The organism is Bradyrhizobium sp. 27S5, from assembly GCF_037217225.1.
Lineage (GTDB): Bacteria > Pseudomonadota > Alphaproteobacteria > Rhizobiales > Xanthobacteraceae > Bradyrhizobium > Bradyrhizobium septentrionale.
In genome coordinates, this window is the sequence record NZ_CP147714.1 from 8,896,539 (window position 1) to 8,954,061 (window position 57,523).

A 57,523-nucleotide genomic window follows, 5' to 3' on the forward strand; every position below is an offset into this window, starting at 1 on the left:
ATGTAGCCCGGATGAAGCGAAGCGCAATCCGGGATCAGTGTAGAGGTGGAGGGAGCAGCCCCGGATTTCGCTTCGCTTCATCCGGGCTACGAAGTGACTTCCGGCTGGCCTACGCTGGCACGACGCGGGGATCGACGTCCTGCGTGTAGTCGACGCCGTCGATGCCGAAGCCGAACAGGCGGAGGAACTGGCTCTTGTATTCTCCGAGATCGGCCAGTTCGCCGAGCGTCTCGGTGGTGAGCAGCGGCCAGCGCCGCGACACCTCGGCCTGCACCTCGGGCGAAAGCTCCCAGTCGTCGACCCTGATGCGCTGTTCGTTATCAAGCTCCACGCCCTTGCCGAGGCGCGTGCGGAACAGGCGGTCGATCTGCTCGATGCAGCCTTCATGGAGCCCGAGCTGCTTCATGACCTTGAACAGCACCGTGCCATAGAGCGGCACCACCGGAATGGCCGAACTCGCCTGGGTGACCACGGCCTTCAGCGCGACGACGCGGGCCGCGTCCGGACCGAGCCGGCCCCGGATCGCTTCCGCCTTGCGGTCGAGGTCGACCTTGGCGCGGCCGAGCGTGCCGTTCCAGTAGATCGGCCAGGTCAGTTCGCTGCCGATATAGGTGTAGTTGAGCGTGCGGAAGCCCGGCGCCAGCACGCCGGCATCCGCGAGCTGGTCGATCCAGCGCTTCCAGTCGTCGCCGCCCATCACCGCGACCGTGGCCGCGGTTTGATCCTCGCTCGCCGGCTCGAGGGTGGTCTGGAAGACCTCGCCGGTCTCGGTGTCGAGCGTCTTGATCTCGACGGGGGCGCCAAGCGGCTTGATGACCGAGCGATAGGTCTTGCCGGTGTCGGGATCGGTCCTGGCGGGAGCCGCCATGCTGTAGACCAGCAGGTCGAGCTGGCCGAATTTTTCGCGCACACGCTCGATGAAGTTCTGCTTCAGCTCGTCGGAGAAGGCATCGCCCTCCAGCGTGAGCGGAGACCGTCCGATCTTCTCGGCCTCGATCTCGAAGGCGCGGTTGTTGTACCAGCCGGCGCTGGCGGTTCTCTTTTCCGAAGGCTCGCGCTCCAGCGACACGCCGATAGTGTCGGCCCCGCCAGCGAAGGTCGCAACGATGCGGCTCGCGAGACCGTAGCCGGTCGAACAGCCGAGCACGGCGACGCGCTTGGGACAGTCCGCGACCGGGCCCTGGCGGAGAACGTAGGCGATCTGCTCGCGAACATTGGTGGCGCAGCCGACGGGATGTGCCGTCGTGCAGATGAAGCCTCGCACGCGCGGTTCGATAATCATTCCCACCCCATTCCGGATCGTTGCAATGTCCCCATTCGCGCCCTCAGCAAGCAAGGGGAGGCGAAATCACGCATCAAGCCGCCTGAACACCAGCGTGGCGTTGGTGCCGCCGAAGCCGAACGAATTCGACAGCACGGTCGTGAGCTTGGCGTTGTCGATGCGCTTGCGCACGATAGGCATGTCGGCGAACACCGGATCGAGCTCGGTGATGTGCGCGCTTTCGCAGATGAAGCCGTTGTTCAGCATCAGCAGCGAGTAGATCGCTTCCTGCACGCCGGTAGCACCGAGCGAGTGCCCGGTCAGCGCCTTGGTCGCCGAGATCGGCGGGCACTTGTCGCCGCTGCCGAACACCTTGCGGATCGCCTCGATCTCCGGCGGATCGCCGGCCGGCGTCGAGGTGGCGTGCGGATTGATGTAATCGACCGGCGTGTCCACCGTCGACATCGCCATGCGCATGCAGCGCTCGGCACCCTCGCCCGACGGCGCCACCATGTCGTAACCGTCCGAGGTCGCGCCGTAGCCGACGACCTCACCATAGATACGCGCGCCGCGCGCCTTGGCATGCTCGAGCTCTTCCAGCACCACGACGCCGGCGCCGCCGGCGATCACGAAACCGTCGCGGCTGATGTCGTAGGGACGCGACGCGGTAGCCGGCGTGTCGTTGTATTTCGAGGACATCGCGCCCATGGCGTCGAACAGCACCGACAGCGTCCAGTCGAGTTCCTCGCAGCCGCCGGCGAAGATGATGTCCTGCTTGCCGATCTGGATCGTCTCATAGGCGTTGCCGATGCAATGGTTCGACGTCGCGCAGGCCGAGGAGATCGAGTAGTTCACGCCCTTGATCTTGAACCAGGTCGCGAGCGTCGCCGACGCGGTCGAGGACATGCCCTTCGGCACCGCAAACGGTCCGACGCGCTTCGGGCCCTTGGCGCGCGCGATATCGGCGGCTTCCACCAGCGTGCGTGTCGACGGCCCACCGGATCCCATGATGATGCCGGTGCGGATGTTCGAGACTTGGTTCTCCTCGAGGCCGGCGTCCCGGATCGCCTGCTCCATCGCGACGTGATTCCAGGCCGCACCTTCGGCAAGGAACCGCATCGCGCGGCGATCGATCACCTCTGCGGGATTAAGTGTCGGCGCACCGTGCACCTGCGAACGGAAGCCGAGCTCCGCGGCCTTCTCCGCACGCGAAATGCCCGACTTTGCCTCGTAGAGGCTCGCAAGCACTTCCTGGGTGTTGTTACCGATGGATGAGACAATCCCCATCCCCGTGATGACAACCCGCCTCATGTTCGCCTCGCCCTGCCTTTATGTTGCCGCATGATGATCCTGCTCAAGATGGCGCCGTGCCCTGCTTGAACAACCCGACCTTCAAGTCCTTGGCGCGATAGATAATCTCGTCGTCCATGGAAAGCCACCCGTCGGCAATTCCAAGCACGAGCTTTGACCGCATCACGCGCTTGATGTCGATGTTGTACACAACCTTGCGCGCTTGCGGCAGCACCTGTCCGGAGAACTTCAGCTCGCCGAGGCCGAGCGCGCGGCCACGACCTTCGCCACCGATCCACCCGAGGTAAAAGCCGACCATTTGCCACATGGCATCGAGGCCGAGGCAGCCCGGCATCACCGGATCGTTCTTGAAATGGCAGCCGAAGAACCAGAGATCCGGTTTCACTTCGAGCTCGGCGCGCACCAGCCCCTTGCCGTACTCACCGCCGGTTTGCGAGATATCGCTGATGCGGTCGAACATCAGCATCGGCGGCAGCGGCAACTGGGCGTTGCCGGGACCGAAAAGCTCGCCCCGCCCGCAAGCCAGCAAATCCTCGTATTCGTAACCGCCGCGCCGATCCAGCATCCTCTTCCACCTCTCATGTCCCGATAAAGCGCCTTTGCTTGGCCGGACCTTAATCTACCCACGGGAACCGGAAATATCCTGTCCCGTATCTTGGCGCTACCTGGGCACGCTTCCGGCCTGTTATCTCTGCCGAAAGCGCATATGTGGTCCGCGCGCTCTCTAACATAGGGCTAACTGGGCGGCAAAGCGGCATTCCGATAACAAATTACCGCTTCTCCTTCGGTTTCTACCGCAGCTTGGATTCGTTCTAGTTGCGAAAAACTTGCATCTGATAGGCATCCTTTTTATATTTATGAGGAATATTGCCTGAGTTGGGTGCATAGAGTGGATATGAACGAAGAAGTACCGGCTGTGAACGATGACGCCGTGCACCCGGCTGCGCGGGGCACTGGGCACCACCCTGCCCTGACCGGCTGCCCGTGGCATGACGTCAACGAGATGTTGCAGTCTGCCGGTCTCCGGCCGACGCGCCAGCGTATGGCGCTGGGCTGGCTGCTGTTCGGCAAGGGTGCCCGCCACCTGACCGCTGAAATGCTGTACGAGGAAGCGACGCTGGCCAAGGTTCCGGTGTCGCTGGCAACCGTCTACAACACGCTCAACCAGCTCACCGATGCCGGCCTGCTGCGCCAGGTCAGCGTCGACGGCACCAAGACCTATTTCGACACCAACGTGTCGACACACCACCACTTCTATCTCGAGCACAACCACGAGCTGGTCGACATTCCCGACCCGAACCTGATGCTCACCAAGATGCCGGACGTACCGGAAGGCTTCGAGATTTCCCGCGTCGACATGGTCGTGCGGCTGCGCAAGAAGCGCTGAAGCGTCCTACCGTCGGGTTTGAGTTGTGATGGCCGGGCTCGTCCCGGCCATTGTCGTTTGGGGGAGATGAAGGTCAGTCCACCTTCTCGTCGGCATAGACGCCCCAGAGGCGCTGCTGCTCGATCCAGCCGTCGAACCCGTTGCCGGTGACCCGGCACCAGTTGTTGGCGCATTTCTTGACCTGCGCGACCACGCCGGCCTGCAGCCGGGCCGCGATCGCACTGGTGGCGTCGGGGCGGTCGTACAACGAAGCCAAATCGTCCTTGTTCTTCATCGTGACGACGGCGGTGCGGCGGCCGGACAGCAGGGAATGATAGACCCAGCCTTCGGCGCCCTCGGAATCGCGCACCCGGCGCCAGTTCTCGAACTCGGCGGTGATTTCGACCGGCAGTCCCGACCTCGTGTAGACCCAGGCGACGTCATTGTCCTTGGTCGGGCCGGCCCTGACGTTCACATGATCTGATTTCAGGCTGACATAGCGCGGGATCGGCAATCCGCTGGTGGTCGGGTTGGTATCCTTGGCGGAATGTCCAGGCATGACCGACGCACTCAGCATGCTGCCGACCAGCGCCACCAACGAACCGAAACGCCAGAACGCCACCATCAACTCGTCTCCTGCCGAGATGCCCAACCCGCATTCGGCGAGTTGCAACCGATCCAAACGCCCAAAAACTCAGGCCCCCTGCGCCTGCGCCGTTCGCTCCCGCACCCCACGTCCGAGGGGTTCTTGTCTTGGCCCGGCCTTCTGCTAGAGAGAACGGAAGGCCTTAAGAGCCAGAACACCCGAATTTCCCCTGACGAAAGCCGGGGTAAGTATCGGGGAACCCTAGGAAACGCGAAGGAAACGCCGGGACAGCGCGGCTATCAGCAGTGTCGAACAACCGGGTTAATGAGGCCTCAACGGTTTGTTTTTTGGCAAGCCGCGCGCCTCATGAAAGCAGGACATGTCGGTGAAGAAAAAGCCTCTCGTCGTCGTCACCCGCAAGCTGCCGGACTCGATCGAGACCCGGATGCGCGAGCTGTTCGACGCCAGATTGAATCTCGACGACACGCCGATGACGCCGGAACAGATCGCCGAGGCGGCAAGGACCGCCGACGTGCTGGTGCCGACCGTGACCGACATGATCCGCGAGGACGTGATCAATCAGCCCGACTGCAAGCTGAAGCTGATCGCCAATTTCGGCAACGGCGTCGACAATATCGACGTCACGGCGGCGCATGCGCGCGGTATCACGGTGACCAACACCCCGAAGGTGTTGACCGAGGACACCGCCGACATGACCATGGCGCTGATCCTTGCGGTGCCGCGGCGCCTGATCGAGGGCGCCTCGATCCTGACCGAAGGCAAGCAGCATTGGGCGGGGTGGTCGCCGACCTGGATGCTCGGCCACCGCATCGGGGGCAAACGGCTCGGCATCGTCGGCATGGGCCGCATCGGCCAGGCGGTGGCGCGCCGTGCCCGCGCCTTCGGCCTGCAGATCCACTATCACAACCGCCGCCCGGTGGCGCCTATGATCGCCGAAGAGCTCGGGGCGACCTATTGGGAAAGCCTCGATCAGATGCTGGCGCGGATGGACATCATCTCGGTGAACTGCCCGCACACGCCGGCCACCTTCCATCTGCTCTCGGCGCGGCGGCTCAAGCTGATCCGCAAAGAGGCCTACATCGTCAACACCGCGCGCGGCGAGGTGATCGACGAGGACACGCTGATCAAGCTGATCGAAGCCGGCGATATCGGCGGCGCAGGCCTCGACGTCTATGAGCACGAACCGGCGGTGAACCCGAAGCTGGTGCGGCTCGCCAGGGCCGGCAAGGTGACGCTGCTGCCGCACATGGGCTCGGCCACCATCGAAGGGCGCGTCGAGATGGGCGAGAAGGTGATCATCAACATCCGAACCTTCCTCGACGCCCACAAGCCGCCGGATCGCGTGCTACCGAGCATGCTGTGATTTCGTCGCCGGGACTACGCCGCGCTCCATCCAAGCCGCGCAGCTCCAAGCTCTCCTTGAAAAGGGGAGGTCGCTTTGCTCGCGAGAGCAAAGCGGGTGGGGATCTCCTCTCTCCGCAGGCACCGTTGCCCGCGGCTGACCCCCATCCCGACCTTCCCCCTTTCAGGGGGAAGGAGAAGAGAGAATCCGTAGCCCGGATGAGGGGCGAGCTGCCAAAATATCGAAAACAACCCCATGCAAAGTAGCCGGTGCGGCCGGCGCTCGAGCAGGCAACTTGACACGTCGGGCAAATGTAGCCCGGATGAAGCCATCGGGGCTCTGAGACCAACATTCGGTGTCGTCCCGGCCTAGTGCGCAATTGCGCACGGGGGCCGGGACCCATACGCCGCGGCGATTGTTGTTGAAGGGATTCGTCGTTCCGACATCGCGCACAAATAGACAGCTGTGATTATGGGTCCCCTGAGTTCACAAACGAAGTGCAACACTTCCTTGAGGAGGTGTTGCGATGGGGCGGAGTTACGAGCAGCTATCCCTGGACGAGCGATGCGAGATTGCCCGGCTTTCGGCCAATGGCAGCTCGGTCCGGCAAATCGCGGCAGCTCTGGATCGCTCGCCATCAACGATCTCTCGGGAGCTGACCCGCAATCGAGGCGTCCAGGTCGGCTACAAACCCGGCTATGCCCAGCAACAGATGCGAGCACGGCGCTGGACGGGCGTACGCCTCGAACGGGAGCCCGGCCTGCGCCGTGCGGTGTTGGAACGCCTGGGTCGGGGCTGGTCGCCCGAGCAGGTCGCCGGCCGGCTGGCCCGCGAACACGGCCGCAAGGTGATCTCCCACGAGACCATCTACCGCTTCATCTACGCCCAGATCCGACGCACCTCGGACTTCAGCTGGCGGCGTTATCTGCCGCGCGGCAAGAGCAAGCGCGGTTACCGCGGCAAGAAGGGCGGCAGCCCCGCAAGCTTCATCGAAGGCCGTGTTTCCTTGGATCAACGGCCTATCGAGGCCGCCGATCGCAGCACTCCCGGTCATTGGGAAGCCGACCTGATGATGTTCTCCAAATACGGTCAGGCCGTCCTGACTGTGCATGAGCGCACCTCGCGCCTGCTGCTCGGCATCCGCCTCGCCAGCAAGGTTGCGCGCGGGGTCGCCCGTCATCTCGTTCGCTTGTTCGCATCCCTGCCACAGGACCTGTGCCAGACCGTCACCTTCGACAATGGCACCGAGTTCGCCTGCCACACGGCGCTGCACCGCCTCGCGATCGAGACCTTCTTCTGCGATCCGCACGCGCCCTGGCAGAAGGGCGGCATCGAGAATGCGATCGGTCGAATGCGGCGCTTCATCCCGCGCAAAACCGACCTCGCAACCCTCCCGACCCGCCGCTTCCATCAGTCCTTCAACGCCTACAACAACACCCCGCGCAAATCTCTTGACTTCCAAACTCCCGCCGAGGCCTTCTCCCAAGTGTTGCACTTCGAGTGTGAATCCACCTCCCTGCTTTCGCCGGGACGACAATGTGGCTCTAGCTGGACTTTGGCTTCCGCCGCGCCTGCTTGCGCCAGTCGGCGACGAACGACACGAACGCGGCGAGCGCGGGCGGCGGCTGGCGCCGGCTCGGATAATAAAGAAACGGTCCGTCAAACGGCGGGCACCAGTCGTCGAGCACGCTGACCAGCGCGCCGGATTTGACGCCGTAGTGGACGTAGCCCTCGAACGTCGCCCAGTAACCGACGCCGTCATGAACTGCGCGCAGCGCGAGGCCGAGATAGGTCGCGATCAGCCTGGCCGGCGGCGAGACCTTCACCACGCGGCCGTTCTTCTCGAACTCCCAATCGAAGATCGCGCCGCTGCCGAAGCGAGTGCGGATGCAGGCGTGCTTCAGCAGATCCTTCGGATGCATCGGCCGGCCATGCCTGGCGACATAATCGCTCGAGGCCACGACCGCGTAGCGCTGTTGCGCACCGAGCGGGACCGCCACCATGTCCTGCGCCAGATGCTCGCCATAGCGCACGCCGGCGTCGAAGCCCTGCGCGACGATGTCGATGAACGCACTCTCGGCGACGATATCGAGATCGATTTGCGGATATTTGGCGAGGAACGGCGCAATCATCGGCGCCAGCACGAGATCGACCGCGGGCGGCGGCGCGTTGATGCGGAGCCGCCCCGACGGCTCGGCGCGCAGGCCGCGCACCTCTGTGATCGCGTCGCCGACATCGGCGATCGCCGGTGCGACGCGGGCAAGCAGCAGCTCGCCGGCTTCGGTCAGCGAGACGCTCCGGGTGGTGCGGTTCATCAGGCGGACGCCGAGCCGCTCCTCCATGTCGCGCAGACGCTGGCTGATGCTCGAAACCGAGACGCGCTGCTCGAGCGCGGCGCGCCGGAAGTTGCGCGTGCGCGCCACCGCCACGAAGGCGTCGAGGTCGCGGAGGTCGAAATCCTGCATTGTTCGATATAGTGAACAAGCCATTCGGGATTGTCCAGCTTATCGGCGGACTCGAGCCGGCCCATATCAGCCGCGGCATTGGCGGCGGATCACCCGCCGCGCTGTCTAGAGCATTTTCCGACCGGAAAGAATCGGGTGGGGATTCCCAAAACGGCGCGAGTCAGATTCAAGCTGCATGCTGGCGAGGGAGGCCAGCATGTATGGCCAGGGCGCTTTCGGTTGATCTTCGCCAAAGGGTGGTAGCCGCGATTGACGGTGGCATGTCCTGTCGACAGGCTGCTGAGCGCTTTGGTGTCAGCGCGGCCAGTGCGATCCGCTGGCGCGGTCGCCTCAAGAAAGTTGGCGACATCGTTCCTAAACGCCAGGGCGGTGACCGCAAATCGCAGCGCATCGAAGCGCATTCGCAATTGATTCTGGAGGCGGTGACAGCGAGGCCGGATATCACGCTTGCCGAGTTGCGAGAACTGTTGAAACGTCGTGGAATATCGACTGGCATCGCGTCGCTCTGGCGTTTTTTCCAGCGCAGAAAGATCACACTTAAAAAAAGACAGCGCACGCCGCCGAGCAACGGCGCGGCGATATAAATGCCGCACGTGAGGAGTGGTTCGAAGGGCAAATCGACCTTGACCCTGAGCGTCTCGTCTTCATCGACGAAACCAGCGCCAACACCAAAATGGCGCGGCGTTACGGGCGCTCGCCACGCGGCGAGCGATGTCGTGCAGCTATCCCACACGGACATTGGAAGACGACGACGTTCACCGCTGGATTGCGCTCCGACGGTCTGATCGCGCCGCTTGTTCTGGACGGTCCAATGGATGGCGACGCTTTCCTGGCCTACGTCGAGCAATTGCTCGCCCCATCGCTGCGGCCGGGCGATACCGTTATCATGGACAACTTGCCCGCTCACAAGGTCCATGGCGTTCGAGAGGCCATCCAGGCGGTCGGAGCTAGCCTGCTCTATCTTCCGCCCTACAGTCCAGACTTCAACCCGATTGAAATGGCCTTCTCCAAACTGAAAGCGCTGTTGCGGGCCGCCGCAGCGCGCACCATGCCCGATCTCTGGCAAGCAATCGCCAACGCTCTCAAACGCTTCTCACCCGAGGAATGTCAAAATTATCTCGTCGCGGCTGGTTACGACGCAACGTGATCGGAAAACGCTCTAGGGAGTTCCACCATGGACACACGCAAACTCGGTTCTACCGGCCCCACCGTCTCGCCGATCGGCCTCGGCTGCATGGGCATGTCCGACTTCTACGGCCCCTCCGATCGCAGCGAGAGCATCGCGACCATCCACGCCGCGCTCGAAGCCGGCATCACGCTGCTCGACACCGGCGACTTCTACGGCATGGGCCATAACGAGATGCTGATCGGCGAGGCCCTGAAAAGCCGCAGCCGTGACAATCTGCAGATCAGCGTCAAGTTCGGCGCGCTGCGCGATCGCAACCACGGCTTTCTCGGTTATGACAGCCGTCCCGCCGCGGTGAAGAATTTCGCTGCCTATTCGCTGCAGCGGCTCGGCGTCGACCATATCGACATCTACCGCCCGGCGCGGCTCGATCCCAGCGTGCCGATCGAGGACACGATCGGCGCGATGGCCGACATGATCAAGGCCGGCTGGATCAGGCATATCGGGCTATCAGAGGTTGGCTCCGACACCATCCGCCGCGCCCACAAGGTGCATCCGATCGCCGATCTGCAGATCGAGTACTCGCTGGTGTCGCGCGGCATCGAAAGCGACATCCTGAACACCTGCCGCGAGCTCGGCATCGGCATATCAGCCTATGGCGTGTTGGCGCGCGGGCTGATCAGCGGCCATTGGTCGAAGGACCGTTCGAGCGCGAAGGATTTCCGCCTGCTCAGCCCGCGCTTCCAGGCCGGCAACATCGACACGAACCTCGCGCTCGCGGACCGGCTGCGTGTCATTGCGGCCGAGATCGGCGCTTCTCCGGCGCAGGTCGCGATTGCCTGGGTCGCGGCGCAGGGCAACGACATCGTGCCGCTGGTCGGCGCGCGGCGGCGTGAACGGTTGAGCGAAGCACTCGGCGCGCTCGATGTGACGCTGACCGCCGCGCATCTAGCTGCATTGGCCGACGCATTTCCGCCCGGCGCCGCCGCAGGCGGACGCTATCCGGAGGAGCACCTCCGCCACATGGACAGCGAGAAGCCCGCGACCGCGTCCTGAACTCTAAGGCGCGATGAGATCAGTATCTCCTCGCGCCTTAGCTTCTTTTGGAGCATGATCTCAGCGCAAACGTTTCGCGTTTGTCGCCGGAAAACCGCCCATACACTTTTCCGGATCATGCTCAGCGATGCCCGCTCAGATCGGTGATGCCAGGCGCATCACCGTTGAGCGGGTTCTGCGGATCGCGCACATAGCGCAAGGTTTCGAACCGCATCGCGCGCGCATCCACCATCAGGAGGCGGCCGACCAGGCCCTCGCCGAAGCCGACGATCTCGCGGATCGCCTCCAGCGCCATCATCGATCCCATCACGCCGGCGAGCGCGCCCATCACCCCGGCCTCGGCGCAGGCCGGCACCGTGCCCGGCGGCGGCGGCTCCGGAAACAGGCAGCGATAGGTCGGGTTGAACACGCCATCGGCATTCTTCTCGTGCGCGCGGATCGTGGTCAGCGAGCCGTCGAACTGCCCGAGCGCCGCCGTGATCAGCGGCCGCCTCGCGAGGAAGCAGGCATCGGCGACGAGATAGCGGGTCTCGAAATTGTCGGAGCCGTCGAGCACGAGATCGTAATTTCCGATCAGCGCCATCGCATTGTCGGCGGTAAGCCGCACCGGATGGGCCTCGAACGTCACATGTGGATTGAGCGCATGAATCTGCGCCGCCGCGCTGTCGACCTTGCGCTTGCCGATGTCAGGCGTCGCATGGATGATCTGGCGCTGCAAATTGGAAAGCGAGACAATATCGTCGTCGATCACGCCGAGCCGGCCGACGCCGGCAGCCGCCAGATACATCAGCACCGGCGCGCCGAGACCGCCGGCGCCGATCACCAGCACGGACGCCTGCTTCAGCGCATTCTGGCCGGGGCCGCCCACCTCGCGGAGCACGATGTGGCGGGCATAGCGTTCGAGTTCGTCGGCACTCAGCATGATGACTTCCTGCGCGCTGCACCCTGAACCGGAGCGCGGTTGTTGCCGACCAAGCAGATGTGCTTAATTGCGTGGACGTCAATGGTTTCGGTCATTCCCGGCGGATTTGTCATGAGATCGGTGCTTTCGGCAACATTGATGGTCGCAGGCGTGATGGTCGCAGGCGTGGGCGCGGCGCAGGCCCAGCTGACACCGCCGTCGACCGCAGGCGCCAAGCCGAAGACCGTGACAACCGTGCCGATACGCCCTGCGCTGCAGAAGCCGGAGGATACCGCCAGCGCGATGGCGCAGGCCGAGCGGCTGGCGCTGCAATCGGACCTTGCCTGGGTCGGCGAATATAACGGCGCGATATCCGGCGACGTCAGCGAGCGCATGGTCAATGCGATCAAGGAATTCCAAAAGAAGCAGGGCGGCAAGCCGACCGGCGTGCTGAACCCGCAGGAGCGCGGCGCGCTCGCCGACACCGCGCGGCGGAAGCAGGAGAGCGTCGGCTGGAGGATCGTCACCGAGCCCGCCACCGGGGCGCGGCTCGGCGTTCCCACCAAGCTGGTGCCGCAGCTCACCAGCGATGCCTCCGGTGCCAAATGGACCTCGCCCACCGGCACCGTCCAGGTGCTGCTGACCCGGCGCAAGGAAGCCAACCCGGCCACCACCAAGCTTGCCGAACTGGAAAAGAAGGAGCCGGCCGGCCGCACCATCGACTACACCGTGGTGAAGCCGGACTTCTTCGTGCTGTCGGGCATGCAGGGGCTGAAGAAGTTTTATCTGCGTGGCACCTTCAAGGGCGACGAGGTCCGCATCCTCACCATCCTCTATGATCAGGCGACGCAAGCCACCGTCGAGCCGGTGGTGATCGCGATGTCGAGTGCTTTCAACGCATTTCCGTCAGGCGTGCAGGCCGGCCCGCCGCCGCGCAAGACCGTGGAGTATGGCACCGGCGTCGTGGTCAGCGACGACGGCGCTGTTGTCACCGACCGCGTGGCAACCGACGACTGCATCGCGCTGACGATCCCGGGTTTCGGTAATGCCGATCGGGTCGCCGAGGACAAGGATCATGATCTCGCATTGCTGCGCATCTACGGCGCGCACGGGCTGAAGCCGCTCAACATCGCAGGCCAGGCGACGCAGACCGCCCTCGACATCACCGGCATCGCCGATCCGCAAAGCCAGGGAGGCGGCGCGGCGGCGAGCAGCGTCAAGGCCTCCGTCGCGCAACTCGGCGGCGGCGATGCCGCGCTGTCACCGCCGCCCGCGCTCGGGTTCTCCGGCGCGGCAGCGCTCGACGGCAGCGGCAAGTTTGCCGGCATCGCGGTGCTGAAGCCGGTCATCGTCGCGGGCCCGGCGAACGCGGCGCCGCCGGCGCAGGCAACATTGGTGCCGGCCGACACGGTGCGCAACTTCCTGAAGTCGCACGGCGTCAACGCGTCGGGCGAATCGGCGGACGCCAAGGCCGCCGTCGTCCGCGTGATCTGCGTCAGGAAGTAGGGCTCGGGTGTCCCGGACGCGGTGCAGCGTGCAACGCTGCTCCGCAGAGCCGGGACCCATTTCCGCAAATTGCGCGTCTAGAATTGGGCCCCGGCTCAGCGGCGCACCACTTCGTGCTGCGCCGCGTCCGGGGCACGAGAATCCCTCACTCCAGCGCGAACCGCACCCCAGGACGGGCGAGGCCGCCGGCAATGCCGACCGGGGTGCCATCGGCGCGCCAGCAGGCCGCGCCCGACATCGTGCCGTCAGCGTGGAACTGGATCGCGTTCATGCCGCCGGCCACCGTCGGCACCACCTGCACCCTGTGGCCTTTCGCTGACAGCGCGGCGCGGACGGTCTCCGGCACCGCTCGCTCGACTTCCAGCGCGTTGCCTTCGGTCCAGACCCGCGGCGCCTCGACCGCTTCCTGCAGGCTCATGCCGTGGTCGATCAAGTTGATCAGCGCCTGCATCGCGCTCGGGAAGATGCGCTTGCCGCCGGGCAGGCCGAGTGCGTAAGCGAGCTTGCGGTCGCGCAGCACCATCATCGGCGACATCGAGGTGGTGACGCGCTTGCCTGCGGCGAGCGACAGCGCGTGCCCCGGCCGCGGATCGAACAGGTTCATATAGTTGTTCGGCACGGTGCCGAGGCCCGGGATCAGGATCTTGGCCCCGAACAGATTGTTGATGGTCTGGGTTGTCGCGACCACATTGCCCATCGCATCGGCCGCGGTCATGTGCGTGGTGTGTGCGCTTTCGAGCTGCGTGACACCGGCGCTCCAGGCCTGCGCGCGGTCGGGATCGATCGCGCGGCGGCGCTCCCCGGCATAGGCCTTCGAGGTCAGCCGCTCCACCGGGACGTTGATATAGGCGGGATCGCCGCTGGCGGCCGCGCGATCGGCAAAGGCGATCTTCAGCACCTCGGCGAGATAATGGATCGTCTCGGTCGTGCCGAAGCCGAGGCCTGCGATGTCGTAGCCTTCGAGGATGTTGAGCATCTGCGTGATGTGCACGCCGGACGCCGCGGGCGGCGGGGGCCCAAGGATTTCCCAGCCGCGGTAGTCGCAGCGGATCGGCTGCCGCTCGACAGTTTTATACGCCGCGAGATCCTCCTGCGCGATGAAGCCGCCGTGCTTCTTCATGTAGTCGACCAGGATGTCGCCGAGCGGTCCCTGGTAGAGCGCGTTGTCGCCATGAACAGCGATGTATTTCAGCGTCTCGGCATACTCCGCCTGCACCACGCGCTCGCCCGGCTTCAACGGCGTGCCGCCCGGCAGATAGATCGCCGCTATCGGCTTGTCCTTCAGCATCTCCGCGGCGCCGTCGGTGATGCATTCGTGCAAATAAGGCGTCGCCGCATAGCCGCGTTCGGCATGCTTGATCGCGGGCTGCATCACGTCGGCCAGGCTCATGGTGCCGAAGCGGCGCAGCGTTTCGCACCACGCTTTCAGCGAGCCCGGCACCGCGACCGCCTTCGGCCCGTTCAAATTCTCGTTGCCGACGGTGTCGAACACGTCATGCGCCGAACCGGGCTTCGATGTGTAGGTATCCGGCTTCACCGCCTTCGGCACCGTGCTCTGGCCGTCGATGAAGCGATGGCTGCCGTCGGCGAGACGAATATGCGCCATGCCGCCGCCGATGATGCCGACCATCATCGGCTCGACCACGGTCAGCGTGAACAGCGTGGCAATCGCCGCATCGATCGCATTGCCGCCGGCCGCGAGCATCTCGGCACCCGCGCTCGACGCCAGCGGATGATTGCTCACCACCATGCCGCGACTGCCGGTGGCCGGCTGCTTCTGACATTGAAAACTCGTCGCGGCGCGATCGCGCCAGTTGCTGCCCATGATCCGCACTCCCATTGTTGTTATTTTTGACACTTCGGGCACCAGAACGTCGAACGGCCGTTCTGGGTGAAACGCCTGACGATGCCCTCGCAGCCCGAGGTGCGGCATGTCTCGCCTTCGCGGTCGTAGACCTGGAAGGAATGCTGGAAATAGCCGAGATCGCCGTTGGTCAAGCGATGGTCGCTGATCGAGGAGCCGCCGGCCTTGATCGCCTGGTTGAGCACCGAATGGATCGCGCCGACCAGCCGTTTGGCGTGATCGGTGGGCTCGGCCTTCCTGGTGGCAAGCGTCGCGGCCAATCGCCGCGGCGACAGATGCGAACGAAACAGCGCCTCGCAGACATAGATGTTGCCAAGTCCCGCCACCACGCGCTGATCGAGCAGTGCCGCCTTCAGGCTGGTCTTCTTGTTGTGGCAGGAGTGCGCCAGCATCGCCGCGTCGAATTCATTGCCGAGCGGTTCGGGCCCGAGCCCCTTCAGCAGCGGCTCATCCTCGATCGCGTTGCGGGCGATGATCTTCATGTAGCCGAAGCGCCGCGGATCGTTGAAGATGATGGCTGCGCCCGACGACATATGGAACACGACATGATCGTGCGCGCGATCCTCGCTGCGCGGATGGTGGAATTGCCCCGGCGTCGCCGTGCCCTCATCCTTCAAGACGCGGAACGAGCCGGACATGCCCAGATGCATCAGCAGCACGTCGCCTGACGTGAGGTCCGCCATCAAATATTTGGCACGGCGGCCGAGCCCGGTGACGGTCTGGCCTTCGAGCCGGGCGATAAAGTCTTTTTGAAACGGAAACCGCAAATCCTTGCGGCGGGCCTCGGCTTTGAGGATCCGGGACCCCTCCATGGCCGGCTGCAGGCCGCGGCGGACGGTCTCGACTTCGGGTAATTCCGGCATGGCAGGCATTCACCTTTTGGAAGTGACGTGATAGCGCCATTGCGGCCGCCGCGCTATGGTCGAGCCGGAGCGTTTTCGAGCGAAGCCTGTCCCGCACTTGATGCGGGATGGGTACCGGTTCGCGTGAAGAAAACGCGACCCAAAATGGTAAGAGTATGAGTTGATGGATCGGCCGGATCAAACCACGCATTTTGGCTTCAGGGACGTGCCCCTGGGCGAGAAGCAGACGCTGGTGAACGACGTGTTTCACAGCGTGGCACAGCGCTACGACCTGATGAACGATCTGATGTCGGTAGGCCTGCACCGGGCCTGGAAGGACATCATGATCACGGCGCTCGATCCGCCGAAGGGCGACCGGCCGTTCGCGCTGCTCGACGTCGCCGGCGGCACCGGCGACATCGCGTTCCGGGCCGCCAAGACCGCGGGCTCTGGCTTCCATGCCACGGTCTGCGACATCAATAGCGACATGCTCGCCGTCGGCCGCGAGCGCGCCGTCAAGCAGCATCTCGACGACCGCGTGTCGTTCGTCGAGGGCAATGCCGAGACGCTGGGCTTCGCCGACCGCGCTTTCGACGCCTACACCATCGCCTTCGGCATCCGCAACGTGCCGCAGGTCGACCTCGCGCTGCGCGAGGCCTATCGGGTGCTCAAGCCGGGCAGCCGCTTCCTGTGCCTGGAATTCTCCACCGTCGACGTGCCCGGCCTCGACAAGATCTACGATCTGTTCTCCTTCAAGGTGATCCCGCCGCTCGGCCGCGCCGTCACCGGTGACGCCGAGTCCTATCAATATCTCGTCGAGTCGATCCGCAAATTCCCGCGGCCGAACGCGTTCGCCGAGATGATCGGCGCCGCCGGCTTTGCCCGCGTGAAGTGGCAGAGCCTCTCCGGCGGAATCGTGGCGCTGCATTCGGGCTGGCGTTTGTGATCTCTGCACTGACCCACATTGCGCGCCTCGCCCGCGCCGGTTTCGTGTTTGCACGCGAGGGCGTGTTCGGCGTCGTCGATCCGTCGCTGGTGCCGCCGCCCGGGCAGCTCGCGCTGAAGCTGGCGCGGCTGATCGAGCGTTCCGGCGCCAAATCCGGTCCGCGGCTGTCGCGCGCGCTGACGCGACTCGGGCCCGCCTATCTCAAGCTCGGACAATTCCTCGCCACCCGTCCCGACGTGGTCGGCGTGACGATGGCGCGCGATCTCGAAAGCCTGCAGGACCGGCTGCCGCCATTCGCGCAGGCAGAGGCCGAAGCGGTGATCGCGCAATCGCTGGAGCGTCCGGTTTCGCAGGCCTTTGCTCATCTCGGCCCGGCGGTTGCTGCCGCCTCGATCGCGCAGGTCCATCACGGCGAGGTCGAGCGCGACGGCGTGCGCCACCAGGTTGCGGTCAAGGTGCTCCGGCCCAACGTCGCGGCGCGCTTCCGCCGTGACCTCAGCGACTTCTTCTTTGTCGCGTACAAGGCCGAGGCGCATTCCGCCGAAGCACGGCGGCTGCGGCTGATCGAGGTCATCAACACGATGTCGCGCTCGGTCGCGATGGAGATGGACCTGCGGCTCGAGGCGGCCGCGCTGTCCGAGATGGCCGAGAACACGCGCGACGATCCGGACTTTCGGGTGCCCACCGTGGACTGGGACCGCACCACCCATAACGTGCTGACGATGGAGTGGATCGACGGCATCGCGCTGAACGATCACGCCCGGCTGAAGCAGGCCGAGGTCGATCTGCCCGATCTCGGCCGCAAGGTGATCCAGAGCTTCCTGCGCCACGCGCTGCGCGACGGCTTCTTCCATGCCGACATGCATCCGGGCAACCTGTTCCTGGACGAGGCCGGCCGCCTGGTCGCGGTCGATTTCGGCATCATGGGGCGGCTCGGGCTGAAGGAGCGGCGTTTCCTTGCCGAAATCCTGCTCGGCTTCATCACCCGCGACTATCGGCGCGTCGCCGAGGTGCATTTCGAGGCCGGCTATGTGCCGAGCCACCATTCGGTGGAGAATTTCGCGCAAGCCATCCGCGCGATCGGCGAGCCGATCCACAATCGCACCGCCGAGGAAATCTCGATGGCGAAGCTGCTGACGCTTCTGCTCGAGGTCACCGGCCTGTTCGACATGCAGACGCGGCCCGAGCTGATCCTGCTGCAGAAGACCATGGTGGTGGTCGAGGGCGTGGCGCGCGGTTTCGACCCGAAGCTCGACATCTGGAAGGTCGCCGATCCCGTCGTGCGCGAATGGATCACGCACAATCTCGGCCCGGCCGGACGCATCCAGGGGGCGATATCCGGCGCGGGCGAGCTCGGCCGCATCGTCGCCAACCTGCCGACAATCGCCAACCGCGCCATGACCGTGCTCGAGCAGCTCGAGACCATGACCCGGGAGGGCCACATGCTGTCGTCGGATACGATCGACGAAATGGCCCGCGCCGAGGCCCGCAAGGCGCGGCTGCAGACCGTCAGCCTTTGGGTCATGGCCGTCGCCCTGATCGGAATCTTCTTCGCCATCCGCGGGCATTGATTGCAATGCATGCACTATATGATAGCATCGCTATCATTGTTTGAGCATGATCGCTTCGGAAAACCGCTTCACATTTTCCGGATCATGCCTGAGGGCATGCCATGGCCAGCCTGACCATCCGCAAACTCGACGACACGCTGAAGGCCTATCTGCGGCTGCGCTCCGCCAAAAACGGCCGCTCGGTCGAGGAGGAAATCCGGGTCATCCTCCGCGAGCTCGCGGAAGGCGGCACGGAGCCCGTACATACGCCTGGCGCGGGTTCCACGACAGTCACAGCCCCTGTTCCACGCGCCACCAGCGCAGCCGGCGAGCCCCGTGTCACCCTGATCATCGGCGGCGGGATTGCCGCCTACAAGGCGCTGGATCTGATCCGGCGGCTCAAGGAGCGGCACATCCAGGTCCGCTGCGTGCTGACCAAGGCGGCCCAGCAATTCGTCACCCCGCTCGCCGCCAGCGCGCTGTCGCATGAGCGCGTCTACACCGACCTGTTCGACGCCGAGAGCGAGTTCGACGCCGGCCATATCCGCCTGGCGCGGGACTGCGATCTGATCGTGGTGGCGCCGGCGACCGCGGACCTGATGGCCAAGATGGCGCAGGGCCTTGCCGACGATCTCGCCACCGCCACGCTTCTCGCGGCCAACCGGCCGATCCTGCTGGCGCCGGCGATGAACCCGCTGATGTGGAACAACCCGGCCACCCGCCGCAACGTGCTGCAGCTCCGCCGCGACGGCGTCCACACCGTCGGCCCCAATGCGGGCGAGATGGCGGAGGCCGGCGAGGCCGGCGTCGGGCGGATGGCCGAGCCGACCGAGATCGCCGCCGCTGCCGACCGCATGCTGCGGCCGCCGCAGCCGCGCCCGCTCGCCGGCAAGCGCGTGCTGATCACGGCCGGCCCGACCCATGAGGCGATCGATCCGGTCCGCTATATCGCCAACCGTTCGTCCGGCAAGCAGGGCTTTGCCATTGCCGCCGCCGCGCGCGCCGCCGGCGCCGAGGTCGTGCTGGTGACGGGCCCGGTCGATCTCGGCGATCCCTCCGGCATCTCCGTCATGCGCGTCGAGTCCGCGCGCGATATGCTGCACCGGGTCGAAGCCGCGCTGCCGGTCGATGTCGCGATCTTCGCCGCCGCGGTCGCCGACTGGCGGGTCGCCAACGAAGGCAGCCAGAAACTGAAGAAGACCTCGGCCGGCATGCCGCCGCTGCAGCTGGTCGAGAACCCCGACATCCTCGCGACGATTTCGAAGCTGAAGGAGAAGCGGCCGCCGCTGGTGATCGGCTTTGCCGCCGAGACCGAGCATCTGATCGAGAACGCCAAGGCGAAGTTCGCGCGCAAGGGCTGTGACTGGATCGTCGCCAACGACGTCTCGCCGGCGACCGGCGTGATGGGCGGCGACCGCAATACCGTTCATTTGCTCTCGCGCGAGGGCAAGGACGTCACCGTCGACTCCTGGCCTGTTATGACCAAGGAGGAAGTCGCGACCGCGCTGGTGTCGCGCATCGCAAGAGCCGTAGGAACCGCATCGTGAGCGCCACCATCAAGGTTGAAGTCCACCAATTGCCGCACGGCGCAGACCTTCTGCTGCCGATCTATCAGACCACTGAGGCCGCCGGGCTCGACCTACTGGCCGCGGTGCCGCGGTCGGCGCCGCTGATTCTGCTGCCGGGACGCTACGAGATGGTTCCGACCGGGCTGACGATTGCGCTGCCGCCGGGCTACGAGGCACAGGTGCGGCCGCGTTCCGGCCTGGCCGCCAAATACGGCGTCACCGTGCTGAACTCGCCCGGCACGATCGACGCCGACTATCGCGGTGAGATCAACGTGCTCCTGATCAATCACGGCCACGAGCCGTTTTCGATCCGGCGTGGCGAGCGCATCGCTCAGATGGTGATCGCGCCGGTCACCCGGGCCGAACTGGTTCCGGTCGACGTGCTGACCTCAACCGAACGCGGCAGCGGCGGCTTCGGATCGACCGGACGCTAACGCGAGCGGAGAAGTGTGCGGGCCTGCCCGCAGGATCACGCTCCCAGAGCGAGCCTCCGCACGAATACGGAGTCAATTCGCGTAAAATCCACACCGCTCGCGTGCATTTTTTCACAGCGGATTCTGCGTTCACGGTCTGGACTCTTACTCGCCGAGTCCCGTTAGGACTATTCTGGTTTGATTCGAGCACGACGGGGGGTCTTCGTCGGGCTATCTGGGTCCTGCTTGGGCATGATCCCCGGACGAACGTTATACGTTTGCCGTGAGGGAACACCGGTCTCCTCTTTTCCGGATCATGCCTGGGGTTTGTGCGTTCTGGGGCAACATATGTCGGGCGTAGTCGCGGCAATGCGTCGAACCCTGCTGTCATGCACCTCACTGGCGCGCGACGGCATGCTTGGGCTCGCCATCACCGCGCTGCTGCCGGCCCGTACCTCGTTTGCCGCCGAGAGCCTGGTGGCCCAGGCGATGTCGGATCATTTCGGCTTCAATCATCAGGAGGTCGCGGTCCTCGCGACGTCGTTTGCGCTGGTCGGCTTTTCCGCCGTCGCCGCGATCCTTTTGATGCGCACCCGCCTGCGCGCGACGAGGAACGAGGAGCAGCTGCAGTCCGAGATTTCGGACCTGCAGGCGCAGTCGGACCGGCTGCGCGCGCTGCTGTTCGTCGAGCCGCAGGTCCTGATCTCGTGGGCCGCGGGCGACAACCGGCCGCAGATCTCAGGCGATATCTCGCTGGTAATGTCGCAGGACGGCTCGCCGCAGCGCGTCCTCGCCTTCGGAACCTGGCTGCCGCCCGAGCCGGCGCTGCAGATGGATCACGCGGTCGACGCGCTGCGCGAAAAGGGCGAGGCGTTCCTGCTCAACCTCTCGACATCAGCCGGCCGCGCCATCGAGGCGATGGGCCGCGCGATCGGCGGCCAGGCCATTGTGCGGATCCGCGAGCTCGGCGGCCTGCGCCGCGACCTCGCCGAATCCAACCTGCGCTACAAGACGCTGCAGGAGGAGACCGAGCTGTTACGCGATTTCGCCGCCGCCGCGCCGTGGCCGATCTGGGCCAAGAGCCTCGAGGGCAATCTGCGCTATGCCAACGCAGCCTATGTCCGCGCCACCGAGGGCAAGAGCGTGTCCGATGCGCTGCAGCGCAATCTCGAGCTGCTCGAAAGCGACCAGCGCACCGAACTGACCCGCGCGCTGAACGACAATGCCAATTATGCCGCACGGCTGCCGATCGTGGTCAGCGGCGAGCGGCGGATCTACGACGTGCAGGCGCTCAAGCTCTCCGGCGGCAGCGCCGGGATCGCGATCGACGCCAGCGAGGCCGCGGCGCTGCGCGCGGCGATCGCGCGCATGGTCGAAGCACACCGGCGTACCCTCGACCAATTGTCCTCGGGCGTCGCGGTGTTCGATTCCGACCGGCGGCTCACCTTCTACAACGAGTCCTACCGCCGGCTGTGGGGCCTCGACCAGGCTTTCCTCGACAGCAACCCGGACGATTCCAGCGTGCTCGACCGGCTGCGCGCCAACCGCAAGCTGCCGGAGCAGCCGGATTTCCGCGCCTGGAAGGCCAAGCTGCACGAGGCCTATCGCGCGGTCGAATCCGAGACCTACACCTGGTTCCTGCCCGACGGCCGCGCCATCAGCGTCGTCACCACGCCGAACCTCGAGGGCGGCGTCACCTATCTGTTCGACAACGTCACCGAGAGCCTCGACCTCGCGCGCCGCTATGACCGCCTGACCCGGGTGCAGCGCGAAACCCTCGACAATCTCGGCGAAGCGGTCGCGGTGTTCGGCAGCAACGGCCGCGCCGAGCTGTTCAACCCGCCCTTCGCCAAGATGTGGAAGCTGCCGGCGGACGCGCTGCAGGGCGAGCCGCATATCGAAGCGGTGGAAGCGCTGTGCAGGCCGCTGTTCGACGATGCGCTGACCTGGCGGACGCTGCGCGAGCAGATCACCGCGATCGAGAACCGCGCCCAGGTCGCGCTGAAGCTGGAGCGCAAGGACGGCAGCGTGCTGAATTGCATGACCATCCCGCTGCCCGACGGCAAGACCTTGCTCGCCTTCCAGGACATCACCGACACCGAGAATGTCGAGCGCGCGCTGCGCGAGCGCAACGAGGCGCTGGAAACCGCCGACCAGATGAAGGTGGATTTCGTCCACCACGTCTCCTACGAGCTGCGCGCGCCGCTCACCACCATCATCGGCTTCGCGCATTTCCTCAGCGATCCCTCGACCGGGCCGCTGACGCCGAAACAGGCCGAATATCTCGACTACGTCACCAAATCGACCAACGCGCTGCTGGCGCTGACCAACAACATTCTCGATCTCGCCACCATCGACGCCGGCGCGATGAAGCTCGAGCTCGGTCCGGTCAATATCGGCCAGACGATCGAGGCCGCCGCGGAAGGCATCCAGGACCGGCTAGCGACCGACCGCATCACGCTGAAGGTCGATATCGCGCCCGACATCGGCGCCTTCGTCGGCGACGAGCGGCGCGTGGTGCAGGTGCTCTACAATCTGCTCGCCAACGCCGTCGGCTTCTCGCCGCATGACGCCACCGTCACGATCAGCGCACACCGCACCGAGCACAGCGTGGTGTTCGCGGTGACCGACGCCGGTCCCGGCATTCCGGCCGAGATGCGCGACAAGGTGTTCAACTGGTTCGAGAGCCATTCGCACGGCTCGCGGCATCGCGGCGCGGGACTTGGCCTGTCGCTGGTGCGCTCCTTCGTCGAACTGCACGGCGGGCGGGTGCGGGTCGATTCGACCGTCGGTCGAGGCACGACCGTGACCTGCGACTTCCCGATCGACCAGACCGCCCATCGCAACGCCGCAGAATGACGGCGACCTCGACATTCTCGGTGGCGCTCGCGAACGAAACCGCGACGTCAGAGCTGATGGCCGATCTCGCGCTCCTGATCGGCGCCGGCGACGTCATCACGCTGTCGGGCGACCTTGGCGCCGGCAAGACCGCGGCCGCCCGCGCGCTGATCCGCTACCTCGCCACCGACGACACGCTGGAAGTGCCGAGCCCGACCTTCACGCTGGCGCAGAGCTACGAGCTGCCGTCGTTTCCGCTGGTCCATGCCGACCTCTACCGCATCAACGACGCGAGCGAGCTCGAGGAGATCGGGCTGTCGCCGCTGCCCGACGACATCGTGGCGCTGATCGAGTGGCCGGAACGCGCGCCCGGCGCGATGCCCGCCGATCGCATCGACATTGCATTCACGCACCGGCCGGCGCTCGGATCGGCGGCACGCGCGGCCGAGATCACCGGCCATGGCAAGGGCGCGGCAAAGGTCGCGCGGCTCAACGAGCTGCGCCAGTTCCTCGATCGCGCGGGCTTCCTCAATGCCCGGCGCGAGCGCATGCCGGGCGATGCCTCGACGCGCTCTTACGCGCGGCTGCGCGCCGACGACGGCACCGTGATCCTAATGAACTCGCCGCGCCGCCCCGACGGTCCGGCGATCTACAATGGCCGGCCGTATAGCGCGGCGGTGCATCTCGCCGAGGACGTCAGGCCGTTCGTCGCGATCGGAAACGGCCTGCGCAAGCATGGTTTCTCCGCGCCCGCGATCCGGCATACCGACCTCGAATCCGGCTTCCTCATCACCGAGGATCTCGGCGCCGAAGGCGTGATCGAGGGCGACCCGCCGCAGCCGATCACCGAGCGCTACGAGGCCGCCGTCGACATGCTGGCGGCGCTGCACCGCGAGGTGCTGCCCGACACGCTGCCGCTGACATCAGACGAGAGCTACGACATCCCGGTGTTCGATATCGACGCCTGGCTGATCGAGATCGGGCTGATGCTGGAATGGTACCTGCCCGACCGCGGGGTGCAGCCGAGCGAGGAGCTCCGCGCCGATTTTCTCGGGATGTGGCGGGGACTGCTGGAGAAGCCCGCCGCAGCGCCGCAGACCTGGGTGATCCGCGACTTCCATTCGCCGAATATCATCTGGCTTGCCGAGCGCACTGGCATCCTCCGGGTCGGAATCATTGACTTCCAAGATGCGCTGCTCGGCCCGGCGGCGTATGACGTGGTGTCGCTGCTGCAGGATGCGCGGATCGACGTGCCCGAACAGCTCGAGCTGTCGCTCTTGACCCGCTACATCAAGGCGCGGCGCGCGACCGACGAAAACTTCGATCCGGCCGCCTTTGCCGAGCTCTATGCGATCATGTCGGCGCAGCGCAACACCCGCCTGCTCGGCACCTTCGCGCGGCTCAACCGCCGCGATGGCAAGCCGCAATATCTGAAGCACCAGCCGCGGATCTGGACCTATCTCGAGCGGTCGCTGGCCCACCCTGCGCTGACCAGCTTCCGCATCTGGTACACGGCCAACGTCCCTCCCCCAGTACCGTAGTTTACGGGTTATTAGCCTCAGGTCCCCTAAGGTTGCCGAGGCCGCACCTCATCCATGGCGGGGCCGGATCGGGAGCGGGACCACACGATGGCGACGGAACGACGCAGGGGCGATCGTGTCACGTTTGAGCGCGGCATCGCCGCGCACATGATGGGCATTGACGGCACCTGGCGGCGCGACTGCACCATGGAAGACGTGTCCGAGACGGGTGCCAAGCTCACCGTCGAGGGCTCGGTCGAGGGCCTGAACCTGAAGGAGTTTTTTCTGCTGCTGTCGTCCACAGGATTGGCCTATCGCCGCTGCGAGCTGGCATGGGTCAATGGCGACCAGATCGGCGTCAACTTCCTCAAACAAGGCGACAAGAAGAAGAAAACTGCCAGACGCGGTGCACAGGCTGCCGACGTCTAGGTGGTGTGGACTCTAAGGATTCCCTTTTAGGAGCAAATCAGATTCAAGGCTGCTTTTGGGGAGGCCGCCTTGGGTGTGATGGACCGTTTGGTATTGAGCGACGCGGCGTGGGAGCGGATAGCGCCGCTGATCATAGGGCGCCCCGATCAGAAGGGCTCCACCGGGCGCGACAACCGGATGTTCGTGGAAGGTGTGCTGTGGATCGTGCGTACGGGGTCTCCCTGGCGCGATCTTCCGGAGGTGTTTGGGGACTGGAACAGCGTGTTCCGGCGCTTCAGTCGATGGAGCATCAAGGGTGTTTGGTGGCGGATCTTCGAGGCGATGTCCGATGATCCGGACTTCGAATATCTGATCGTCGATTCCACCATTGTTCGGGCGCATCAGCACGCCGCCGGCGCCAAAAAGGGGGGTCTGAAGATCAAGCGGAAGATCAAGCGATCGGCCGCTCGCGCGGCGGCCTGAGCACCAAGATACACATGGCCGTCCGCGGCTTGGGATGTCCGGTGCGGTTCACGCTTACCGCAGGTCAGAAGGGCGATGCACCGCAAGCCGCCGCATTGATCGAAGGCTTATCCGCCGAGGTCGTCATGGCCGACACGGCCTATGACGCCGACCACTTGCGCCAAGCCGTCGCCGCCAAAGGCGCGCTCGCCGTGATCCCCAACAACCCGTCACGGGCGCTCAAATATCCACTCGACAAGCATTTCTATGCCCAGCGCCATCTCGTCGAGTGCTGCTTCTCAAAGCTCAAGCAGTTCCGCCGCGTTGCAACCCGCTTCGAAAAGACCGCCCGAAATTACCTGGCCGTCGTCACTCTCGCAGCCATCGTCTTATGGATGCGATAAGTGTCCACACCACCTAGAGCATGATCCGGAAAAGTGGAGACGGTTTTCCGGCAAGATCATGCTCCAACAAGGGGGCCGCCGTTGCCGTCTTACGGCCGTCATGTCCGGTGACTATGGCGTCTGATCGATGTGCTTGCCGAATCGCCGTGATATGATCGGCGCCGAGAGATGATGACCGAGAATATACGGAAGATGCCCGTCACCCCCCACAAGGCCATGGTGCTCGCTGCGGGCCTCGGCGTGCGCATGCGCCCGCTGACCAACACGATGCCGAAGCCGCTGGTCAGTGTCGCCGGCCAGCCGCTGCTCGACCATGTGCTCGACAAGCTCGCCGGCGCCGGCGTCAGCGAAGCCGTCGTGAACGTGCATTATCTGCCCGACCAGATCATCGAGCACGTCAAGACCCGCAGCCGCCCGCGCGTGATCATCTCCGATGAGCGCGACCAGGTGCTCGGCACCGGCGGCGCGGTGGTGAAGGCGCTGCCGCTGCTCGGCGATGCGCCGTTCTTCCATCTCAATGCCGACACGATGTGGATCGACGGCGTGCGCTCCAATCTGGCGCGGCTGGCGGAAGCTTTCGATCCGGCGCGGATGGATATCCTGCTGCTGATGGCGCCGACCGCCTCCAGCATCGGCTATAACGGCCGCGGCGACTATTCGATGCTGCCGGATGGCGCGCTGCGCAAGCGGCGCGAGCACCAGGTGGTGCCGTTCGTCTATGCCGGCGCGGCGATCATGTCGCCCGCGCTGTTCGCTGACGCCCCGGCCGGCGAGTTCTCGCTGACCAAGGTGTTCGACCGTGTCAACGAGCAGGAACGGCTGTTCGGCCTGCGCCTCGACGGCGTCTGGATGCATGTCGGGACCCCCGATGCGATCCAGGCCGCTGAAGACGCTTTCCTGGAAAGCGTCGCGTAAACGACGCCGCCGTCAGTCATCGGCATCGATCGCGAGCACCGCAAAACTCGCCAGCCAATGTTCGCCCATATAGTCGCTGGCGATATGCGGCAGGCCGGCGTCGAGATGGCGCCGCGCGGCATCCTGCAGGATCGGACGACGCGCATCGGCCTCCGGCAACGCGCCGGCCAGCGCCCGCCAACACCATGCGCGGCTGAGATTGAGCCCATCGAGATGCGCAAGCTTGCCGTCGGTGCGATCGGTGACAGTGGCGGGCCGGAACAAGGTTGCCGGCTCGTGTTGCAGGAGCCGCGGCAGGAAGCGGTCGAACCAGGGCAGGAAGTCGGCGGGCGAGAGCAGCCGGCGCATGCATTCGGCTTCGATCAGCGCGGAAGACTGGAAGTCGTCGCCGCTCGGCTCGCCCCAGGCGGGACAATCCTGATCGGCTCCGTACCAGCGCAGTGCGGTGTGGCGTAACAGCGCGCCGAACGCATCGTCGTGCATCGCGGTGGCGTAGTCAGCGGCCATGCGAAGCCCGAACGCGGTGTTGAAGTGCGTGCCGACCCGCACCGGATACGTGGAGAGCGGCAGGAAATCGCGAAAGCGCTGTGCGAATATCTCGGCAAGCGGCGCGATCTGCTCGCGCCACCTGATGTCGTCGAGCGATGAGAGCTCCGCCGCGAGCTTCAACAGCCAGCCCCAGCCATAGGGACGCTTGAAGCCGCGCGCGGTCGGAGCCGCGAGATAGGCGCATTCGGCCGCGACCTTTTCCGCAACGAACTGCGCGTCGAACAGAGCGCGGATATCATCCGCGGCTTCGAATGCCGGATAACGCCGCAACAGCCGCGCGAGCATCCAGTAGCTGTGGACGCAGGAATGCCAGTCACAGCTGCCGAAGAACACCGGATGCAGCTCGCGCGGCGTGCGCGCATCCTGCGGCCCGGCCAGCACATGATCCGGCTTGTTCGGATATTCGCGGCCGACATGGCCTAGCGCGATGCGGGCGAAACGGACGGCAAGATCTTCGGTCAGGATCGTTTCGCTCATGGTGAGGCATTCTCCTTTCGCTCGCGCCGGACGAGCATCTCGATCAGGCGCGGCGTCATATAGATCGGAAACTGTGTGGCCGCGAAGAACAACGCCGTCATCGGCGACACCGCCGCGCCCATCGCCGACCAGACCAGTCCGACATTGCGGTTGCCGAGAACGAGGCCGCTGGTCAGCCGCGCGGCCAGATTGCCCGGCGTGAGCAGCGCGCCAAGCGCTTGCAGGGCGAGATTGCAGGCGAAGGCAAGGCCGACGCAGGTGAGCGCGGCGAGCGGCTGCGCCTCGATCTGCGCACGTACCCCGGCCATGGTGGCAATCGCGAACAGCAGCAGCGAGGCGAGCACGAGCGCGTCGATGACGCCCGCATGCTGCTCCAATTGCGCGCCGGCCTGATGGCGAAGCAGCAGCGCCAGCGCGCCGGCGCCACCGACCAGCAGCGCCAATCGTGTGGCGAGCGCCAGCGGATCGAGCGCGAGATCAGTAAATCCCGCAGCAATCAACGGCACCGTGACCGGCGCCAGCGCCATCGACAGCAGCGTCACCGCAAGCGGAACGGTCGCGTCGAAGCCGAGCATGCGCGCGACCGCCGCCGTGCCGCTCGACGGCGGAGCGCACACCGACAGCACCAGCGCAACGATCAGCTCCGTCCGAAGTCCGGCGCCGCGCGCCGCGAAACCGACCGCAAGCGGACAGGCCAGCATCGCGAGCGCCGGCAACAGCAGCCAGACCAGCGGGCGCCGCAGCGCGCGCCGGAACGCCGCGCCGTCGACCTGGAGAAAGGTGCCGAGCACCAGGACGAAGATCGCCGCCGCCATCAGCGGGCGCACGCCGGCCGCCAAGGCAGGGAAAACCAGCCCGGCCAGGACACCGATGATCAGCAATGTCGGCCCGCGCGGCACGAGTTTCGCCAATGATCGCCCCAATCCCTTCCGCCTCATCGTCATGTCTGGACGACAATAGGCCCGGCCAGATCATTGTTGAAATCGATTGTTGTTATAAGCATTATTGTTTTCATGAATTTAACCGCCGTCGATCTCAACCTGCTGGTCGCCTTCGAGGCGCTGATGGAGGAGCGCCACGTCACCCGCGCGGCTGAGCGCATTGGGCTGGCCCAGCCGTCGATGAGCAGCGCGTTGCGGCGGCTGCGGGCGCTGTTTGCGGATGAACTATTCCTGCGCGCCGGCGCGGGCATGCAGCCGACCGAAAAGGCGCTGGCGCTGGCCGGACCGATCGGCGAGGCGCTGCGGCAGGTCAGGAGCGCGCTGGCGCCCGATCTGGCCTTCGATCCGGCCACCGCGCGCAGGCGCATCACCATCGCCGCGACCGACTATGGCGATCTCGTTGTGGTGCCGGAACTGACGCGTTTGCTGCGCTTGGAAGCACCTCACATCGACCTCGCCGTGCGCCCGCTGACCGACGCGACGGCGGCCTTGGCGAAGCTCGAGCGTGGCGAACTCGATGCGCTGATCGGCGGCCACCTGCCGGACTCGCCGCGCTGTATCAGGCACCGGCTGTTCGAGGAGCGCTTCGTCTGCATCCGCGATGCGGTCCGCGCGGGCCGATCGGAGCGCCTGAGCCTGGACGATTATGCGACCCTGCCGCACGCGCTGTTCTCGGCGGCCGGCGGCGACGGCCTGCCGAGCGTGATCGACGCGCTGCTGGCGCGCCGCGGTTTGAAGCGGCGGGTGGCGGTGACGCTTGCGCATGTGGTGGCCGTTCCCTTCGCCGTGGCGGGCACCGATCTCATCGCCACGATGTCCGAGCGCGTCGCCCGGCGCTTCACGCATCTCGCCGATGTTGCCGTGGTCACGCCGCCGACCGACATCCCGGCCTTCGCAATCGACCTGATCCATACAAGCCGTGCCGCCCAGGATCCGGCGCTGCGCTGGTTCCTGGATGCCGTCGACCGCTGCGCCGAACGACTGCGATATTGAGCGGTGACGGTTGATCCACAGGGGTGGCTAACGACGGCCGCCGCTCCCTATATTGGCGCCTGATCCGAATCAGGTAGCTCATGCGCGTTTTCAGCGTTCCCGTCTCTGCGCCGTTCCTGCGCACCGTCATCTCGGCGCTGGTCGAGGGACGGTTGGTCGCGGGATTTACGGCGCGCAATGACCCGGCAAGGCTTGCCAACGCCACGCTCTATCTGCCGACCCGCCGCGCCGGACGGCTGGCGCGCGAAATCTTCCTCGATGTGCTCGATTCCGACGCCGCGGTGCTGCCGCGCATCGTCGCGCTGGGCGAGATCGATGAGGACGAGCTCGCCTTCGCCGATCAAGGCGACGACGTCGGCGGCGCCGCGCCGCTGGAGATCCCGCCAAGGCTCGGCGAGCTCGAGCGCCGGCTGACATTGGCGCATCTGGTCGCGGCCTGGGCGAAGACGCCGGTGTCGGCGCCGCTGGTGGTCGGCGGTCCTGCCTCGACGCTGCAGCTCGCCGGCGACCTGGCGCGGCTGATGGACGACATGGTGACGCGCGGCGTCGACTGGCGCGAGCTCGACCGCCTGGTGCCGGACCAGCTCGACAAATACTGGCAGCACTCGCTCGACTTCCTGCGCATCGCGCGCGACGCCTGGCCGAACTACCTCAAGGAGATCGCACGGATCGAGCCGGCGGCGCGCCGCGATCTGCTGATCGAGGCAGAGGCTGCTCGGCTCACCGCGCATCACGCCGGCCCGGTGATCGCGGCCGGTTCGACCGGCTCGATGCCGGCGACGGCAAAATTCCTCCACGCGGTGGCGAAGCTTCCGAACGGCGCGGTGGTGCTTCCGGGACTCGACACCGATCTCGACGAGGAGTCCTGGGACACGATCGGCGGCGAACGTGGCGACGACGGCAGGTTCGTCACGCCGCCCTCGTCGAACCACCCGCAATTCGCGATGCACGCGCTGCTCGACCGCTTCGGCATCAAGCGCCGCGATGTCGAGAGCCTTGCTCAGCCGGCGCCACAGGGACGCGAGGTGCTGGTGTCGGAGACGATGCGCCCGTCGACGGCGACCGCGCAGTGGCACGACCGGCTGGAGCGGCCCGAGATCATCGCGCGGATTTCCGCCGGGATGACCAACCTCACCGTGGTCGAGGCGCCCAATCCGGAGATGGAAGCGCTGGCGATCGCGGTCGCGATGCGCGAGGCGCGGCATCTCGGCAAATCGGCCGCCCTGGTGACGCCGGATCGCGCGCTGGCACGGCGCGTGATGGCCTCGCTGACGCGCTGGAAGCTCGAATTCGACGATTCCGGCGGCGATGCGCTGATGGAAACGCCGGCCGGCGTGTTCGCCCGCCTCACCGCCGAGGCCGCGGCCAAGGGGCTGGAGCCGCCGACATTGCTCGCGCTGCTCAAGCATCCGCTGTTCCGGCTCGGCGGCGCTCATGGCGCGCTGAAACGCGCGATCGAGGTGCTGGAGATCGCGCTGTTGCGCGGCACGCGGCCGCAAGCCGGGACCAGTGGACTGGCGCGCGACTTCGCGCGCTTCCGCGCCGAGCTCGTCAAGCTGCACGGCGGCGAGACCTCGTCGCTGCACAAGATGGAGCCCCGCGCGCGGTTGCGGGACCGCGACCTCGATCAGGCACAGGCCCTGATCGAGAAACTTCAGGTGGCACTGGCGCTGCTCGAAGGTATGGCCTCATCAAGGCCCTACGATTTCGCCGAGCTGGCAGCGCGCCACCGCGAGGCGCTGATCGCGCTGTCGGCCGACCAGAACGGCGTTGCCGTCGTATTCGAGGAGCGCGCCGGTGCGTCGCTGGCGTCCGCCTTCGACGAGCTGCTCGCCAAGCAGCAGCCGAGCGGGCTGATGACGCCGCTCGCCGATTATCCCGAGGTGTTCCAGACCGCGTTTGCCGACCGCATGGTGCGGCGGCCGGAATCGGCGCGCGCGCAGCTCAATATCTACGGCCAGCTCGAGGCGCGCCTCACCGAGTCGGATCGCGTCATCCTCGGTGGTCTGGTCGAGGGCGTCTGGCCGCCGGCGCCGCGGATCGACCCCTGGCTGAGCCGGCCGATGCGGCATGAGCTCGGGCTCGATCTCCCCGAGCGGCGCATCGGCCTCTCCGCACACGACTTTGCGCAGCTGCTCGGCCATGACGAGGTGATCCTCACCCACGCCGCCAAGGTCGGCGGCGCGCCGGCGGTTGCTTCGCGCTTCCTGCATCGGCTGGAAGCTGTTGCAGGCGAAGCGCGCTGGAAGGCAGCAACCTCGGCCGGCGAAACCTACGTGCAATATGCCGCCGAGCTCGACCGGCCCGACAAGGTCGAGCCGATCCCGCAGCCGGAACCGCGGCCGCCGCGCGAGGCGCGGCCGCTGAAAATGTCTGTTACCGCGATCGAGGACTGGCTGCGCGATCCCTACACGATCTACGCGCGCTATATCCTACGGCTCGATCCCCTCGATCCCGTCGACATGCCGCTGTCGGCGGCCGATCGCGGCTCGGCGATCCACGAGGCGCTCGGCGAGTTTACGCAGGTCTATGCCGACGCGCTGCCCGCCGACACCATGCGCACCCTGCGCGAGATCGGGGCTAAATATTTTGCGCCGCTGATGGAGCGGCCCGAGGCACGCGCGCTGTGGTGGCCGCGCTTCCAGCGCATCGCGGCCTGGTTTGCCGAATGGGAGCAGGCCCGGCGCGGTGGTATCGACGCAATCAAGGCAGAGATCCGCGGCGAGATCGGCATTCCCCTCGACGACGCGAGGACGTTCGTGCTCTCCGCGCGCGCCGACCGCATCGAGCGGCGCGACGACGGCAGCTTTGCGATCCTCGACTACAAGACCGGCCAGCCGCCGACCGGCAAGCAGGTGCGCATGGGCCTGTCACCGCAGCTGACGCTGGAGGCCGCGATCCTGCGCGAGGGCGGCTTTGCCGAGATTCCGGCCGGCTCCTCGGTCGGCGACCTCGTTTATGTCAGGCTCAGCGGCAACAACCCGCCGGGCGAGCAGCGTTCGCTGGAACTGAAGATCAAGACCAACGACACACCGCAACCGCCCGATGAAGCCGCCGACAGCGCGCGGCGCAAGCTGGAAGCCTTGATCCGTGCGTTCGACGACGAGCAGCAGGCCTACACCTCGCTGAATCTCTCGATGTGGGCGAACCGCTACGGCGCCTATGACGACCTCGCGCGCATCAAGGAATGGTCCGCGGCCGGCGGACTGGGGATCGAGGAATGGTGAAGGCGCCCCGCCCCATTCCATCAGCGGTGCGCGACGCGCAGGCGCGCGCCTCCGATCCGAAGGCGTCGACCTTCGTGTCGGCCAATGCCGGCTCGGGCAAGACGCATGTACTGGTCCAGCGCGTGATCCGCCTGCTGCTGTCAGGCGTGCCGCCGGAAAAGATCCTCTGCATCACCTTCACCAAGGCCGCCGCGGCCAACATGGCCGAGCGCGTGTTCACGACGCTCGGGCATTGGGTGACGCTCGACGACACCGCGCTCGATGCCGCGATCCGCGAGGCCGGCATCGCGCATCCATCCGCCACGCTGCGGCGCGAGGCCCGAAAACTGTTTGCTTGCGCGCTGGAGACGCCTGGCGGGTTGAAGGTGCAGACCATCCACGCGCTGTGCACCCGCCTGCTGCAGCAGTTTCCGTTCGAGGCCAACGTACCGGCGCGCTTTGCCGTGCTCGACGACCGCGACCAGAACGAGATGATGGAGCGCGCCAATCTCGCGGTGTTCCTCGAAGCGTCGCGCAACCCCGACAGCCCGATCGGCCGCGCGCTGATGACGGCGATGGCCAGTGCGGCCGACGTCACCTTCAAGGATGTGGTGCGCGAGGCCTGTCTCAGCCGCGATCATTTCATGGCCTGGACCGATGCCGCCGGCAGCGCCGCGGCCGCCGCCGCGCAGATGTCGGCGGCGCTTGGCGTCTCCGCCGACGATCGCATCGAGGATGTCGAGCGCGAGATCGTCGACGGACCGAACCTGCCGCGGTCGGGCTGGCGGGAGATGGCGACGCTTCTCGACACCAGCAGCAAGGCGGATCAGAAGCAGGCCGAGCGGCTGCGGAGCGCGCTGAATTTCACCGGTGCAGCCCAGGTCGACGAATATCTCGGCGTCTTCCTGACCGATGACCGCGCGCCGCGCGCGTCTGTCATCACCAATAACTTCATCAAGAAGAATGCTGTCGCGGGCCACCGGTTCGAGGCGGAGGTCGACCGTCTCGGTCCGCTGATCGAGCGCCGCCGCGCCGTGGTCGCGCGCGACCGCACCGAGGCGCTGATCCACATCGCGACCGCGGCCGCCGCGCATTACCGACGCGAGAAGCTGGAACGCGGCCTGCTCGACTATGACGATCTGATCGACAAGACGCTGGCGATGCTCGACCGCGTCTCCTCGGGCTGGGTGCATTACAAGCTCGACCGCGGCGTCGATCACGTGCTGATCGACGAGGCGCAGGACACCAGCCCGCGGCAATGGGACATCGTCGCCCACATCATCTCGGAATTCACCTCCGGCGCCGGCGCGCGCGACGGCCTCGTGCGCACCGTGTTCGCGGTCGGCGACGAGAAGCAGTCGATCTTCTCGTTCCAGGGCGCCGCACCCCGCGAATTCGACCTGCGGCGGCGCGAGCTGAAGCGGCGGTTCGAGGAGGCCGGGCTGAAATTCGATCCGGTGTCGTTCACCTATTCCTTCCGCTCCGGACCGGTGATCCTGCATTCGGTCGACCATGTGTTTCGCGAGCAGGAGATCTTCCGCAGCATTCATGCGGTCGAGAACGGCTATCCGATCCACAATGCGATGGCCGACGCCGGTCCCAGCCTGATCGAGCTCTGGGATCTCGCTGTTGCCGATGACCGCCAGGACATCGAGGGTTGGCGTGCGCCGTTCGACGGCGTCTCGGTGACGAGCCCCGAGGTGAAGCTTGCGCGGCGCATCCAGGCCGAGATCAAGCGTCTGGTCACCAGCGGCACCATGACCGGCAGCGAAGGCGGGCGGCGGCCGTTGCGCTATGGCGACATGCTGATCCTGGTGCGGCGGCGCGGTAACGCCTTCGACGCTGTGATCCAGGCGCTGAAGCACGCCAACATCCCGGTCGCCGGCGCCGACCGGCTGAAGCTGACCGAGCACATCGCGATCATCGACCTGATGAACCTCGCCGACGCGCTGCTGCTGCCGCAGGACGATCTCGCGCTCGCGGTGGCGCTGAAGAGCCCGCTGTTCGGCGTCGATGACGACGACCTGTTCAAGCTGGCGTACCAGCGCCGCGGCTCGCTGCGCGAGGCGCTGGCCGCGCAAGCCCCGGCCGACGAGCGATTGTCGTCCGCACTGCGCCGCCTCGAGCAATGCGAACGCCGCTTCACCCAGGAGACGCCATTCGCGTTCTACGCTTGGCTGCTCGGCGGCGATGGCGGGCGGGCGCGCATCCTGCGCCGGCTCGGCCACGAGGCCAATGACGCGCTCGACGAATTCCTCGAGCTCGCGCTGAGCTATGAGCGCAAGGCGCCGGCCTCGCTGCAGGGCTTTGTCGCCTGGCTGCGCGCCGCCGACACCGAGGTGAAGCGCGACATGGAGATTTCGCGCGACGAGGTCCGCGTCATGACCGTGCACGGCGCCAAGGGCCTCGAGGCATCGGTGGTGTTCCTGGTCGACACCACGACCTCGCCGTCGGACACGCAGCGGCTACGGCTGATCCATCTGCCGCAGGGCAACGCCGCGCCGAACGCACCCGGCGTCGTGGTGTGGGCCGGCAAGAAGGCCGAGGATCCGCCCGGCGTCGCCGATGCGCGCAGGGCGATGCTCGGCGACACCGAGGACGAATATCGCCGCCTGCTCTATGTCGCGATGACGCGTGCGGCCGACCGGCTGATCGTCGGCGGCTGCATGCCGGGCAACATGAACACGGTGCGGAAATCCTCCTGGTACGATCTGATCACCAAGGGGCTCGCCAATGCCGGGCTCAAGCTCGAGGAGATCGAGACGCAGGCCGGCAAGGTGACGCGCTATTCGCGGCCCGACGACGTCGCCGATCTCACGGGTGCTGCTGCGGCAACGGCCGCGGCGCCGGTCGCGCTGCCGTCCTGGCTGCGGACTGCGGCCGCACCCGAAGCTTCCGCCGCGGGCGTGCTGCGCCCGTCCGATCCGGCTGATGACGACAGCCATCCGATACGAACCGGCGAATCGGTGCTGCTGCGCGCCCGCGCCCTGCAGCGCGGCACGCTGGTGCATCGCCTGTTGCAGTCGCTGCCCGACGTCGCCAGCGAGCGGCGGCGCACGGCCGCGCTCGGCTATCTCGCGCGCAATGCCGATGGCTGGAGCGAGGCGGAGCAAGCCGCGCTCGCGGAGCAGGTGCTCGGCCTGATCGCCGATCCGCGCTTCGCCGCCGTGTTCGCGCCCGGCAGCCGCGCGGAGGTCTCGATCGTCGGGCGGCTGGAGCGGCCCGGCCAGCCGAAGGCGCTGGTTTCGGGCCAGATCGACCGGCTGGTGGTGACGCCAAATGACGTCCTGATCGTCGATTTCAAGACCAACCACGCCCCGCCGAAGACCGCCGCCGAGGCCCCGCGGGGCTATGTCCGGCAGCTCGCGCTCTACCGCGCGGTGCTCGCCAGGCTTTATCCCCAGCTGCCCATAAGGGCGGCACTGCTTTGGACCGAAACACCTGAAATCATGGAGATTTCCGCCCCCGCGCTGGACGCCGGGCTGGCATAAGATCATGTCGGCGTGAGCGAGCTTGACCCGGCAAGGGGGCGTTCATAGGTTTGCCCGATGCTCCCGGGCGCGATTCTCAACCGCCCTTTTGTCTCAACCGAACGAGGTATTCCGATGGCCGTTGGCAAGGTTTCTGACGCCGATTTCGAAGCCGAAGTGCTCAAGGCGACCGGGCCGGTGGTCGTCGACTTCTGGGCCGAGTGGTGCGGCCCCTGCCGCATGATTGCGCCCGCTCTCGATGAGATCTCCGGCGCGATGGGCGACAAGGTCAAGATCGTGAAGCTCAACGTCGACGAGAGCCCGAAGACCGCGTCGAAATATGGCGTGATGTCGATCCCGACCCTGATGATCTTCAAGGGCGGCGAGATGGCGTCCCGTCAGGTCGGCGCCGCTCCGAAGGCCAAGCTGCAGCAGTGGATCACCGCTGCGGTCTGATCCGCTTTGAATTTGCTGATTTGCGGAACGGCCGGCGATAAGCCGGCCGTTTTGTTTGGGCGCTTCGTAGCCCGGATGGAGCCAACGGGTCGCGCGAACGCGCGCCCGACGACAGGCTCCGCGTAATCCGGACACAGTTGTACCGCGGACGCAAGGATGCCCAGATCGAGTGGGCGGCCAAGGTAGTTGGGATGAGGCCGCGATGAAATCCATCGCTTTGGCGTTGTTTGCGGTTGTGACGTCCTCAGGGGCTTTCGCGGGGGAAGCTGAAGTAAAGCGATTTTTCCAGGACGAATTTTTCTTCGCCGAGATTGTAGAAGCCGCGGCAGTTGTGGACAGAAAGTGCAGCGGATTGCACCTGATTGCGGAAAATGTTCGCGCGGCTCGCTACGAAGCTGGAGCTACAGATGATGTTCTTCAGTCACCCGAATATCAACTATGGGCAGCTCGTGGGCGAGCTGCCGCCGAGGAAGGATACGCAAAGGATCCCGGGCATTGCCGGCTTTCAGGCGGACAGCAGATCGCCCTAATAACCGATTGTCGACAGGACCGGTCGCGAGTGCAATACGGTAGTTATAGTTGAAATCAGGGTTTCTCTTGCAGCGACTGCCCGCCTCAGGTCCCGTGCCCTTGCATGAAACCATATTCGCATCGATGGTGCCTGGATTTGTGGCTCGTTCGGCAATTGAAAGTTCACGTACTCGCCTTCAAAATCGAGCATCCAGAACTGCTTCTTAGACAGCGGCTCTAACGCGTCGGCGATTGCGAACCCGAACGCATCGAACTGGCTTGTAGTGGCCTGCGCATATTTGATTGCGGCAACTTGAAGGTACCCCCCTGCGACATGCCTCTGCGCCACCGGGCCATCCGCTTCTCGATGATCGCCAAGATCGCACCCGAGGGAAAAGTACATGTTTTCCTCGGATATTTTGATCAAACAGTTCCGCAACGCCTCCGACTGAATACCTTCGGCAATCCCTGACGCGAGATCTGACCTCCCCCTCGTGTCAACAAACCCGCGATTGTTGCGAATTCCATCGACAAGAGGTGGATATGGGACAGTAATCCCCTCTCCTGCGCTATGATTAACCTCGAGCGTCATGCCGCTGCTCAGCGCTTGTGAAAGCTTTCAGATCCAAATAGCTCTCGTTGAGCATCGGCTAGATCTTCCTTCGGCTCGTTCGCTTTGCGATAAGCCCGGCTCATCAACTTGGGCGCTTCATCATGATCGGATGCGTGGATCATGTGGTACATCACTCGGCGCGACCCTTCCTCCTTATCGTAAATCGGCCAAGCGTGGACGTGCTTATAGCCGAACTCGGCTTTGATGCGGCCGGCGAACATTTGGGCGCGGTCGAACGACCGCATCCCGAGCAGCTTTTTCCAATCCTTGCCGCCCCACCATCGCTCGAGCACTTCGACGTTCCGAGTGGTCGCGGCGATGGCTCGATCGAGCCACCCAGTGGCGAGAAAGTAAAATAACTCGATCTTGTTGCCTGTTTTGTGCCCTGCGAGCATCTGCAGTGACTTCCATTCGCACTCAAAGGTATGCTGATCGAGTAGGCAGAATGTTGCCATGCGCTCAGTGATCGCACCGCTACCGAGGATGCCGGCCAAGTTCGCGTTGAAGTCCCCCGGCACAACCTTGATCGTGCGATTTTTCTCTTTGCGAACAGCTGCGAGATCGTGGAGAGCGGGAAGCTTTTCCTTATTCTGCTCACACAACCAAAATTTTCGCAGAAACGGCGGTCGAGATTCCAAGACTAGCTTCGCGGCCTAGGCATTCTCCTTGTCTGGATATTGAGGCCCCGAGAATCCATCGATATAGGCACCGTGCTTCGTAATCATCACGAAGTAGTACAAGTACCGTTCAATCAGCTTGGCCTTGTTCTCCGTCCATATCGGTCGTTCCGGCGATTTAAACCGGATCGGCCGATCTGTTGGCGGCGGAAGGTCTACGAAAAGGCTACCCTGCTTGCTCATACAACCGATGCTGGAACATCGGGGCAGCAGCCTCAAGCGGCGGCGACAGAAACCCCCAATGTTTTTGGAAACTCTCGATAAAATCGGCCATCGAGAAGCCCACCACCCTTGCCGTTTGAAAGCGGGTCCGCCGCGCGAGCGTCGCCTTCGCTCATACCATCCTCAACCACTAGTGGGTTGTTCGCGTATCGGCCCCATTGCTTGAGAAAGGGAGCTACTCCAACCCTGAGGCACTCCGCGATGGCATCCCTGACCCATTGCGGGCGCGTAGGCCTTGTCTTGTCCAAAGCAACACCGCTTTCTCCACCGAGAATTACCCAACTTGGCACTTTTCCCGCTATCGGAAGGGGGCCGAGCGGTCCCATTGCCGGCTCGTAGCTCACGAAGTGCACGGCGGCAGGTACCGCCAATAGGTGCTTCCCGCGTTGTTGGTAGGCTTCCGCATCCTCGGCTGTCGTGCCTAGCCAGACGTTGGCATATCCCTGCCCCCAATCATCGGGAAGCATTTTTCGGATGTTCTGCGGCCGCTTTGTGAGAAGTTGCCAGTCCAATTCCGCGCACTCTCGGATGAGCCGCCACAGGTCAGATCGCCAGGTGGGGTCTACTTGGTTGTCGAACACGTCCGCCAACGAAGCGCAGAAGACGCGCTGGCGCCGACCGTTTCGGCGCTGAAATTCGCCAGCACCCGCGTTCCACTTGGACGGCGCGCGCCAGTACGACTCAGTAGTCCTACGCCGCGGGTGGTTGCCCCATTTGACGTGACCGCTGCGCTTCGACCATCCCTCAGCGTAGCAGAAGTCACAGGCCGATGGCGCATTGCGAGGCCGATCGATCTTGGTGCATCCGACCCACGGATTGAAGGTGGAATCGGTCCACTCGATTGTCGAATTTTGCGCCATTCGTCAGGGAATCCCTTCTTCCTCGATAGAATCTCACAAGTTCTGAGATTTCGTTAGTTCGTTTTCTAGAACCCGAGCTGAGGGAGCGAGCAGGCAAAGACCCCCTACCCCCTACGGACAATCCGCAGGAGAGAGGGAAATCGATGCCGCGAACAGAACGGTCACGTCGGTCGCTTCGCATTGGCACGCAGCGTCCCCGGATTTCGCTGCGCTTCATCCGGGCTTCTGTAACGGGCCTTTGTAAGTCAATCCCTTTTTGCGTGATCCACTCGCCGGGCACTTGCTTCTGTACGGGATCGGCGCGAAGGCCGTCGCCTGATGGGGTGCATTGAGGAGCCGGCCGGCCAATCTACGGAAGCGTGGTTGTGAGCCACTTCCCGGATGGCGGCCTGACCGGATCCATCGTCCCGGCGCAGGGACCTCGCTCAGGGAGAGCCTGGTGTCGTGGCCCGCCCAGAACCGATTGCTGCTCCTTGCTTAGGTTGCCGAGGCCTTGGCCATCGGGTTGAACGGTTTGGCGTCGGCGAGCATGCGATGCAGAACGACGGCGAGCTTGCGTGCGAGCGCCACCTTGGCCTTGCGCAGGCCTGCGCGCCGGGCGATCCGCATCGCCCAGCCTTTCAGCGCCGAGCAGTTCCTGACCGGCTTGGTCAGCATGACGTGAGCCGCCTGATAGAGCGCCTCGCGCACGGAGGCATCGCCGATCTTGCTGATGCGGCCGGTATAGTCGGTTTCGCCCGATTGGTACTTCTTCGGGGTGAGGCCAAAATGCGCTCCCGTCGCCTTCGAGGACCGGAAGCGCTTCGGGTCGTCGACCGCCGCGGCGTAGGTAAGCGCCACGATCGGGCCGACGGACGGTGTCGTCATCAGGAGGCGGGCTTGAGGGTGCGACCTGGCGAGCTTTTGGGTGTGCTTATCCAGGCCATTGAACTCGCGCCGCAGCACGGCGTGGGCTTCGAGCAGCGCCTGTGCCACGATCTCAAGTCCGGGATGGCCCGCTACGAGCTCCCGGATGCGTTCGGCGAACGTGCGCTCGGTGGTCGTGCCGACCTTCAGACCGAAGCCGCGGAGCACGCCGCGCAGGCTGTTCTCGATGTCGCGCAGCTTGGACTGCAGCAGCTTGCGTGCCGTCAGAACCGCCCGCGTCTCCTGCGCTTCGATCGACTTGCAGTGCACCGGCCGGAACCAGCCCAGCCGCATCAGTTGCGCGATCCCGCGGGCATCGTTGCGGTCCGACTTCACCGGCATCGCCTTGAAGGCATCGCGGACGTGCCGCGTCTCCAACAGTTCGACTGCCAGGCCCGCATCCCGCATCGCTGCGTAGAGCCATTGCGACAGCGGACCAGCCTCCAGCCCGATCCGTTCCAGCACCAACCCCAGCGACCGCAACCAGGTGATCAAGGCCTCCGGCTCACTCGCAACCCTCGCCTCGCGCAAAATCTTACCTGTCCCATCGACAAGGCAGACGCTCGAGCATTCCAAAGACACGTCGATTCCTGCATAGTGGTACATGGTCGTCCCTTAATGATGCTTGGAGCGGGCTTGCCCGACTCCGTTTATTGACACCATCAGTTTGAGGGACGACCGCCTTCCAACCAACAGGCCGCTCGCGAGCGCGCTTCCAAATCGCGCCGTAGCGAGCGGGCGGCCGGCCCGTTACCCCATCTACGGATCAGCGAATCCATCCCGTCGCCAGCGCCGAGGCGAGCTCGGCCTGGCCGTGCTGCCGCGCCAGCGCGACCATCGCGGCGTGATCGTACGGGATGTGGCGGAAGGTCACATCCCAGTCGCCATCAACCCGTTCGAGGATCGCATAACGCGCATCGGGCGAGCCGGCCTCCACGACATGCGGATGCGGCTTGCCCGCGCGATAGCCGGGCGAGCCGACGCTGCCGGGATTGACGATCAGCCGGCCGTCGCGCAACCGCACCGCGCGGGCGATATGGGTGTGTGCGCACAGGATCAGCGATTGCCTCACGCCGGCGGCCCTCGCCTCGATCGTCTCTAGCGTGGACATCAAAACTTCGCCGCCCGGCAGCACCGTGTCGAGCCAGTAGGTCTCGTCATCTTGGGGCGTTGCGTGACAGAGGAAAACCTCGTCGCGATAGATCGCATTCGCCGGCAGCGTGCGCAGCCAGTCGAGATGCCGCGGCTCGAGCTGGGTGTAAGTCAGCCGCTCCCATGGGCCCATTTTTTCATGCGGACGGTCGATCAGATAGCGATCGTGATTGCCGAGCAGATGGACCGCATCGAGCGCCATCAGCATATCGATGGTCGGCCGGGCGTCGAGCGGCCCGCTCACCATGTCGCCGAGATCGACGATGTCTGAAATTCCCTGGGCGCGGATGTCCGACAGAACGGCTTCAAGCGCGAGGTGGTTGCCGTGAATGTCGGCGATCGCAGCAAAGCGCATGGTGTCGGTTGCCCCTCTTGCGTGCCCCGGACGCGGCGCAGGCAGTGGTGCGCTGCTGAGCCGGGGCCCATTGTGTCGAGATGGGTCCCGGCTCTGCGGAGCATCGCTGCGCGCTGCTCCGCGTCCGGGACACGGGATCGATCATGCAGGAGGCGTGCCGTTGGCCGCAAGCACCGGGCCGGCAAGGTACAGCGAGCCGGTGATCAGGATGCGCGGCGGCACCTCGTAGGCCAGCGTGGCGAGCCGTTGCAGCGCGGCGTCGACGCCACCAGCGATCTCGACACGCATCCCGAGTGCACGCGCGGCGTCCGCCAGCTTGTCAGGCGCCATGCCGTTGTCGCGGCCGGGCACCGGGACCGCGATGATGTGGCGCGTCAGTCCGGCGAAATTGGCGAGGAAGGCATTGGCATCCTTGTTGCCCATCATGCCCGCGATCACGACCAGCGGCCGCGACACCCGCTCCTCGAGATCGCCGAGTGCTGCGGCCGCAACGCGGCCCCCCTCGGCATTGTGGCCGCCATCGAGCCAGACCTCGGAGCCCTGCGGCCCCTGGCAGACAAGCGTGCCGGAGGCCAGCCGCTGCATCCGCGCCGGCCATTCCGCATTGACGATGCCGGCCTCATAGGCGGCGATGTTGAGCTTGAACGTGTCGATCGCCCGCAATGTCGCGATCGCAAGGCCGGCATTGTCGAACTGATGCCGGCCGAACAGCTTTGGCGCGGCGAGGTCCATCAAGCCGCGCTCGTCTTGATAGACCAGCCGGCCGCGCTCGACGCTGACATGCCATTGCTGGCCGGCCGCATGCAGCGGCGCGCGCATGCGGTTCGCCTCCGCCTCGATCACGGCCATCGCATCCGGGGCCTGCTCGGCAGAGATCACCGGCACCTTGCGCTTGATGATCGCGGCCTTCTCGCCCGCAATCGCCGTCAGCGTGTCGCCAAGGAACTCCATGTGATCCATGCTGACCGGCGCGATCACCGAGGCGAGCGGCGTCTCGACCACATTGGTCGAATCCAGCCGGCCGCCGAGGCCGACCTCGAGCAACGCGACGTCGGCCGGATGCTTGGCGAACAGGCAGAACGCCACCGCGGTTTCCATCTCGAAGATGGTGACGGGATTGCCGGCGTTGATGCGCTCGCAATCCTCGAACGTCGCGCGCAGCTCATCGTCACCGACGAGCTTGCCGCCGCCGACGGCACCGAGCCGGTAGCACTCGTTGAGACGCACCAAATAGGGCGAGGTGAAGACGTGCACGCGCAGGCCTGATGCTTCCAGGATCGCGCGCAGATAGGCGATGGTCGAGCCCTTGCCGTTGGTGCCGGCGACATGGATCACCGGCGGCAGCTTGCGCTCGGGATGATCGAGCCGCTCCATCAAGCCGAGCATGCGATCGAGGCTGAGATCGATGCGCTTCGGATGCAGCGCCGATATCCGCGCGATCAACGCCTCGAACGAGGGTTGCGATGGGGCGGCGCTTGCGGTCACGCGTGCGGCGCGGCCGGCACCGTCTCCGGCGCCGTGACGATCTGGGCCGGCTCGGTGACGGCGACGGTGGGCTTGGAGGCGGTTTCAAGCGCCGGCGACTTGGTCAGCAGGCGGCACAGCCGCGCCAGCGTGCCCTTCATCTCGTGGCGATGTACGACCATGTCGACCATGCCGTGCTCGCGCAGATATTCGGCGCGCTGAAAACCTTCCGGCAGCTTCTCGCGGATGGTCTGCTCGATCACGCGCGCGCCGGCAAAGCCGATCAGCGCACCGGGCTCGGCAATCTGGATGTCGCCGAGCATCGCATAGGATGCGGTGACGCCGCCGGTGGTCGGATTGGTCAGCACGACGATGTAGGGCTGCTTCGCCTCGCGCAGCATCTGCACGCCGACCGTGGTACGCGGCATCTGCATCAGCGACAGGATGCCTTCCTGCATCCGCGCGCCGCCGGAGGCGGCGAACACGATGAAGGGCGACTTCTTCTCGACCGCGAGTTCGAGCCCGCGCACCATCGCCTCACCGGCGGCCATGCCGAGCGAGCCGCCCATGAAATCGAAATCCTGCACCGCGACCACGACGCCGGCGCCTTCGAGCTTGCCGTAGCCGACCTTGATCGCGTCGTTCAGCCCGGTCTTGGTGCGGGCGTCCTTGATGCGGTCGACATACTTTCGCTCATCGCGGAATTTCAGCGGGTCCGCCGTCACCTCGGGCAGCGCGACGTCGAACCAGGTCTCGTTGTCGAAGACCGACTTCAGCCGCGCCACCGCGCCCATGCGCATATGGTAGTTGGAGCCGGGGATCACGAACTGGTTGGCCTCCACGTCCTTGTAGAACACGAGCTGCCCGGAATCCGGACATTTGATCCAGAGGTTCTCAGGCGTCTCGCGGCGCAGGATGTTGCGGATCTTTGGCCGGACGACGTTGGTGAGCCAATTCATGGTTCGCTCCGAAATGCGGGTCGGTCCCGCACCAGCTGGATATATGGCGGGCCGGGCGAACCCGGCAAGCCGCCGTCGGCGGCCTTGTTGCCGCAAAATGTGGCTTATTCAGCGGCCTGTTTGGCGCCCCGGACCCCCTGCGCCAGCGCCGACACCAAATCGGCCACCGCGGGCACGGTCTTCGGCGTCGCGCGGCCCTCGGCATCGAGGCTACCCCGCACCACGTCGACGATCGCGGTGCCGACCACGGCGCCGTTGGCGTTTTCGGCGATGGCGCGCGCCGTCTCCGGGGTCCGGATGCCGAAGCCGACGCAGACCGGCAGCGTGGTGTGGCGCTTGATGCGGGCGACGGCTTCCGAAACCGCGTTCGAATCGGCAGTCGCAGCGCCGGTGATGCCGGTGATCGAGACGTAGTAGACAAAGCCCGAGGTGTTGGCGAGCACCGCCGGCAGCCGCTTGTCGTCGGTGGTCGGCGTCGCCAGCCGGATGAAGTTCAGCCCGGCCTTCATCGCGGGGATGCAGAGCTCGGTGTCTTCCTCCGGCGGCAGGTCGACGATGATCAGGCCGTCGACGCCGGCTTCCTTGGCATCGGCCAGGAAGCTGTCGACGCCGTAGATGTAGATCGGATTGTAGTAGCCCATCAGCACGATCGGCGTGGCATTGTCGTCCTTGCGGAAGTCGCGGACCATCGTCAGCGTCTTGCGCAGCGTCATGCCACCCTTGAGCGCGCGCAGGCCGGCGGCCTGGATCGACGGGCCGTCGGCCATCGGATCGGTGAAGGGCATGCCGATCTCGATGACGTCGGCGCCGGCCTTCGGCAGCGCCTTGAGGATGTCGAGCGAGGTCTTGGCGTCGGGATCGCCGGCCATCACGAAGGTGACGAAAGCGGAGCGGCCCTGCTGCTTCAGCGCGGCGAAACGTGCGTCGATACGGGTGGTCACTTCTTCCTGCCCTTCAAGATGTCACCGACCTGCGGCACGTCCTTGTCGCCGCGGCCCGAGAGGTTGACCACCATCAGGTGATCCTTCGGCCGCTGCGGCGCGAGTTCGGACAGTTTCGCGATGGCGTGCGCGGATTCCAGCGCGGGGATGATGCCCTCGAGCCGCGACAGCAGCTGGAATGCGGCCAGTGCCTCCTCGTCGGTCGCCGAGAGATATTTCACGCGGCCGGTCTCGTGCAGCCAGGCGTGCTCGGGGCCGATGCCGGGATAATCGAGGCCCGCCGAGATCGAATGCGCTTCCTCGATCTGGCCGTCGGCGTCCATCAGGAGATAGGTGCGGTTGCCGTGCAGTACGCCGGGGCGGCCGCCGGCGAGCGAGGCCGCATGCAGCTGCGTCAGTCCATGACCGGCCGCCTCGACGCCAAAAATCTCGACCGAGGGATCGTCCAGGAACGGATGAAACAGGCCCATCGCATTGGAGCCGCCGCCGATGCAGGCGACCAGCGAGTCCGGCAGGCGGCCCTCGGCCTCCTGCATCTGCTTGCGCGTCTCGTGGCCGATGATCGACTGGAAGTCGCGCACCATCATCGGATAGGGGTGCGGACCCGCCACCGTGCCGATGCAATAGAAGGTGTTGTGCACGTTGGTGACCCAGTCGCGCAGCGCGTCGTTCATCGCATCCTTCAGCGTGCGCGCGCCCGACTGCACCGGGATCACCGTGGCTCCCAGCATTTCCATGCGGATCACGTTCGGCTGCTGCCGCTCGACGTCGACCGCGCCCATATAGACCACGCATTCGAGCCCGAAGCGTGCGCACAGCGTCGCCGTCGCCACGCCATGCTGGCCGGCGCCGGTCTCGGCGATGATGCGCTTCTTGCCCATGCGGCGCGCGACCATGATCTGGCCGAGCACGTTGTTGACCTTGTGCGAACCGGTGTGGTTGAGCTCCTCGCGCTTCAGATAGATCTTGGCGCCGCCGAGATGCTCGGTGAGCCGTTCGGCGAAATACAGCGGCGAGGGCCGGCCGACATAGTCCTTCAGATAGACGTTCATCTCGGCCTGGAATGCCGGATCGGCCTTGGCGTCGGCATAGGCCTTTTCGAGATCGAGGATCAGCGGCATCAGCGTTTCCGCGACAAAGCGTCCGCCGAAAATGCCGAAATGCCCGCGCTCGTCGGGACCGCTGCGGAAGGAATTGGGCAGGTTAGGATTCATCGAACCATCAGTTCTTCTGGCCGCGTCGCGGCTGTTTCCACTCCCTCGCCCGCTCTTGCGGGGCCGAGACGAGCATAGCTCGCTCTGAGAGGGTTGGGGTGAGGGGTTTCTCCACTTGCTCGATCATCGTTGCGGCGCCCCTCACCCGCCCGCGCGTTGCGCGGTCGACCTCTCCCCGTGAACGGGGAGAGGTGAGGACGGTTGGGTTGCGCGTGCGGCGCGGATGAAGGCGCGGATCAATTCCGGATCCTTGACGCCGGGCGCGCGCTCGACGCCCGACGACACGTCGACCCCGCCGGCGCGGGTGACGCGGACGGCTTCAGTGACGTTGCCGGCATTGAGCCCGCCGGAGACCATGTAGGGCAGCGCGAGATCGAGATTTTCAAGCACGTGCCAGTCGAAGGGCGCGCCGAGGCCACCCGGCCGCGTGGCATCCTTTGGCGCGCGGGCGTCGAACAGAATGCGGTCGGCGACGCTGGCATAGCCCGGCAGCGGGGCGAGGTCGGCTGCGGTCTCGACCGGCAGCGCCTTCATCAGCGGCAGACCGAATTTCTGCCTGAGATCACGCAGCCGCGCCGTGGTCTCCTTGCCGTGCAACTGCAGGACATCCGGCCGCAGCGTCTCGACGATGTTCTCGATGGTGGCGTCGTCGGCATCGACGGTCAGCGCGACCTTCACGGCGCGGCCCTTGGCCTGCTTGCCGAGCTCACGCGCGGTTTCGAGGCTGATATGGCGCGGCGACGGAGGGAAGAACACGAACCCCACCATGTCGGCACCGCCCTCAAGCGCGACGTCGAGCGTCTCGCGCGTGGACAGGCCGCAGATTTTGACGAGCAGGGGCATGGTCTCGAAATGGGTCTTCAAAACGGGTTTTCGGGCGGCCGGAACCGGGGTGCAGCCCGGTCCGACGGGGCGGGTTCTACAACGTCGCGCCCTGCTTGTCTCGCCCATTGGGCCCGTAAAACCCTGATAGGGCCGGCGCCGGGCGGCTGCGCGTCGTCCCGGGAGGCGGCGGCCCTGAGGTCGGCGAGCTCGGTGCGGACGTGGCGGGCGTCGGCCTCGTGCTGCCGGGCCGCGCGGCGCCAGCGCCCCTGCCTGAACCAGGTCGCGATGCCGCCCGCGAGCACGCCGAGGATCGCGGAGACGATGATCACGACGAACAGCGGCAGTGTGACCGCAACCACAGGCGTCACAGAGTTGAAGGGATCGAACGACACCGTCACCCAGTGACGGTTGGCGACCGCAAAGATGATGAAGATCAGTCCGAGCGGAATGACGACCACTGCCGTGAAGAACTTTCGCATGACCATCTCTCGCAGCGATGGAGACAGTGCGGGCAGATCGCCCGCAACACGGCAACGCGTGACGTCGCGCGTTAGGCGTCGGCCTTGTTAGGCGTCAGCTTTGGGCGCGTCGACCTTGGAGGCTTCCGCGTCGGCGTCGCGATTGAGGCGCTCGCGCATTTCCTTGCCGGTCTTGAAGAACGGCACGCTCTTCTGATCGACCGGCACATGCTCGCCGGTTCGCGGATTGCGGCCGGCGCGCGCCGGCCGATGCTTCACCGAGAATGCGCCAAAACCGCGCAGCTCGACGCGGTCGCCACGCGCCAGCGCCGCGACGATTTCGTCGAGAATCGCATTCACAATGTTCTCGACGTCCCGCTGGTAGAGGTGCGGGTTGTGCTCGGCGATACGCTGAACAAGTTCGGATTTGATCATCGAAAATGGGATCCGGGCTCTTGCGGAGACCCATTTCCGTGAAAATGCCGTGCACTGTCAAGACGCTAAATCGATTTAGAGCGTCGTGAAATCACGTGACAAATAGCCCAATTGGGGCATGCGGCGATTCCCGCAGAGCGGGAATACCCTGATGAGTACGCGTTTGACAGCTGGCTAGTCGGTTCCCATCGGGCTCCACAGTGCCAGCATGCCATCGAGCCCGAATCGATCGACCGCCTGGGCCACACCGCCCTGCTCGATCCGCCGCGCGAAGCCGCCGAGGCCGAACGCATCGAGTGTCACGGACGCCGCCGTGCGCAGGAAGGTCAGGTCGCTGAATCGCGGATTAAGCTTGTAATTGCGCACCGGCAGGTCGCTTTTGACCTTCTTCTCCGCAACCAGCCACGCGATCGCGGTCTTCTCGTCCCCGAGCTGATCGATCAGCTTGAGATCGACCGCCTGCCGGCCGGTGAAGACGCGACCGTCAGCGACCTTCTCCAGCAGGGCGTCATCCATGCCGCGCCGCTCCTTCACCAATCCACGGAACCATGCATAGGAGTCCTTGACCAGGCCGTCGATCGCGGCACGGGCCTCGGGGCTGGTCGGCTCGAAGCCGTTGGGCGCCGCCTTCAGCGGCGAGGATTTGATCTCCTCCATCTTCACTCCGACGGTCTTGAGCAATTCGGACACGTTCGGAAACTGGAAGAGCACGCCGATCGACCCGACCAGCGAGGTCTGCTGGGCGACGATATGATCGGAGGCGATCGCCGTGATGTAGCCGCCCGAGGCCGCCAATCCCTCGACCACGACGACGAGCGGCTTCTTCGCCTTCAACTGCGTGAGCGAGTCGTAAAGCTGCTCGGAGCCCGCGGTGGTACCGCCAGGCGAATTGATATGCACGACAACAGCCGCATAGCTCGACTTGCCGAGCCGCTCCAGCGCCTCGACGCGCTCCTGGTCGCTGCGGATCAGTCCGTCGATACTGACGCGTGCGATCGCGTTCGAGGTCGCAAAGGTGCCGCGCCCGCCGGCGGCGATCACGCCCACCCCGACGATGGCCGCGATCGCAATGACCGCAGCAGCGACGCGCCAGAACGTCAGCTTGCGCCTGATCCGGCGGCGGTCGACGATCACGTCTGAATCCAGCGACATCCGATCTCTCCAGAAATGGTCAGCGCGCAATCCGCGCCTTTTGCAGTCGCAGCGTCACTATCAGCTTAGCCAAATACATCAATTGCGACGCAATATGAAGAAAACAAGGCCCCAACCTCCCCTTGAAAAGGGAGGTCGCTTTGCTCGCGAGAGCAAAGCGGGTGGGGATCTGCTCCCTCCACATACAGTGTCAGTCGCGGCTGACCCCCATCCCGACCTTCCCTCTTTCAGGGGGAAGGAGAAGACAATTTCGCTCCACTCCATCCGGGCTACGGGACCAACAAAAAAGGCCCCGGCTTTCGCCGGGGCCCCAATCGTCCATCTGATCGAACGAGCCTTACTTGTCGGTGCCGCGGTTCTTCAGCGCGGTGCCGAGGATGTCGCCGAGCGTCGCCCCCGAATCGGAGGAGCCGTACTGCGCGATGGCTTCCTTCTCCTCGGCGACTTCGAGCGCCTTGATCGAGACCTGCACCTTGCGGGCCTTCTTGTCGAACTGGATGACGCGGGCATCGACCTTCTCGCCGACGGCGAAGCGTTCGGCGCGCTGGTCGTTGCGGTCACGGGCCAGCTCGGACCGCTTGATGAAGGTGGTGAACTCGGTGCCCGAGATCCGGACCTCGATGCCGCTCTCCTTCACTTCGAGCACTTCGCAGGTCACGACCGCGCCCTTCTTGACGTCGCCCGGCTCGGCGAAGGGGTCGCCTTCGAGCTGCTTGACGCCGAGCGAGATGCGCTCCTTCTCGACATCGACATCGAGCACCACGGCCTTGACCATGTCGCCCTTCTTGAAGTTGTCGATGACCTGCTCGCCCGGAAGCTTCCAGTCGAGGTCGGAGAGATGGACCATACCGTCGACATCGCCGTCGAGACCGAGGAACAGACCGAACTCGGTCTTGTTCTTGACCTCGCCTTCGACAGTCGAGCCGACCGGGAACTTCTCGACGAAGACTTCCCAGGGATTGCGCATGGTCTGCTTGAGACCGAGCGAGATACGGCGCTTGACCGAATCCACTTCCAGCACCTGCACTTCGACTTCCTGCGAGGTCGAAACGATCTTGCCGGGGTGCATGTTCTTCTTGGTCCACGACATCTCGGAGACGTGGATCAGGCCTTCGATGCCCGGCTCGAGCTCGACGAACGCGCCGTAGTCGGTGATGTTGGTGACGCGGCCGGTGAAGCGGGCACCCAGCGGGTACTTGGCTTCGATGCCCTGCCACGGGTCGTCCAGCAGTTGCTTCATGCCGAGCGAGATGCGGTGCGTCTCGTGGTTGATCTTGATGATCTTGACCTTCACCGTCTGGCCGATGGTCAGCACCTCGGTCGGGTGGTTGACGCGGCGCCAGGCGATATCGGTGACGTGTAGCAGGCCGTCGATGCCGCCGAGATCAACGAACGCACCGTAATCGGTGATGTTCTTGACCACGCCGTCGATCACCTGACCCTCTTCGAGGTTCTGCACCAGCTCCTGGCGCTGCTCGGCGCGGGTCTCTTCGAGCACCGTGCGGCGCGACACCACGATGTTGCCGCGGCGGCGGTCCATCTTGAGGATCTGGAACGGCTGCGAGTTGTTCATCAGCGGCGCGACGTCGCGGATCGGACGAATGTCGACCTGCGAGCGCGGCAGGAAGGCCACCGCACCGTCGAGGTCGACCGTGAAGCCGCCCTTGACCTGGTTGAAGATGACGCCGTTGACCTTTTCGTTGTTCTGGAACGCCTTCTCGAGCTTGCCCCAGCTTTCCTCGCGGCGCGCCTTGTCGCGCGACAGCACGGCTTCGCCGAGCGCATTCTCGATGCGGTCGAGGAACACCTCGACTTCGTCACCGACCTTCAGATCGCTTTCACGGCCGGGGCCGGCGAATTCGCGCAGCGCGACGCGGCCTTCGGTCTTCAGGCCGACGTCGATGACGGCCATGTCCTTCTCAATTGCAACCACCTTGCCCTTGATGACCGAGCTTTCCTGCAAATTGCCGCCGGCAAAGGACTCATCAAGCATCGCCGCGAAGTCGTCGCGGGTCGGGGTATAGGAAGACACAGTATTCGAAGCCATTTGTTCTCCAGCGCGGGATTCTTGCCGGCCGTTCGGGTTGATGGGCGCACCGCGCGTGAAGTGTCAGGGTTCCGCAAACCCTGACGACCGCTTGTTGCAGGAGGCGCAACAGCGGGCCGGCAGCATGACTGCACGTTCGGTACGTTTGAATTGTCCGGAGCCTGAAACGAAAATATCGACTTCAAGACCTGGGAGCGGGCGTTCCTCCAGATGCGGCGAGGGCTAAAACCCGGCGCCGGCCCGCTCAGACACGGCCTCGACATGGTCGATGGCGCTCCGAACGGCGCTGATATAGCCCCGGAGGTCATTTTGGGCAAGCTGGAAATGCCCGATTTACGGGCGCTTAAGGCTGATCGCGCCCGCGGCTGCGCCTCAACGCCTTGTTGACCGCATCGCGCGAAATGCGGCGCAGGAGGGTCGCCCTGGAACCCGCCCTTAAGCAGCCCCCCCCACTACGATGGCACCGCTAAAAACAGGGGGACTAACAATGAAAAGCTTTGTGGTGCTGGCGGTGTTTGCCGTCCTGACTATTGGAAATGCCGTCGCCGCGCTGCCCGGCGCCGTACCGGCCGGGCCCGCCGCTTCGGCCCAAAAAGTGCAGCCGCTTCTGACCATGGCCGAGCAGGAACTGCCGTTCGACCGCTATTGGTCCAAGAACTGATCCAACTGGTCCACGCCGAACACGGAGCGCGATGATCCCGTCATCGCGCTTTTTCTTGTCCGAGCCTCGCCGGATCAGCGCCTGGCGCGCGCCTGCTCGACGATCGCGATGGCGGCGCGGACGCCGGCCTCGATGTCGAGATTGGAATTATCCAGCGTGTGGGCGTCCGTCGCAGGCCGCAATGGCGCAATCGCCCGGTTCTTGTCACGATCGTCGCGCTTGAGAATGTCGGCGAGCACCGCTTCCTCGTCGGCGTCCTCGCCGCGGGCACGCGCCTCCAGCGTACGCCGCCGCGCCCGCACCCGGGGGTCGGCGACCACGAAGATCTTCACGTCGGCATTCGGACAGATCACGGTGCCGATGTCGCGCCCATCGAGCACCGCACCGGGCGGATCGGCGGCGAATTGGCGCTGGAAGTTCACCAGCACCTCGCGCACTTCGGGAATGGCCGACACCACCGAGGCGGCATCGCCGACCTTCTGGGTCTTGAGGATCGGATTGCCGAATTTTTCGGGATCGAGCTCGAGCGCCGCCGCCACCGCCAGCACCTTGTCGCCGAGATCGGCACCGGCTTCGATCATGGCATAGGCCACCGCGCGGTAGATCACGCCGGTGTCGAGATGGCGATAGCCGTAGTGGTGGGCGAGCCGTTTGCCGAGCGTGCCCTTGCCCGAGGCGGCGGGTCCGTCGATGGCGATGATCATGCGAAGTCAGCTCCGAGCGCGCGCATCATCGGAATGAAATCCGGAAAACTGGTGGCGATGAAGCCGGTGTCGTCGATCTTGACCGGCCGATCGGAGGCGCAGCCCATCACCAGCGCCGACATCGCGATGCGGTGGTCCATATGGGTCGCGACCAGGCCGCCGCCCGGCACATGGCCGCGGCCCTCGACGATCAGGTCGTCGCCGGACACCTCGACCTTGACGCCATTGACCCGCAGCATGTCGGCGGTGGCTTCAAGACGGTCGGATTCCTTGACGCGCAGCTCCTGCAGGCCGCGCATGATCGTGGTGCCCTCGGCGAAGGCGGCCGCAACCGCCAGCACCAGATATTCGTCGATCATCGACGGCGCGCGCTCCGGCGGCACCTCGACGCCCTTCAGCTTCGAGGCGCGCACGCGCAATTGCGCCATCGGCTCGCCGGCATCGTCGCGCACATCGCTCTCCTCGATCGAGGCGCCCATTTCGCGCAGCGTGGTGAACAGCCCGGTGCGCAGCGGATTGGTCATCACGTCGGAGAACACGACGTCCGAGCCTTGGACGATCAGCGCCGCCACGATCGGGAACGACGCCGAGGACGGATCGGCGGGCACCACGACGCCGGCGCAGTGCAGCTCGGGCTCGCCGTTCAGCGTGATCCTGCGGCCGTGGCTGCCTTCCTTCTCCGAGGAGATCTCGGCACCGAAATGCTTCAGCATCAGCTCGGTATGGTCGCGGCTCGCCTCCTGCTCGATCACGGTGGTGATGCCGGGCGCGGACAGCCCCGCCAGCAGCACCGCGGACTTGATCTGGGCCGAGGCGACCGGCGTCTTGTAGACGATCGGCACCGGATAGCGGGCGCCATGCAGCGTGAGCGGCAGCCGGCCGCCCTCCCTGATGTCGCTAGTCCGGGCGCCCATCAGTTCCAGCGGGTCGAGGATGCGGCGCATCGGCCGCGTGCGCAGCGAGGCGTCGCCGTCGAAAATGGCCGCGATCGGACAGCCGGCCACCGCGCCCATCACCAGGCGGCAGCCGGTGCCGGAATTGCCAAAATCGAGCGCGGCTGAGGGCTGGGCGAAGCCGCCCACGCCTACGCCTGCGACCGACCAGGTAAACGGGGCCGTCCGCTCCACCTTGGCGCCCAATGCGCGCATGGATTTGGCGGTATTGAGGACGTCCTCGCCCTCCAGAAGACCGGAAATTCGGGTTTCGCCCACCGAAAGCGCCCCCAGGATCAGGGCACGGTGGGAGATCGATTTATCGCCGGGAACGCGGACTTTGCCGGCCAGGGGGCCGCAGGCGCGCGATTCCAGCGGGGTCGGGATGTCAGAATGGGCCAAGATTGTGTCCTCTCGCGCCGCGGCAGGTATCACATAGGCAACACCGCGTCACGCGCCCGTCACTTGCGCACAAACCGCTATTGACAGCGGCGGCTCAACTAGCCAAGTGAAGCACCGTTTTTCAGCAAAATTCTGGGATGACCACGTTGGCCAAGTCCGAGCTCGGAACCAAGCGTATTTGCCCGACCACGGGCAAGAAGTTCTACGACCTCAACAAGAATCCGGTGATCTCGCCCTACACCGGCGAGGTCGTGCCGATCGCACCCGTGGCCCCGCCGAGAGGCCGTGGCGCCACCGTCAGTTCGCCTGCGACCGCCGCCGAGATGCCCGAGGCGGCCGAGACCGAGGAATTGGTCTCGCTCGAGGAGGCCGATGCCGAGGAGAACACCGGCAAGGTCAAGGCCGTGGTTCCCGAATCCGAGGACGATATCGAGGTCGATGAGACCATCGATGACGATGACGACGACGATTCGACCTTCATCGCCGACGAGGAAGAGGGCAATGAGGACGTGACCGACATCATTGGTGACGTCGGCGGTGATGAAGAGACTTGAGATCGGCGCCGATCTATGATCAACGGTGCTGCCGCGCGAGTCGCTTAGGCCGCGCGGGCCGGGATCGATCCCCCAGGGTCATCCCAACTGGATAAGGGGCCATAGCTCAGCTGGGAGAGCGCTTGCATGGCATGCAAGAGGTCGGCGGTTCGATCCCGCCTGGCTCCACCAGCCTTCGCTCGCTTCGCGAGCTTCGGCTGGGCAAGCCCGGGAAGTCCATCGTAGCGAAGTGAGCGAAGGCTGCCCCGCCATAGCCCGAAGGGCGACGGCGGGCTGAGGCAAGCTGCTCAGTTCCAAACTCCAACTGCTTGGGTATCCTTCATCGCGGAGGATGCGCCATGAAATACGTCTACGTTCTTGAAAGCCTTGATGCTCAGCATTTCTATGTCGGCACCACCGACGACGTGCATGCCCGCCTGGCAAAGCACAATGCCGGTGAAGTCCCACACACATCGAAGTATGGGCCGTGGCGGCTCAGGACCTACGTTGCATTCAGCGACCAAAAGCTCGCCGTCGCATTCGAGCGCTACCTAAAATCCGGCTCAGGTCGAGCATTTGCGAAGAAGCATTTCTAACCTGGGAATCGGACGTCGCCCCCAGCTCCACATTCACCCTGTCGCGCACCGCGACGATCCTTCATCGCCAGCTGCTATCGCGATCCGCCACACGTTTTTGATCTAGAGCAAAGCTCGAAAGTCCATTGGTTGCTACCCTATCCGGCGCCAACGGACGCGAAACATGAGCTATTCCACCTGGACGGAATTCTTGCGGTGCCCCAGGTGCCAACGCACTGGTCATGCTCAGCTCTCGGAGATCCTCCCCTTTAGAAATCGGATCGATCTGATCCCGGAGGGCTTCGAGATTCTTCACGACGAACGCGGCAACGATTTCCAGTGCAAGACCTGCAGAGTGCCAGCCTTGCCATGACTCAGCCTTGTTATGACTAAGCCATGCCATGACAGGGTGCGCCGCGTTCCCGGATAAGAGACCGCCCCCTACTCCCCCAGCACTGCATTCAGCCGGTCGCGCAGCGCGACGATCTCATCCTTCATCGCCAGTAACTCGCCGACCGTGCAGTCCGAGGCCGCGAGGATCGACTGCGGAACGGCCTTGGCCTTTTCGCGCAGCGCGTGGCCCTGCGGCGTCAGCGCGATCAGGACCTGGCGCTCGTCGTCGGTGCTGCGGGTCCGCTTGATCAGTTCGGCCGCCTCGAGCCGCTTGAGCAGCGGCGTCAGCGTGCCGGAATCCAGGAACAGGCGCTCGCCGAGGTGCTTCACCGGCACGTCGTCGCGCTCCCACAGCGCCAGCATCACGAGATACTGCGGATAGGTCAGCCCAAGCCGGTCGAGCAGCGGCTTGTAGACGCGGTTGAAGGCGTGCGCGGTCGAATAGACCGCAAAGCAGATCTGGTTATCGAGCCGCAGCGCCTGATCCGCCGCCGTTGGTTTCCTGACCATGATTCCCATCGAATCCATCTCGTTTCCGGGTCATTCTGGGCTCACAGGAGCCGGGATTCAATTGCGAACAATTAAATGTGAGGCCACATATTTTATATTGTGCGCAATCTAATTGCGTGCAATATACCGTTCGTCGAACACGAACTCAAGTCCACCGAAGTCCAAACCCAAGGGAGACCACCATGTCTGTGAACGTGCTCTACAAGACCAGCGCCAAGGCAACCGGCGGCCGCGACGGCCATGCGGCGACGCTCGACGGCGCGCTCGACGTCAAGCTCACCACCCCGAAGGAGCTCGGTGGCGGCGGCGGCGCCGGCAACAATCCGGAGCAGCTGTTCGCGGCCGGCTATGCGGCCTGCTTCATCGGCGCCATGAAGTTCGTGGCCTCGCAGGGCGGCCCGAAGGTTCCTGCCGACGCCTCGGTGACCTCGACGGTCGGTATCGGCCCGCGCTCTGCAGGCGGCTTCGGCCTCGCCGTCGAGCTCGCCGTCTCGCTGCCCGGCCTTCCCCGGGCCGAGGCCGAAGCGCTGGTCGAAAAGGCCCACCAGGTGTGCCCCTATTCCAACGCGACCCGCGGCAATGTCGACGTCAAGCTGAGCGTCGTCTAATTCGCCTTCCGCCAATGGTCCGCCACATCAGCGTGGCGGACCATTGCATTTGCAGGAGATCATTGCATTTCGAATGCCAGTTCGCTTGGCGAACGCAGGCGCGGCCCACTGCATGGGCCTGCGCGGACGGGAGCATTGCTGCCTCGCCCGAAGACCGTTAGCTCTGGGGCCTCGTTTTGAGTCCCAACTGAGCGAAGGTTGCTTCCATGAATACCCCAGCGGCTACGGGCGCGATGACCGGACTGCGCGTGATCGATCTGACGCGCGTGCTCGGCGGCCCGTATTGCACCCAGATCCTCGCCGACCACGGCGCCGACGTGATCAAGGTCGAGCCGCCCGCCGGCGATGAGGTGCGCGACTGGGGCCCTCCCTTCCACGAGGAAGACGCGGCCTATTTCGTCGGCATCAACCGCAACAAGCGCTCGATCGGCCTCGACCTCGCCTCCGAGGGCGGACGCGTGGTGCTGATGAAGATGCTCGAGACCGCCGACGTGCTGATCGAGAATTTCAAGCCGGGCACGCTCGACAGATGGGGCATCGGCAACGACGTGCTGCGCGCGAGGTTTCCGCGCCTCGTGCATTGCCGGATCTCCGGCTTCGGTGCCGACGGCCCGCGCGGCGGCAATCCGGGCTATGATGCGATCATCCAGGC

Annotated in this window: 48 protein-coding genes, 1 tRNA gene and 3 pseudogenes (1 of these 52 running past the window's edge); 26 read left to right on the plus strand and 26 right to left on the minus strand. The window is 65.2% G+C overall.

Annotated elements, in window-relative coordinates; all coding sequences use genetic code 11:
- Positions 1-109 precede the first annotated feature (109 nt).
- From fabV to fabA, 3 genes are all read right to left on the minus strand, one after another.
- Positions 110-1,282 (minus strand): enoyl-ACP reductase FabV, encoded by a 1,173-nt coding sequence (gene fabV, locus WDM24_RS41760; RefSeq protein ID WP_338829851.1) that lies wholly within the window; start codon positions 1,280-1,282, stop codon positions 110-112.
- 66 nt (positions 1,283-1,348) lie between these two features.
- Entirely contained in the window at positions 1,349-2,572 is a 1,224-nt protein-coding gene (gene fabB, locus WDM24_RS41765) for a beta-ketoacyl-ACP synthase I (RefSeq protein ID WP_338694279.1), read from the minus strand.
- A gap of 43 nt (positions 2,573-2,615) precedes the next feature.
- Entirely contained in the window at positions 2,616-3,137 is a 522-nt protein-coding gene (gene fabA / locus WDM24_RS41770; RefSeq protein ID WP_166300013.1) for a bifunctional 3-hydroxydecanoyl-ACP dehydratase/trans-2-decenoyl-ACP isomerase, read from the minus strand.
- A gap of 330 nt (positions 3,138-3,467) precedes the next feature.
- Here fabA and irrA point away from each other — a divergent pair, with 330 nt between their 5' ends.
- Positions 3,468-3,959, plus strand: coding sequence for an iron response transcriptional regulator IrrA (gene irrA / locus WDM24_RS41775; protein WP_029082448.1), 492 nt, complete (start codon positions 3,468-3,470; stop codon positions 3,957-3,959).
- A gap of 73 nt (positions 3,960-4,032) precedes the next feature.
- Here irrA and WDM24_RS41780 read toward each other — a convergent pair whose 3' ends face one another.
- Positions 4,033-4,560, minus strand: a complete 528-nt coding sequence (locus tag WDM24_RS41780) for an SH3 domain-containing protein (RefSeq protein ID WP_338832540.1) — start codon at positions 4,558-4,560, stop codon at positions 4,033-4,035.
- Between the two features lie 343 nt (positions 4,561-4,903).
- Between WDM24_RS41780 and WDM24_RS41785 the strand changes: the two genes are divergently transcribed.
- Positions 4,904-5,908 (plus strand): 2-hydroxyacid dehydrogenase, encoded by a 1,005-nt coding sequence (locus WDM24_RS41785; RefSeq protein WP_166300015.1) that lies wholly within the window; start codon positions 4,904-4,906, stop codon positions 5,906-5,908.
- 505 nt (positions 5,909-6,413) lie between these two features.
- Positions 6,414-7,400: pseudogene (locus WDM24_RS41790) on the plus strand (IS30 family transposase); the annotation flags it as partial.
- A 31-nt stretch (positions 7,401-7,431) separates the two neighbouring features.
- On the opposite strand, the gene WDM24_RS41795 reads toward WDM24_RS41790, so the two are convergent.
- The gene (locus WDM24_RS41795; RefSeq protein ID WP_338832541.1) at positions 7,432-8,352 is read right to left on the minus strand and encodes a LysR family transcriptional regulator; all 921 of its coding nucleotides are present in this window, start codon (positions 8,350-8,352) and stop codon (positions 7,432-7,434) included.
- Positions 8,353-8,552: 200 nt separating this feature from the next.
- Between WDM24_RS41795 and WDM24_RS41800 the strand changes: the two genes are divergently transcribed.
- Positions 8,553-9,499 (plus strand): IS630 family transposase gene (locus WDM24_RS41800; protein ID WP_414645651.1). Its coding sequence is split into 2 segments (ribosomal slippage): positions 8,553-8,901 and positions 8,901-9,499, totalling 948 coding nucleotides; the frame shifts between segments, so codons are not numbered across the junction.
- A gap of 27 nt (positions 9,500-9,526) precedes the next feature.
- A complete protein-coding gene (locus tag WDM24_RS41805; protein WP_338829852.1) occupies positions 9,527-10,534 on the plus strand; it encodes an aldo/keto reductase in 1,008 nt (335 codons plus the stop codon).
- A gap of 121 nt (positions 10,535-10,655) precedes the next feature.
- Here WDM24_RS41805 and WDM24_RS41810 read toward each other — a convergent pair whose 3' ends face one another.
- The gene (locus WDM24_RS41810; RefSeq protein WP_338829853.1) at positions 10,656-11,456 is read right to left on the minus strand and encodes a molybdopterin-synthase adenylyltransferase MoeB; all 801 of its coding nucleotides are present in this window, start codon (positions 11,454-11,456) and stop codon (positions 10,656-10,658) included.
- A gap of 111 nt (positions 11,457-11,567) precedes the next feature.
- Between WDM24_RS41810 and WDM24_RS41815 the strand changes: the two genes are divergently transcribed.
- Positions 11,568-12,941 (plus strand): serine protease, encoded by a 1,374-nt coding sequence (locus WDM24_RS41815; protein ID WP_338829854.1) that lies wholly within the window; start codon positions 11,568-11,570, stop codon positions 12,939-12,941.
- Positions 12,942-13,086: 145 nt separating this feature from the next.
- Here WDM24_RS41815 and ggt read toward each other — a convergent pair whose 3' ends face one another.
- Together ggt and mutM are read right to left on the minus strand one after the other, a co-directional pair.
- A complete protein-coding gene (gene ggt / locus WDM24_RS41820) occupies positions 13,087-14,766 on the minus strand; it encodes a gamma-glutamyltransferase (RefSeq protein WP_338829855.1) in 1,680 nt (559 codons plus the stop codon).
- 20 nt (positions 14,767-14,786) lie between these two features.
- A complete protein-coding gene (mutM, locus tag WDM24_RS41825; protein WP_338829856.1) occupies positions 14,787-15,668 on the minus strand; it encodes a bifunctional DNA-formamidopyrimidine glycosylase/DNA-(apurinic or apyrimidinic site) lyase in 882 nt (293 codons plus the stop codon).
- Positions 15,669-15,831: 163 nt separating this feature from the next.
- Between mutM and ubiE the strand changes: the two genes are divergently transcribed.
- From ubiE to WDM24_RS41870, 9 genes and pseudogenes are all read left to right on the plus strand, one after another.
- Positions 15,832-16,593: a bifunctional demethylmenaquinone methyltransferase/2-methoxy-6-polyprenyl-1,4-benzoquinol methylase UbiE gene (gene ubiE / locus WDM24_RS41830; RefSeq protein WP_338829857.1), complete on the plus strand. Its 762-nt coding sequence runs from the start codon at positions 15,832-15,834 to the stop codon at positions 16,591-16,593.
- Positions 16,590-18,164 (plus strand): 2-polyprenylphenol 6-hydroxylase, encoded by a 1,575-nt coding sequence (ubiB, locus tag WDM24_RS41835; protein ID WP_338694265.1) that lies wholly within the window; start codon positions 16,590-16,592, stop codon positions 18,162-18,164. Before ubiE ends, ubiB begins: the two co-directional genes overlap by 4 nt.
- Positions 18,165-18,265: 101 nt before the next feature.
- Complete coding sequence (gene coaBC, locus WDM24_RS41840; protein ID WP_338829858.1) at positions 18,266-19,690, plus strand: bifunctional phosphopantothenoylcysteine decarboxylase/phosphopantothenate--cysteine ligase CoaBC; 1,425 nt, start codon at positions 18,266-18,268, stop codon at positions 19,688-19,690.
- Entirely contained in the window at positions 19,687-20,145 is a 459-nt protein-coding gene (gene dut, locus WDM24_RS41845) for a dUTP diphosphatase (protein ID WP_166300031.1), read from the plus strand. The genes coaBC and dut overlap by 4 nt, the downstream gene beginning before the upstream one ends.
- Before the next feature lie 327 nt (positions 20,146-20,472).
- A complete protein-coding gene (locus WDM24_RS41850) occupies positions 20,473-22,983 on the plus strand; it encodes a sensor histidine kinase (RefSeq protein WP_338829859.1) in 2,511 nt (836 codons plus the stop codon).
- Positions 22,980-24,503 carry a tRNA (adenosine(37)-N6)-threonylcarbamoyltransferase complex ATPase subunit type 1 TsaE gene (gene tsaE, locus WDM24_RS41855; RefSeq protein WP_338694256.1) on the plus strand — a complete coding sequence of 508 codons (1,524 nt, stop codon included), beginning with the start codon at positions 22,980-22,982 and terminating at the stop codon, positions 24,501-24,503. Before WDM24_RS41850 ends, tsaE begins: the two co-directional genes overlap by 4 nt.
- An 87-nt stretch (positions 24,504-24,590) precedes the next feature.
- Positions 24,591-24,911, plus strand: a complete 321-nt coding sequence (locus WDM24_RS41860; protein ID WP_029082463.1) for a PilZ domain-containing protein — start codon at positions 24,591-24,593, stop codon at positions 24,909-24,911.
- A gap of 69 nt (positions 24,912-24,980) precedes the next feature.
- Positions 24,981-25,756, plus strand: a pseudogene (locus tag WDM24_RS41865) (IS5 family transposase).
- 192 nt (positions 25,757-25,948) lie between these two features.
- On the plus strand, positions 25,949-26,671 hold the full coding sequence (locus WDM24_RS41870) for a nucleotidyltransferase family protein (RefSeq protein ID WP_166300037.1): 723 nt from the start codon (positions 25,949-25,951) through the stop codon (positions 26,669-26,671).
- Positions 26,672-26,683: 12 nt separating this feature from the next.
- Here the strand turns inward: WDM24_RS41870 and WDM24_RS41875 are convergent, their stop codons facing one another.
- A complete protein-coding gene (locus WDM24_RS41875) occupies positions 26,684-27,697 on the minus strand; it encodes a DUF2891 domain-containing protein (protein ID WP_338829860.1) in 1,014 nt (337 codons plus the stop codon).
- The gene (locus WDM24_RS41880; protein WP_338829861.1) at positions 27,694-28,608 is read right to left on the minus strand and encodes a hypothetical protein; all 915 of its coding nucleotides are present in this window, start codon (positions 28,606-28,608) and stop codon (positions 27,694-27,696) included. Before WDM24_RS41880 ends, WDM24_RS41875 begins: the two co-directional genes overlap by 4 nt.
- A 102-nt stretch (positions 28,609-28,710) precedes the next feature.
- Here WDM24_RS41880 and WDM24_RS41885 point away from each other — a divergent pair, with 102 nt between their 5' ends.
- The 5 genes from WDM24_RS41885 (at position 28,711) to WDM24_RS41905 (ending at position 37,346) form a co-directional block, all read left to right on the plus strand.
- Positions 28,711-29,631: a LysR family transcriptional regulator gene (locus WDM24_RS41885; RefSeq protein ID WP_338829862.1), complete on the plus strand. Its 921-nt coding sequence runs from the start codon at positions 28,711-28,713 to the stop codon at positions 29,629-29,631.
- A gap of 80 nt (positions 29,632-29,711) precedes the next feature.
- Positions 29,712-32,858, plus strand: coding sequence for a double-strand break repair protein AddB (gene addB, locus WDM24_RS41890; protein ID WP_338829863.1), 3,147 nt, complete (start codon positions 29,712-29,714; stop codon positions 32,856-32,858).
- A complete protein-coding gene (addA, locus tag WDM24_RS41895; protein ID WP_338829864.1) occupies positions 32,852-36,328 on the plus strand; it encodes a double-strand break repair helicase AddA in 3,477 nt (1,158 codons plus the stop codon). The genes addB and addA overlap by 7 nt, the downstream gene beginning before the upstream one ends.
- A gap of 114 nt (positions 36,329-36,442) precedes the next feature.
- The gene (gene trxA / locus WDM24_RS41900) at positions 36,443-36,763 is read left to right on the plus strand and encodes a thioredoxin (RefSeq protein WP_016847387.1); all 321 of its coding nucleotides are present in this window, start codon (positions 36,443-36,445) and stop codon (positions 36,761-36,763) included.
- Positions 36,764-36,965: 202 nt separating this feature from the next.
- A complete protein-coding gene (locus tag WDM24_RS41905; protein ID WP_338829866.1) occupies positions 36,966-37,346 on the plus strand; it encodes a hypothetical protein in 381 nt (126 codons plus the stop codon).
- 527 nt (positions 37,347-37,873) lie between these two features.
- Here WDM24_RS41905 and tcmP read toward each other — a convergent pair.
- The 13 genes and pseudogenes from tcmP to rpsA form a co-directional block, all read right to left on the minus strand.
- Positions 37,874-38,524: a three-Cys-motif partner protein TcmP gene (tcmP, locus tag WDM24_RS41910; protein WP_338829867.1), complete on the minus strand. Its 651-nt coding sequence runs from the start codon at positions 38,522-38,524 to the stop codon at positions 37,874-37,876.
- Positions 38,525-38,778: 254 nt separating this feature from the next.
- Entirely contained in the window at positions 38,779-39,645 is an 867-nt protein-coding gene (locus WDM24_RS41915; protein WP_338829868.1) for a DUF5131 family protein, read from the minus strand.
- A 477-nt stretch (positions 39,646-40,122) separates the two neighbouring features.
- Positions 40,123-41,157, minus strand: a complete 1,035-nt coding sequence (locus tag WDM24_RS41920) for an IS110 family transposase (RefSeq protein ID WP_338826979.1) — start codon at positions 41,155-41,157, stop codon at positions 40,123-40,125.
- Between the two features lie 160 nt (positions 41,158-41,317).
- The gene (locus WDM24_RS41925) at positions 41,318-42,058 is read right to left on the minus strand and encodes a metallophosphoesterase family protein (RefSeq protein WP_338829869.1); all 741 of its coding nucleotides are present in this window, start codon (positions 42,056-42,058) and stop codon (positions 41,318-41,320) included.
- Between the two features lie 141 nt (positions 42,059-42,199).
- Positions 42,200-43,444 carry a bifunctional folylpolyglutamate synthase/dihydrofolate synthase gene (locus tag WDM24_RS41930; RefSeq protein ID WP_414645797.1) on the minus strand — a complete coding sequence of 415 codons (1,245 nt, stop codon included), beginning with the start codon at positions 43,442-43,444 and terminating at the stop codon, positions 42,200-42,202.
- A 95-nt stretch (positions 43,445-43,539) separates the two neighbouring features.
- Positions 43,540-44,481, minus strand: a complete 942-nt coding sequence (gene accD / locus WDM24_RS41935; RefSeq protein WP_166300049.1) for an acetyl-CoA carboxylase, carboxyltransferase subunit beta — start codon at positions 44,479-44,481, stop codon at positions 43,540-43,542.
- 104 nt (positions 44,482-44,585) lie between these two features.
- Complete coding sequence (trpA, locus tag WDM24_RS41940) at positions 44,586-45,422, minus strand: tryptophan synthase subunit alpha (RefSeq protein ID WP_338829871.1); 837 nt, start codon at positions 45,420-45,422, stop codon at positions 44,586-44,588.
- Positions 45,419-46,636 (minus strand): tryptophan synthase subunit beta, encoded by a 1,218-nt coding sequence (gene trpB, locus WDM24_RS41945; protein ID WP_166300053.1) that lies wholly within the window; start codon positions 46,634-46,636, stop codon positions 45,419-45,421. The genes trpA and trpB overlap by 4 nt, the downstream gene beginning before the upstream one ends.
- A 141-nt stretch (positions 46,637-46,777) precedes the next feature.
- Positions 46,778-47,479: a phosphoribosylanthranilate isomerase gene (locus WDM24_RS41950; protein WP_338829872.1), complete on the minus strand. Its 702-nt coding sequence runs from the start codon at positions 47,477-47,479 to the stop codon at positions 46,778-46,780.
- Between the two features lie 76 nt (positions 47,480-47,555).
- Positions 47,556-47,940 (minus strand): annotated as a pseudogene (locus WDM24_RS41955) (LapA family protein).
- An 87-nt stretch (positions 47,941-48,027) separates the two neighbouring features.
- On the minus strand, positions 48,028-48,354 hold the full coding sequence (locus WDM24_RS41960; RefSeq protein WP_029082476.1) for an integration host factor subunit beta: 327 nt from the start codon (positions 48,352-48,354) through the stop codon (positions 48,028-48,030).
- Between the two features lie 174 nt (positions 48,355-48,528).
- A complete protein-coding gene (sppA, locus tag WDM24_RS41965; protein ID WP_338694231.1) occupies positions 48,529-49,506 on the minus strand; it encodes a signal peptide peptidase SppA in 978 nt (325 codons plus the stop codon).
- Positions 49,507-49,843: 337 nt separating this feature from the next.
- The gene (rpsA, locus tag WDM24_RS41970) at positions 49,844-51,553 is read right to left on the minus strand and encodes a 30S ribosomal protein S1 (RefSeq protein WP_029082478.1); all 1,710 of its coding nucleotides are present in this window, start codon (positions 51,551-51,553) and stop codon (positions 49,844-49,846) included.
- A gap of 487 nt (positions 51,554-52,040) precedes the next feature.
- Between rpsA and WDM24_RS41975 the strand changes: the two genes are divergently transcribed.
- Positions 52,041-52,214 carry a hypothetical protein gene (locus WDM24_RS41975; protein ID WP_338829874.1) on the plus strand — a complete coding sequence of 58 codons (174 nt, stop codon included), beginning with the start codon at positions 52,041-52,043 and terminating at the stop codon, positions 52,212-52,214.
- Positions 52,215-52,288: 74 nt separating this feature from the next.
- Here the strand turns inward: WDM24_RS41975 and cmk are convergent, their stop codons facing one another.
- Together cmk and aroA are read right to left on the minus strand one after the other, a co-directional pair.
- The gene (gene cmk / locus WDM24_RS41980; RefSeq protein WP_166300061.1) at positions 52,289-52,918 is read right to left on the minus strand and encodes a (d)CMP kinase; all 630 of its coding nucleotides are present in this window, start codon (positions 52,916-52,918) and stop codon (positions 52,289-52,291) included.
- Positions 52,915-54,252 carry a 3-phosphoshikimate 1-carboxyvinyltransferase gene (gene aroA / locus WDM24_RS41985; RefSeq protein ID WP_338829875.1) on the minus strand — a complete coding sequence of 446 codons (1,338 nt, stop codon included), beginning with the start codon at positions 54,250-54,252 and terminating at the stop codon, positions 52,915-52,917. Before aroA ends, cmk begins: the two co-directional genes overlap by 4 nt.
- Positions 54,253-54,398: 146 nt before the next feature.
- Here aroA and WDM24_RS41990 point away from each other — a divergent pair, with 146 nt between their 5' ends.
- From WDM24_RS41990 to WDM24_RS42000, 3 genes are all read left to right on the plus strand, one after another.
- Entirely contained in the window at positions 54,399-54,806 is a 408-nt protein-coding gene (locus WDM24_RS41990) for a TIGR02300 family protein (protein ID WP_338832542.1), read from the plus strand.
- Between the two features lie 95 nt (positions 54,807-54,901).
- A tRNA-Ala gene (locus WDM24_RS41995) sits at positions 54,902-54,977 on the plus strand.
- Between the two features lie 167 nt (positions 54,978-55,144).
- On the plus strand, positions 55,145-55,381 hold the full coding sequence (locus tag WDM24_RS42000; RefSeq protein WP_338829876.1) for a GIY-YIG nuclease family protein: 237 nt from the start codon (positions 55,145-55,147) through the stop codon (positions 55,379-55,381).
- 420 nt (positions 55,382-55,801) lie between these two features.
- Here WDM24_RS42000 and WDM24_RS42005 read toward each other — a convergent pair whose 3' ends face one another.
- The gene (locus WDM24_RS42005) at positions 55,802-56,263 is read right to left on the minus strand and encodes a MarR family winged helix-turn-helix transcriptional regulator (protein WP_166300067.1); all 462 of its coding nucleotides are present in this window, start codon (positions 56,261-56,263) and stop codon (positions 55,802-55,804) included.
- Positions 56,264-56,445: 182 nt separating this feature from the next.
- On the opposite strand from WDM24_RS42005, the gene WDM24_RS42010 reads away from it, so the two are divergent.
- Both WDM24_RS42010 and WDM24_RS42015 read left to right on the plus strand, forming a co-directional pair.
- Positions 56,446-56,871, plus strand: coding sequence for an organic hydroperoxide resistance protein (locus tag WDM24_RS42010; RefSeq protein WP_212392942.1), 426 nt, complete (start codon positions 56,446-56,448; stop codon positions 56,869-56,871).
- Between the two features lie 206 nt (positions 56,872-57,077).
- Positions 57,078-57,523, plus strand: partial view of a CaiB/BaiF CoA-transferase family protein gene (locus WDM24_RS42015; RefSeq protein ID WP_338829877.1) — the 5' end (the start) only. 760 nt of this gene lie beyond the right edge of the window; the window shows 446 of its 1,206 coding nt (coding positions 1-446); it begins with the start codon at positions 57,078-57,080; its stop codon lies off the right edge, out of view.

Bases quoted from the DNA above. Each gene is read 5' to 3' on its own strand.
- fabV (WP_338829851.1), bottom strand. From the start codon at position 1,282: ATGATTATCGAACCGCGCGTGCGAGGCTTCATCTGCACGACGGCACAT.
- fabB (WP_338694279.1), bottom strand. From the start codon at position 2,572: ATGAGGCGGGTTGTCATCACGGGGATGGGGATTGTCTCATCCATCGGT.
- fabA (WP_166300013.1), bottom strand. From the start codon at position 3,137: ATGCTGGATCGGCGCGGCGGTTACGAATACGAGGATTTGCTGGCTTGC.
- irrA (WP_029082448.1), top strand. From the start codon at position 3,468: ATGAACGAAGAAGTACCGGCTGTGAACGATGACGCCGTGCACCCGGCT.
- WDM24_RS41785 (WP_166300015.1), top strand. From the start codon at position 4,904: ATGTCGGTGAAGAAAAAGCCTCTCGTCGTCGTCACCCGCAAGCTGCCG.
- WDM24_RS41795 (WP_338832541.1), bottom strand. From the start codon at position 8,352: ATGCAGGATTTCGACCTCCGCGACCTCGACGCCTTCGTGGCGGTGGCG.
- WDM24_RS41805 (WP_338829852.1), top strand. From the start codon at position 9,527: ATGGACACACGCAAACTCGGTTCTACCGGCCCCACCGTCTCGCCGATC.
- WDM24_RS41810 (WP_338829853.1), bottom strand. From the start codon at position 11,456: ATGCTGAGTGCCGACGAACTCGAACGCTATGCCCGCCACATCGTGCTC.
- WDM24_RS41815 (WP_338829854.1), top strand. From the start codon at position 11,568: ATGAGATCGGTGCTTTCGGCAACATTGATGGTCGCAGGCGTGATGGTC.
- ggt (WP_338829855.1), bottom strand. From the start codon at position 14,766: ATGGGCAGCAACTGGCGCGATCGCGCCGCGACGAGTTTTCAATGTCAG.
- mutM (WP_338829856.1), bottom strand. From the start codon at position 15,668: ATGCCGGAATTACCCGAAGTCGAGACCGTCCGCCGCGGCCTGCAGCCG.
- ubiE (WP_338829857.1), top strand. From the start codon at position 15,832: ATGGATCGGCCGGATCAAACCACGCATTTTGGCTTCAGGGACGTGCCC.
- coaBC (WP_338829858.1), top strand. From the start codon at position 18,266: ATGGCCAGCCTGACCATCCGCAAACTCGACGACACGCTGAAGGCCTAT.
- WDM24_RS41850 (WP_338829859.1), top strand. From the start codon at position 20,473: ATGTCGGGCGTAGTCGCGGCAATGCGTCGAACCCTGCTGTCATGCACC.
- tsaE (WP_338694256.1), top strand. From the start codon at position 22,980: ATGACGGCGACCTCGACATTCTCGGTGGCGCTCGCGAACGAAACCGCG.
- WDM24_RS41860 (WP_029082463.1), top strand. From the start codon at position 24,591: ATGGCGACGGAACGACGCAGGGGCGATCGTGTCACGTTTGAGCGCGGC.
- WDM24_RS41870 (WP_166300037.1), top strand. From the start codon at position 25,949: ATGCCCGTCACCCCCCACAAGGCCATGGTGCTCGCTGCGGGCCTCGGC.
- WDM24_RS41875 (WP_338829860.1), bottom strand. From the start codon at position 27,697: ATGAGCGAAACGATCCTGACCGAAGATCTTGCCGTCCGTTTCGCCCGC.
- WDM24_RS41885 (WP_338829862.1), top strand. From the start codon at position 28,711: ATGAATTTAACCGCCGTCGATCTCAACCTGCTGGTCGCCTTCGAGGCG.
- addB (WP_338829863.1), top strand. From the start codon at position 29,712: ATGCGCGTTTTCAGCGTTCCCGTCTCTGCGCCGTTCCTGCGCACCGTC.
- addA (WP_338829864.1), top strand. From the start codon at position 32,852: ATGGTGAAGGCGCCCCGCCCCATTCCATCAGCGGTGCGCGACGCGCAG.
- trxA (WP_016847387.1), top strand. From the start codon at position 36,443: ATGGCCGTTGGCAAGGTTTCTGACGCCGATTTCGAAGCCGAAGTGCTC.
- WDM24_RS41905 (WP_338829866.1), top strand. From the start codon at position 36,966: ATGAAATCCATCGCTTTGGCGTTGTTTGCGGTTGTGACGTCCTCAGGG.
- WDM24_RS41915 (WP_338829868.1), bottom strand. From the start codon at position 39,645: ATGGCGCAAAATTCGACAATCGAGTGGACCGATTCCACCTTCAATCCG.
- WDM24_RS41920 (WP_338826979.1), bottom strand. From the start codon at position 41,157: ATGTACCACTATGCAGGAATCGACGTGTCTTTGGAATGCTCGAGCGTC.
- WDM24_RS41925 (WP_338829869.1), bottom strand. From the start codon at position 42,058: ATGCGCTTTGCTGCGATCGCCGACATTCACGGCAACCACCTCGCGCTT.
- WDM24_RS41930 (WP_414645797.1), bottom strand. From the start codon at position 43,444: ATGCTCGGCTTGATGGAGCGGCTCGATCATCCCGAGCGCAAGCTGCCG.
- accD (WP_166300049.1), bottom strand. From the start codon at position 44,481: ATGAATTGGCTCACCAACGTCGTCCGGCCAAAGATCCGCAACATCCTG.
- trpB (WP_166300053.1), bottom strand. From the start codon at position 46,636: ATGAATCCTAACCTGCCCAATTCCTTCCGCAGCGGTCCCGACGAGCGC.
- WDM24_RS41950 (WP_338829872.1), bottom strand. From the start codon at position 47,479: ATGCCCCTGCTCGTCAAAATCTGCGGCCTGTCCACGCGCGAGACGCTC.
- WDM24_RS41960 (WP_029082476.1), bottom strand. From the start codon at position 48,354: ATGATCAAATCCGAACTTGTTCAGCGTATCGCCGAGCACAACCCGCAC.
- sppA (WP_338694231.1), bottom strand. From the start codon at position 49,506: ATGTCGCTGGATTCAGACGTGATCGTCGACCGCCGCCGGATCAGGCGC.
- rpsA (WP_029082478.1), bottom strand. From the start codon at position 51,553: ATGGCTTCGAATACTGTGTCTTCCTATACCCCGACCCGCGACGACTTC.
- WDM24_RS41975 (WP_338829874.1), top strand. From the start codon at position 52,041: ATGAAAAGCTTTGTGGTGCTGGCGGTGTTTGCCGTCCTGACTATTGGA.
- cmk (WP_166300061.1), bottom strand. From the start codon at position 52,918: ATGATCATCGCCATCGACGGACCCGCCGCCTCGGGCAAGGGCACGCTC.
- WDM24_RS42000 (WP_338829876.1), top strand. From the start codon at position 55,145: ATGAAATACGTCTACGTTCTTGAAAGCCTTGATGCTCAGCATTTCTAT.
- WDM24_RS42005 (WP_166300067.1), bottom strand. From the start codon at position 56,263: ATGGTCAGGAAACCAACGGCGGCGGATCAGGCGCTGCGGCTCGATAAC.
- WDM24_RS42010 (WP_212392942.1), top strand. From the start codon at position 56,446: ATGTCTGTGAACGTGCTCTACAAGACCAGCGCCAAGGCAACCGGCGGC.